Below are 56,790 nucleotides of genomic sequence, written 5' to 3'. Positions count from 1 at the left end.
ACGCCCGGCGGCCTTGTTTCCGAACCTGCCACCATGAATGTCATGCTGGCGCATTGTTATACCGTGTGGGTCAGGGCCACCCCCGAAGACCATATGGCGCGCGTTATGGCGCAAGGAGACTTCCGGCCCATGGCCGGCAACAACGAGGCCATGGCCGACCTCAAGCGCATTCTTGCCAGTCGCGAGGCGTTTTACTCCAAGGCCGATTATGTTTGCTCCACCAGCGAGCGCAGTCTGGCCGAATGCGTCGACGAATTAAGCGCGCACATCCGGCAAGCTGCGGAATTAAGCTACGGATAATCACTATAAAAAAATGTTGTCTCAAGGCGCAAAGGGCGCAAGTTGACTGAAGTGCCTGCGGGGCTCGCGCTGTAGTCAAAAAAAATGCATCAAAATGCATTTTGTAGTTGACGGCGTATTTTCGATGCATTATTATGCATCATCTTCTGTTTGATGCACTATCGTTCAGGTTAAAGAAAATTTTGGAGACCATCCTCATGAATCAACCCGCCACTCGCGTCGACTTCCGTACCGATCCCAGCCAGTACAAGCATTGGGCCCTGTCTTTTGATGGCGCTGTCGCCACGCTTGCCATGGATGTCTCCGAGGACGGCGGTTTGCGGCCCGGCTACAAGCTCAAGCTGAACTCGTACGACCTGGGCGTCGACATCGAACTGCACGATGCACTTCAGCGCATACGCTTCGAGCATCCTGAAGTTCGCACCGTTGTCGTAACCAGCATGAAAGACCGTATTTTCTGTTCGGGCGCCAATATTTTCATGCTGGGCTTGTCCAGCCATTCCTGGAAGGTCAACTTCTGCAAGTTCACAAACGAAACCCGCAACGGCATTGAAGATTCCAGCCGCTACAGCGGCCTGAAGTTCGTCGCTGCGCTGAACGGCGCCTGCGCTGGCGGCGGCTACGAGCTGGCCCTGGCTTGCGACGAAATTCTGTTGATCGACGATCGCTCGTCGGCGGTGTCGCTGCCCGAAGTGCCGCTGCTGGGCGTATTGCCGGGCACCGGCGGCCTGACCCGCGTTACCGACAAGCGCAAAGTGCGCCACGACCACGCCGACATTTTCTGCACCCTGGTTGAAGGCGTGCGCGGCCAGCGCGCCAAAGACTGGCGCCTGGTCGACGACCTGGTCAAGCCGGCGCAGTTTGCCGAAAGCATCAAGAAGCGCGCGATCGAACTGGGCGAGGGCAGCACGCGCCCCACCGGCGCGAAGGGTGTTGCATTGACGCCTATCAAGCGCGTCGATGGCGAAAACAGCATCGGCTATAAATATGTCGAAGTCCAGATCGACCGTGAACGCCGCCTGGCAAACTGGACAATTCGCGCTCCCGAAACCGACACCCCCGACAGCGTCGACGCCATCCTGGCCCAGGGCGACGCCTGGTGGCCGCTGCAAATGGCGCGCGAACTCGATGATGCCATTCTTGAAATGCGCACCAACGAACTCGATATCGGCACATGGGTATTCAAGACCCAGGGCGATGCGGCCAAAGTATTGGCGGCGGACGCCAGCCTGCAAAAATTCGGCGACAACTGGTTTGTCCGCGAAACCACGGGCATGTTGCGCCGTACGCTGGCGCGCCTGGACGTGACCTCGCGCTCCTTGTTCGCCTTGGTCGAACCCGGCTCCTGCTTTGTCGGAACGCTGCTTGAAGTGGCCTTGGCTTGCGACCGTACTTTCATGCTGGACGACCCCGACGCCGATCAGCCCGCGCAAATTGCAAGCAACGAACTCAACTTTGGCGCCTACCCTCTGGTCAACGGCCAAACCCGCATTCAACGCCGGTTCTACGAAGAAGTGCCCGCCATCGAAGCTGTGCGCGCCGCAGCCGGCAAGATGCTGGACGCCAATGAAGCGGAATCCGTTGGGTTGATTACATTTGCAATCGACAGCCTGGATTGGGACGACGAGGTGCGCATGGTGCTGGAAGAGCGTTCCGCGCTTTCTCCCGATGCGCTTACCGGCCTTGAAGCCAATCTGCGCTTCGGTCCTAAAGAATCCATGGAAACCCGCATTTTCGGCCGCCTCACGGCATGGCAGAACTGGATCTTCTATCGTCCCAACGCATCGGGCGAGAAAGGGGCTCTTAAGTTGTACGGCAAGGGCGAAAAGGCCGATTTCGATATGAATCGCGTTTAAGTCGTTTGTTTAAACACCCAGAATTTACCTAAGGAGTCATCGAGATGTCCGGTATCAATTATTCAGAAAAAATCCCCAACAACGTCAACTTGTCGGGCGACCGCGCCTTGCAGCGCGCCCTGGAGCACTGGCAGCCCAACTACCTGCAATGGTGGCAGGACATGGGCCCGGAAGGCTCGCAGAACATGGACGTGTATTTGCGCACGGCCATCAGCGTGCAGCCTGACGGCTGGGCCAACTTCGGCCACGTCAAAATGCCCGACTACCGCTGGGGCATTTTCCTGACCCCGCAGGATGGCGAGCGCAAAATGCACTTCGGCGAAAACATTGGCAAGGATGTCTGGCAAGAAGCGCCGGGCGAGCACCGCGCCAACCTGCGCCGCATCATCGTGACCCAGGGCGACACCGAGCCCGCATCGGTCGAGCAGCAGCGCCACCTGGGCCTGACGGCCCCATCGATGTACGACTTGCGCAACTTGTTCCAGGTCAACGTCGAAGAAGGCCGCCACCTGTGGGCCATGGTTTACCTGTTGCACCGCTATTTCGGCCGCGACGGCCGCGAAGAAGCCGATGCACTGTTGCAGCGCAACTCGGGCAGCGAAGACAGCCCTCGCATTCTGGGCGCCTTCAACGAGAAGACCCCGGACTGGCTGGCCTTCTATATGTTCACCTACTTCACCGACCGCGACGGCAAGTTCCAGCTTAGCGCGCTGTCGGAGTCGGGCTTCGACCCATTGGCCCGCACGACCAAGTTCATGCTTACCGAAGAAGCGCACCACATGTTCGTGGGCGAGTCGGGCGTATCGCGTGTGGTGCAGCGTACCGCCGACGCCATGAACGAGCTCAAGACCGAAGACCCGGCCGTCCTGCGTGCCGCCGGCGTGATCGATCTGCCTACCATCCAGCGTTACCTGAACTTCCATTACAGCGTCACGATCGACCTGTTCGGCGCCGACCAGTCGTCCAACGCCGCCATCTTCTACAGCTCGGGCCTGAAAGGCCGCTACGAAGAAGGCAAGCGCACGGACGATCACCAGCTCAAGAACGAAACGTACCGCGTGCTGGAAGTCAACAACGGCCAATTGCGCGAAATCGAAGTGCCCATGCTCAATGCCTTGAACGAAGTGCTGCGCGATGACTTCATCCGCGACTCGGTGGGTGGGGTTGCGCGCTGGAACAAGGTTCTGGAAAAACGCGGCATTGCCTTCCGCCTACAGGTGCCGCACAAGGCGTTCAACCGCCAGATCGGTACACTGGCGGGTATCAAGGTTTCGCCCGAAGGCCATGTGCTGACCGAAGACCAATGGAAGGCCCACGAACATGAATGGCTGCCTTCGGCCGAAGATCGCGCATTCGTTGCGTCGCTCATGGGCCGTGTGGTCGAGCCAGGCAAGTTCGCCAACTGGATCGCGCCTCCGGTCATTGGCATCAACCGCCAGCCGGTAGACTTTGAATATATTCGCTTTAACTAAGATAATTACATAGCGCTGTAATTATCCCCGCCTTGCGGCGGGATGCGAACTGGGCGGCGCCATAGCCGCCCGTTTGCGCTTAGGCGCGCTTGCGATGAGGATTCGGGCAGCAAGGAGGCCTTGAAATGACTGAAACAGCGATAGCAACACCAGTAATGAAACAACACCTGATCGATCCCGAGATCTGCATTCGCTGCAATACGTGCGAAGAGGCTTGCCCGATCGACGCCATTACGCACGACGAAAACAACTATGTTGTGGATCCCAGCATCTGCAATATGTGCATGAAATGCGTGCCGCCCTGTCCGACGGGCGCCATCGACAACTGGATCCAGGTGCTGACCAGCGAAGCCTATTCCAAGGACGACCAGTTCAGCTGGGATGTTCTGCCCGAAGAAAAAGAATTGCCGGCCGAACTGCTGCACCAGGACGACGCGGCTGAGTCCGCGCCCGAGACAGGGCGCACCCCGCTTGCAGCGGACCAAAGCGACGTCGACAGCCTGGAAGGCGTGCCCTCGACCGACGCGGGCGCAAGCATTCCGCCTTGGTCGGCGGTTCATCCTTACGTCAATATGTACACCCACAAGAATGTGGCCACGGCCACGGTGGTGGGCAACTACCGGGTTACCGACGACGATACCGAAAGCGATATTCATCATATTGTGCTGGACTTCGGCACCTTGCCGTTTCCTGTGCTGGAAGGGCAGTCCATTGCCATCTTCCCGCCCGGAACCGACGCCAAAGGCCGTGCCTATCATGCACGCCAGTATTCCATCGCCAGCCCGCGCGACGGCGAACGGCCCAAATACAATAACTTGTCCATAACGGTCAAGCGCGTTACCGCCGACTACGACAACAATCCGGTCAACGGCGTATGCTCCAACTACCTGTGCGATCTTCAAAAGAACGACACGGTCAAGGTCATCGGGCCCTACGGCAACACTTTCCTCATGCCCAACCTGGCGCATGCCAATATCATCATGATCTGCACCGGCACGGGCTCCGCACCCATGCGGGCCATGACCGAACGCTGCCGCCGCCTGACCAAGAACCGCGAATACAACGGCAAGCTCATGCTGTTTTTCGGCGCCCGCACCCAGCGCGAACTGCCGTATTTCGGGCCTCTTATGAACCTGCCCAAGGACTTCATCGACATCAACCTGGCGCTGTCGCGCCAGCCCGATCAGCCCAAGCGCTATGTGCAGGACGTTCTGCGCGATCGCGCCGCCGACATCCTGAAGCTGCTTGACGAAACCGAGACCTATATTTATGTCTGCGGCCTGAAAGGCATGGAAGTAGGCGTCATCGAAGCGCTGCGCGACGTGGTTGAAGGCAGCGGTAAGAAGTGGCCCGAAGTCCATGCCCAGCTTAAATCCCAGGGCCGGCTGCACTTCGAGACCTATTGACGACGCGCTAATGTAGTAGTTCCTACAGGCCTGGCAATTCGGCTACACTTTAAGGCTTGTCAATCATAATAGTCAGGCCGTCATGAAATTCAGCGAGTTTCAAATCGGGATGGTGATCAAGCACCCACCGGTTGTCGTCGACAGGGAGTCCATGCTGGCGTTTGCGCGCCAGTACGACCCGCAGTGGTTCCATACCGACCCGGAACGGGCTGAATCGGGCCGCTGGGGCGGTCTTATCGCCAGCGGCTGGCAAACATGCAGCCTGGCCATGCGCATGGCGGTGGACAGCGCCTTGGTGGGTTCCGAGTCTTTCGGCTCGCCGGGTGTCGACAAGATCCGCTGGCTGGTGCCGGTGCGCGAAGGCGACGCATTGCGCCTGGAAATTACCGTCGACTCGGTGCGCATTTCCTCCACTCGCGACGACCTGGGCATTGTGCGCTGGTCCTGGCGCATGTTCAATCAGCGCGACGAGCAAGTGCTGGAGCTGGAAGCGACTAGCCTTTTCGACCTGGGAACGGCTACGGCTTAATTCTGCAAGGACGAGATGGTCGCGGACCGAAGCATTGGTCTCGTCCTTTGGGTTCGAGCTTGAACACGAGGATTTTTCTCGGCAGCGAAAGGCATTGCCAAGCCGCAGGCTTGAAGGTCTGGCTTCTGGCGGGAATACTTCAAATGAAAAGAGGCCGGAAATTCCGGCCTCTTTGTTTACTGTTGCGCTTTAGCGCGGCTGGCAGGAATCAATAGAACGCCTGCAGGCCGGTCTGGGCGCGGCCCAGAATCAAGGCGTGCACGTCGTGCGTGCCTTCGTAGGTGTTGACCACTTCCAGGTTGACCAGGTGGCGGGCAACGCCGAACTCGTCGGAGATACCGTTGCCGCCCAGCATGTCGCGCGCCAGGCGGGCGATGTCCAGGGATTTGCCGCAAGAATTGCGTTTCATGATGGAAGTGATTTCAACCGCGGCCGTGCCTTCGTCCTTCATGCGGCCCAGGCGCAGGCAGCCTTGCAGCGCCAGCGTGATTTCGGTTTGCATGTCGGCCAGTTTTTTCTGGATAAGCTGGTTCTGGGCCAGGGGACGGCCGAACTGCTTGCGGTCCAGGGTGTACTGGCGGGCGGTATGCCAGCAGAACTCGGCGGCGCCCAGGGCACCCCAGGCGATACCGTAGCGTGCGGAATTCAGGCAGGTGAAGGGGCCTTTCAGGCCGGAGACCTTGGGCAGCATTTGCTCTTCGGCCACTTCGACTTCGTCCATGACGATTTCGCCGGTGATGGAAGCGCGCAGTCCGACCTTGCCGTGGATGGCGGGGGCTGTCAGGCCTTTCCAGCCTTTTTCAAGGATGAAGCCGCGGATCTTGCCGTCGAAGTCGCCGCCGACGCACTTGGCCCAGACGACGAAGACGTCGGCGATGGGCGAGTTGGTGATCCAGGTTTTGTTGCCGGTAAGCTTGTAGCCGTTGGCTGTTTTGACGGCGCGGGTTTCCATGCTGCCGGGGTCGGAGCCGTGGTTGGGTTCGGTCAGGCCGAAGCAGCCTATCCATTCGCCGGCCGCCAGCTTGGGCAGATATTTTTGCTTTTGCTCTTCGCTGCCGAATTCATTGATAGGCACCATGACCAGCGAGGACTGCACGCTCATCATCGAGCGGTAGCCGGAGTCGACGCGTTCGACTTCGCGGGCGATCAGGCCGTAGCACACATAGTTAAGACCCGAGCCGCCGTATTCGACGGGGATGGTGGCGCCCAGAAGACCGAGTTCGCCCATTTCCTTGAAAATGCCGGCATCGGTTTTTTCGTGGCGGAAAGCTTCCAGCACGCGGGGCAGCAGTTTGTCCTGGGAATAGGCGTGGGCTGCTTCGCGAACCATGCGTTCTTCTTCGGTAAGCTGCGAATCCAGCAATAAAGGATCTTCCCAATTGAATGAAGGGGCCGAGGACATAGGTTTGCTCCGTGGGGTAATAAGTTTAGGTTTAAAGCATTTTTACCGAAAACGCCGCGTTAATCAAATGCATTTTGATAATCGGGCTGTTTGACAGTGCTATCGGGGCATTTTGCCGCCGCGCAAGGCGCATGATGGTAAAAATCGTATAAACACAGCATATGTGAGCTGAATGCACAATGCAATTGATAAAATAGCACAATATAGTGCGATTTATGCAAGGTGCCTGGGCCGAATCACAAGGATAAACAATGAGACACGGAATTCCAAACCTGGGGGCCTTGCAGGCCTTCGAGGCAACCGCCAGGCTGGGCTCGTTTTCGCGCGCGGCAGAAGAACTGTCGTTGACGCACAGCGCCGTGTTCCGGCAGGTCAGCGGTCTGGAGGAAAGGCTGGGCGTGCAATTGTTCACCCGCATTCGGCGGCGCATTGCCCTGACCGAGGCCGGCACCCAGTACGCGGCGCGGGTGCGGCATCATCTGGAGCAACTGGAAAAGGACACGCTGGGCCTGATGTCGGGTGCGGGAATGGGCCGCAGCCTGCATGTTGCCGTCTTGCCGACCCTGGCCACTACCTGGCTGGTGCCGCGCTTGCCCGAATTCAAGAAGCTGCACCCGGACATTGCCGTAAGTCTTTCCATACGCACCCGGCCCTTTCAATTCAACGACCAGCCTTTCGATGCCGCCATTTATCATGCGCCGCAGATCTGGCCGGGCACCGTGGGCATCAAGCTGTTCGAAGAGCAGGAACTGGTGCCGGTGTGCGCGCCTGAAATTGCCGAACTGATACGCGGCGGCGCGCAAGCGTCGATGCAGGTCACGCATTTGCATATGATGTCGCGGCCCGACGCATGGCGCGAGTGGTACCGCGAACAGAGGCGAGACTACGCACCTTCGGTCGGCGCAGGGCCGCGCTACGAGCTGTTTACGATGCTTCTGGCGGCTGCGCAGGCGGGACTCGGAATTGCATTGATTCCGCGGTTTTTGGTGCGCAGCGTGGCCAATGGCGGGCAATTGGTGTGTCCGTTCGAGCACGGCCTGTCGGTGCGCGAGTCGTATTTCTTCAGCTATCCCGAGCACGCCGAACGCAGCGAAGCGCTGCTGGCGTTCGAAGCGTGGCTGCGGGATATTGTCAGCGGCGATCCGTTCTAGGACTAGCCCCCGGGTATCGTGCGGAAGCTGCGGCCGGTGGCGACAAACGAGCCCAAGATTCCGGGCACCTGCCTCAGACTGCCTAGTGTCCTGTTTGGCTAATTCGAATCCTTATCTTCGGCGCCTGGGCTCGCCATGCGGCGTTGCAAATCCTCGCGATAGCTACGGCTATCGCGGCGGTTTGCGCCTTGCCTGACAAGCCCACGCATCCGAATATAAGCTCACAAACTAACCAAACAGGACACTAGCGGAACACCACGGTGCGCTTGCCGTTAAGCAAGATGCGGTGTTCGACGTGGCGGCGCACGGCGCGTGCCAGTACCAGCGATTCGACGTCGCTGCCCACACGGGTCAAGTCGTCCACACTCATGGCGTGATTGACGCGTTCAACGCTCTGTTCGATGATCGGGCCTTCGTCCAGGTCGGAAGTCACGTAATGGGCGGTGGCGCCGATGATCTTCACGCCGCGGGCATAGGCCTGGTGGTATGGGCGCGCGCCTTTGAAGCTGGGCAGAAAACTGTGGTGGATATTGATGGCCCGGCCCGACAGGGCACTGCATAGTTCGGGCGAAAGGATCTGCATATACCGCGCCAGCACGACCAGGTCGATATTCTCTTTGTCGACCAGTTCCAGGATTTGCGCTTCTTGTTCAGGCTTGGTTTCGGGCGTGACGGGCAGGCAATGGAAGGGCACGTCGTACGACGCGGCCAGGCTGGCGTAATCCTTGTGATTTGAGACAATGCCGGCAATGGTAACGGGCAGTTGCCCGCTATGGGTGCGGAACAGCAAATCGTTCAGGCAGTGCCCCTGGCGGCTGACCAGGATAAGCAGGCGCGCTTTGCGCTGGGCGTCGTAGATATCGGCCTGCATCTGGAACTTGTCGGCAACGGATGCGAACTGCGCGGTGAGCTCTTCAGCCGAAGACGGTTGGGGCAATTGGAAATGAACGCGCAAAAAGAATCGTTCGTCTTCGACGTCGCCAAATTGCTGGGCATCGATGATATTGCCGTGCAGATTGAGCAACCAGCCGGTGACGCTGTGCACAATGCCTATGCGGTCGGGGCAGGAAATGGTCAGGATGTAGTCGTTCATTTTTATGCTGGTTACGGCCGCAGGCGGCTGATAGTTCAAAAAGCAAGGGCTTGACGCACGGCTCGCGCAATGGCGAGACTGGCGGTAAGCCCGGGTGATTCTATGCCAAAGAGATTGATCAGGCTGTCTACTCCGTGCGTTGCCGGCCCGGCAATGGCGAAGTCGGCCGGCGGTTCGCCGGCAGCGCTGATTTTAGGACGTATGCCAGTGTAGCCCGGCGCCAGGGCGTTGTCAGGCAGGCCGGGCCAGTAACGCCGTATCGCGGCATAGAAGGCCCCGGCCCGCGCCGGGTCCAGGCTGTAGTCTTCGCTTTCCACCCATTCGGTGTCGGGACCGAACTTGGCCTGTCCGCCTATATCCAGCGTCAGGTGCACGCCCAGGCCAGCATGGTCGGGCATAGGGTAGATCAGGCGCGAGAACGGGGACTTGCCCGAAAGCGTGAAGTAGCTGCCTTTGCAGAGATACGCTTGTGGAATATGTTCGGTGGGCTGGCCCGCCAGCTTGTGTGCGTTGGCCGGTGCCGACAAGCCGGTGGCATTGACGACGCAAGCAGCGCTCAGTTCAAGCGGCTCGGCACCCCCGAAGCGCAAGCGGAACAAGCCGTTCCGCAGGATTTCGCCGCCGATGAACGGGGTATGGAAAACATACTGTGCGTTATTGTTTTCGGACTCGCCTTGCAAGGCCAGCATCAGGCCGTGGCTGTCGATGATGCCGGTTGAAGGCGAAAGCAGGGCGGCGGTACAGCTCAGGGCGGGCTCCAGCTGTTGCGCCTGCGCGCCGCTAATCCATTGCAGGTCGTCGACGCCGTTCTGCCGAGCCTGCTGTGCGAGCGACTTCAATTGCAATGCCTGTTCGGGGCTGGTGGCGACGATCAGCTTGCCGGGCCGCCCATGGGCAATGCCGCGCTCTTGGCAATAGGCGTACAGCAGGTGCTTGCCTTGCACGCAAAGCCGGGCCTTCAGGCTGTTTGCGGGGTAATAGATGCCGGCATGGATGACTTCGGAATTGCGTGAGCTGGTGCCGGTGCCAATGGCGCCGGCGGATTCGGCAACAAGTACTTCGCGGCCCGCCAAGGCCAGTTCGCGCGCCACCGCCAGCCCCACCACGCCGGCCCCCAGTACAACGCAATCTACGTCCGCGGGCATATGTTTAATGCTGCTCAGGGCGCAAGGCGGGATCGGTTCCACTGCCCGGCTGTCAGCGTGTAGACCAACCGGTCGTGCAGGCGCGAGGGGCGCCCTTGCCAGAATTCGACGTACTCCGGCTTTAGCCGGTAGCCGCCCCAATACTCAGGACGCGGCGGCTCCATGCCCAGCGATTCGCTTAGCGCCGCGTTGCGCTGTTCCAGTTCTTCGCGCGAGATCGGCTGGCTTTGGGGCGAGACCCAGGCGCCGATGCGCGAGCCCAGCGGCCGGCTGTTGTAATACGTGTCGGATTCGGCCGCGGAGACTTTCTCGACAAGGCCCTCCAGGCGCACCTGGCGTTCCAGCGGCTGCCAGAAGAACAGCAGGCTGGCGTGCGGGTGGGCCGCCAGGTCCTGGCCCTTGCGCGATGTGTAGTTGGTAAAAAAAACCAGGCCGCGTTCGTCCAGCCCTTTAAGCAAGACAATGCGCGCCGAGGGGCGGCCATCGGCGCCGACGGTTGCCAGCGTCATGGCATTGGGTTCGGGTACGTCGGCATGCAAGGCTTCGTCGAACCATTTTGAAAATTGCTCGAGCGGAGTCGGCGCGAGCGACGATTCAAGCAGTAAGTCTTTTTCGTATTTTCTACGCAAATCGGCTAATGGCATAGTGGCAGCAACAATTGAACAAGCATGGGTCGGGCGGAGCATGGCGCCGGCGGCCGTTTTACGCGGCCACCGTGATTATTTTACCTTGCGCTATGAGGTAGTGCCGCAGCGCCGCGCTTTTTGCCTGGGTGCGCGGCAGCCGGTTCATGGCCGGCGTCGGCTTGCTGCGCTTGGGTGGAAAGCTGCTCGATCAGTGCATCGAGCTTGCGGTCGTGTATGCCGGCCTGCCTGAGCGCCTGGGCGGTTTCCAGTACATATTCCGCACAAGGGCCGTAGATGCCGTGGGCGCGCTGCACGATGGCAAGCAGTTGATCCTTGTCCAGCCCCCGCACGTAGGCGTCTTTGCCGCGATCCATGGTGAAGACCAGGGCGCGTATCGTGCCTTGACCTGTACGGCAGTTAAGCCATTTGGGAATATAAGCGGCACTGGGCATTTCACGCTTCCAGAGTTCCTGCAAAATGTCCGTGACCTGATGCGAGGCAATGCGGTAGGCCATGCCGCGGCAGGAGCCGCCCACGTCCAGCCCGAAGACCAGGCCTGGCTGCTCGGGCGTGCCGCGATTGATTCGCGACCACAGGCACAGCGAACGGTGGTAGCCGTTGACGCGTGCCAGGCGTTGTTCAAGAAAGTCGAATTCGGGCCGCCATACCAGCGAACCGTAGCCAAAAACCCAGATATCGTCAGGCAGCCCCCGTGCCACGAACGCATCCAGGGATGCCTGGCGCTCATGCTCGGTGAGTTCGCGGAAACTGGCTCCGCTGGCGGAAATAAGCGATTCTAGGGTGGTTGGCTTGGTCATCTGGGCAAACTGTAGAAATGCGGGGCGTGATCTAATCATAGTATTACACGCTGCCCCTTTTCCAGGCCAGGCCCCGATGCCAAGGCGTGGCGCAGGCATTGTTTTTGTGCGGCCGCGTAAACAGCAAGAGAACTCTATAAATGGACGAAATCAATTTTGAACGCCGCTTTGGCGGGCTCGAACGACTGTACGGAGCGCGCGGCGTGGCGCAACTGAACGAGGCGCATGTGGCTGTGGCGGGAATTGGCGGCGTGGGCTCTTGGTGCGTGGAAGCGTTGGCGCGCTCGGGCGTGGGCGCATTGACGCTGATCGACCTGGACCAAGTGGCCGAGTCCAACATCAACCGCCAGCTTCATGCCTTGACTGCTACCTTGGGCCAGGCCAAGGTCGAAGCCATGGGCGCGCGTGTCCAGGGCATCAATCCGGCCTGCCGCTTGAATCTGGTCGACGATTTCGTCACCCCCGAAAACGTACGCGAAGTCTTGCCCCTCGACATGACCGTGCTGATCGATTGCACCGACCAGGTCAGCGCCAAGATCGCCATGATCCTTGCTTGCCGAGAACGCGCGCGGCATGTCGTTGTATGCGGCGGCGCGGGCGGCAAAACCGACAGCCTGAGTTTGCGCGCTAGCGATTTGTCCGGCGCGTTGAACGACGCCTTGCTGGCCAAGCTGCGCAACACCTTGCGCCGCCAGCATGGCTATCCCAGGGCGTCGGACCATGCGGGCAAGGTGCGCAAGCGCGTACCCAAGATGGGCGTGCGCACCTTATGGTTCGACCAGCCGGCGCGCCTGCCCGACGCATGGTTGGACGCTGCCGACGGCATTGCCCCGCAAGGCTTGTCCTGCGCGGGCTACGGCTCGGCCGTGACCGTAACCGCGGCCATGGGCATGGCTGCGGCCAACGAGGCCGTCCAGTATTTATTGAAGACCGCAGCGCCGCTAGGCGGGGGTTAAGCGCATTCGGTCGGCGTTCCGGGATTCATGGTCGTTGCGGCGCCGCCTAGGCAGTCCCGGCCACCTCGTTGGCGGCGGCCGACGCCTGCATGAAGTCGTCCAGCACGGCGCCGGTATGCGAGCTGGCACGGTGCTGCATGATGTGTTCCGGCGACCCTGCCGCAACCAGCCGCCCGCCGCCGGTCCCGCCTTCAGGACCCATGTCCACGACCCAGTCGGCTTCCGCGATGACGTCCAGGTTATGTTCGATCACCACGACGGTATTGCCGGCCTCGACCAGGCGGTGCAGCACATGGACCAGTTTTTCCACATCGGCCATCGAAAGCCCGACGGTCGGCTCATCCAGTACATACAGCGTATGCGGTATGCGCGAAGCGCGCCCGGTGGTGATGACGCCATCGGTCAGCCTGGCCTTGGTCAGTTCGGTCACCAGCTTGATGCGCTGCGCCTCGCCGCCCGACAGCGTGGGCGAAGGCTGGCCCAGGGTCAGATAGCCCAGGCCCACGTCCTGCATCAGCTTGAGCGTGCGCGAGATCTTCGAATGCGCGGCGAAATAATCGATGGCATCGTCGACTTCCATCTTCAGTACTTCGCCCGCGCTTTTCTCGCGCCATTTAACGCTTAATGTGTCGCGGTTGAAGCGCTCGCCGCCGCAGGCGTCGCAAGGCACTTTTACATCAGGCAGGAAACTCATTTCGATAGTGCGCATGCCCTGGCCTTCGCAAATGGGGCAGCGGCCCTCGCCGGTATTGAACGAGAAGCGGTTTTGCAGCCAGCCGCGCAGGCGTGCTTCCCGCGTGCCGGCAAAGAGTTTGCGCACATCGTCCCAGAAGCCGACATACGTGGCCGGGCAGGAGCGCGGCGTTTTGCCGATGGGCGTCTGGTCGACCTCAAGCACCCGGTCTATATGTTCCCATCCGCTGATGCCGTCGCAACCTTGCCACGACGGCGCACTGCGCTGCGTCACGGCCTGCGCCACATTGTGCAGCAATACTTCGCGCGCCAGCGTGGACTTGCCCGAACCCGAAACGCCGGTAACGACGCTAAGCCGCCCGATGGGGACGCGAACATCGACGTTGCGCAGGTTGTGCATGCGAGCGCCATGGATTTCCAGCATGGGCGTGGTGTCGTCGATAGGGCGCCTGGCCTGCAGTGGATGGACGAGGGGATGCTTGAGGTACTGGCCGGTTAGCGAGGCGGGGTTGTCGATGATGTCCTGCACCGTTCCCTGGGCTACGACGCGGCCGCCGCGTATGCCGGCGCCGGGGCCGATGTCGATGACATGGGAGGCGCGGCGTATGGTGTCTTCGTCATGTTCGACGACCACCAGCGTATTGCCGTTGCCCTCTAGCTGGGAGAGGGCATTGAGCAGGATCTGATTGTCGCGCGGATGCAGGCCGATGGTGGGTTCGTCCAGCACGTAGCAGACGCCTTGCAGGTTCGAACCCAACTGCGCCGCCAGCCGGATGCGCTGCGCTTCGCCGCCCGAGAGCGTGGGCGCCGCGCGGTCCAGGGCCAGATAGCCCAGTCCTACTTCCTGCATGAAGTTCAGGCGCCCGCGGATTTCCGTGAGGATATCGCGCGCGATCTCGACCTCGCGGCCGCGGCTGACCAGGCCCGCGAAAAAGGTCTGGGCGTCCGAGATGGAAAGGCCGGCCAGTTGCGCAATGGACCGGTCGCGCCAAAGAAACGCGCGCGCCATGGGATTGAGCCGTTCGCCATCGCAACTTTGGCAGACGGCGGCTTCGCCCTCGTACCAGGCGTTCCAGGCGGTTTCCTCGCCGGTTTGCTCGGCATCGAAATCCTTCAATTGCAAGCCGGTGCCGAAGCAGCTTGTGCACCAGCCATGCTTGGAGTTGTACGAGAACATGCGCGGGTCGGGTTCCGGGAAGCTGGTGCCGCAGCATGGGCAGGCGCGCTTCACTGAAAAATGAATCTGTTCGGTGTTGCTTGCCAGACCGGCTTCACGCCGTTCGTCCAGTGTTTCGGTGCTGCCGTTCTGCGCTGTCAGGTCCAGCAGTACGCTCATGCTGCCGTGGCCATGCTCCAGCGCCGAACGTATGGCTTCGCGCAGGGGCAGTTCATGCCCGGCATCCACGACCAGGTCGGCGACCGGCAGTTCGATAGTGTGTTCCTTGTAGCGGTCCAGGCGCGGCCAGGCTGCGGTCGCGATGAATTCGCCATCCACCCGCAAATGCGTATGGCCTTTGCCGGATGCCCATTTGGCCAGGTCGGTGTAATAGCCTTTGCGCGCCGAAACCAGCGGGGCCAGAAGGCCGATATGCCGCCCCTTGTAGTCGCGCAGCAATTGCGCGGCGATCTGGTCGGCGCTTTGGGGTTCGACCGGCACGTGGCAGGTGGGGCACATTTGCGTGCCCAGCTTTACGTAAAGCAGCCGCAGGAAATGGTGGATCTCCGTCATGGTGGCCACGGTCGACTTGCGTCCGCCGCGGCTGGTGCGCTGTTCGATGGCCACGGTGGGCGGGATGCCATAGATGGCATCGACATCGGGCTTGCCGGCGGGCTGGACGATGGCGCGGGCGTAGGCGTTCAGGGATTCCAGGTAGCGGCGCTGGCCTTCGTTGAACAGAATATCGAATGCCAGGGTGGATTTGCCGGAACCGGATACCCCGGTAATGACGGTAAAGGTGTCGCGCGGTATCGAGACATCGATGCCTTTGAGATTGTGTTCGCGGGCATTGACGATGTCGATGCTGCGCGTTTGACGCTGGCGCCGGATAGCCGCTTGCAGCGGCGTGCCGTTGCCGTAGCTGGCCGTGGGTTCAGCGGCCAGCATGGCCTGGCGCGACAGGTCTTCGTAGACGACCGAGGTTGTGTAGTCGGCCAGTGCGCGGCCGGTGTGCGAGGCCGCGTTGTCCATCAGGTCTTGCGGCGTTCCTTGGCCGACAATGCGGCCGCCGCCATCGCCGCCTTCCGGGCCCAGGTCGACGATCCAGTCCGCCGCGCGCAGCACGTCCAGATTGTGTTCGATGATAAGCAGCGAATGGCCCGCGGCCAGCAGTTTCCTGAAGGCGCGCATCAGCCGCGCCACATCGTCGAAGTGCAGGCCGGTGGTGGGTTCGTCGAACAGGAACAGGCTGCCTTTCTTGGCGACCCGGGCCGACGAAATGCCGCTGCGGGCGGCCGCCGCCAGGTGGCCGGCCAGCTTGAGCCGCTGCGCTTCGCCGCCCGAAAGCGTAGGTACGGGCTGCCCCAGTTGCACGTATTCCAGGCCGACGTCGGCCAGCGGCGCCAGGCCGTACTGCACGTCGCGCAGCCCGCTGAAAAACTCCAGGGCTTCGCTGACCGTCATGGCCAGCACTTCATCGATGGATGCGCTGCGGCCCAGGTGCTCGACGCGCACTTCCAGAATTTCGGGGCGGAAGCGCTTGCCGTCGCAGTCCGGGCAGCGCAGGTAGACGTCCGACAGGAACTGCATTTCCACATGCTCGAAGCCGGTGCCGCCGCAAGTGGGGCACCGGCCGTCGCCGGTATTGAAGCTGAAGGTTCCCGCGGTATAGCCGCGTTCGCGCGCCAGGCTGGCCTGGGCAAACAGCTTGCGGATGGCATCGAAGGCGCCCACATAGCTGGCGGGGTTGGAGCGCGCGGTTTTTCCTATGGGGGTCTGGTCCACCATGACGACGTCGGCGATTTGCTCGACTCCGAGCAAATGCGTGTAGGGCCCCGGCGCCTCGGTGGACTTGCCTTGCAGCTTCAGGATGGCGGGGTACAGCACATCCTGAATCAAGGTGGACTTGCCCGAGCCCGACACGCCGCTGACGCAGACCAGGCGGCCCAGCGGCAGCGACAGCGAGACATTCTTCAGATTGTTGGCCGTGACGCCTTCCAGCAGCAGCCGCGGCGTGCTGTCGGCCACAGGCATGGGGCGCGGCGCCTCGACTCGCAGGCGTCCGCCCAGATAGTTGCCGGTCAGGGTGTCGCTATTGCGCAGTTGGTCGGGGGTGCCGTCGAAGACGACGCGTCCGCCGCGTTCGCCGGGCCCCGGCCCAATGTCCATGATGCGGTCGGCCGCCACCATGACCTGCGGGTCGTGCTCGACCACGACCAGGGTATTGCCATTGGCGCGCAGCCGGTGCATGACCTCGACGACACGGTGCATGTCGCGCGGATGCAGGCCGATGGAAGGTTCATCCAGCACGAACAAGGTGTTGACCAGCGAAGTGCCCAGCGCCGTAGTCAGGTTGATGCGCTGCACTTCGCCGCCCGACAGGGTGCGGCTTTGCCGGTCCAGCGACAAATAGCCCAGACCTACGTCGCACAGGAACTTCAGCCGCGTGCGGACTTCGTCCAGCAGCAGGCTTAGCGCGGCGTCCAGGGCGCTGCCGAAGCTGATGCCGTCGAAAAATTCGCGTACATGGTCGATGGGCAGGCGCATCAAGTCGTGTATGCCCAGTCCCGGCAAGTTGTTCAGTTGTTCGCGGCTCCATTGGGCGTGCACCGGCATGAAGCGCGGGTAGGCGTCGCCGGGCTTGGCTTTGACGTCGCCCAAGCGCCACAAGGTGGCATCGGGCTTCAGGCGCGAGCCGCCGCAGGCCGGGCAGGGCGTGTATGAACGGTATTTGGACAGCAGCACGCGCACATGCATTTTGTAGGCGCGCGACTCCAGCCAGTCGAAGAAGCGCTGCGCGCCGTACCACTGGGTTTTCCAGGCGTTCATGCCGCCTTTCCAGTCGGGCGTGCCGCCTATGACCCAGTGCTTTTCTTCTTCGCTGAGTTCAGCCCAGGGCGTGTCCAGCCGTATGCCGGCCGGCCCGGCGTATTTCTCCAGTTCGGCCTGGCAGTCTTTATAGCTGTTGGTCTGCCAGGGTTTGACGGCGCCGCCGCGCAAGGTCTTTTTTTCATCGGGCACGACCAGGCCGTAATCGATGCCCATCACGCGTCCGAAGCCGCGGCATGACTCACACGCGCCCAGGGGGGAGTTGAAAGAAAAGGTGCTGGGCAGCGGCACCGTGTATTCAATATCGCAGTGGGCGCAGTGCAGGCGATTGCTGAAGCGCCATGCCTGTTCTTCTTCTTGCTCTTCCGTCGCGGCATAGATAGTGATGTGCCCGTCGCCTTGCTTCAGGGCGGCGTCCAGCGCCTCCATGACACGCGCCGTTTCGGCATTGCCGTAGCGGAAGCGGTCTTGCACGACATGCAGCACCCGCTGCTGTACTGGCTTGGCGGCGCGCTTGGCCTTGGCCTTGCCCTTTTTGACGGGCGCGGCCTCCGGTTCGACGCTAATGGTTTCTTCGTGGTGAATGCGCGTATAGCCTTGCTGTTCGAGATAGCCGCGCACTTCCTCTTCGGTAAAGTTGGCCGGGATGGCCACGGGAAATGTAATGATCAGGCGCGGGTCGTCCTTTTGCGTGCGCAGAGCCAGTTCGCGGCAGATCGACTCGGGGTTGTCCAGCTCGACCCGGGTGCCGCAGCATTGGCAATACAGCTTGCCCATGCGGGCGTACAGCAGCTTGAGATGGTCATTGAGCTCGGTCATGGTGCCCACGGTGCTGCGCGAGTTGCGCACCGGATTGACCTGGTCGATGGCAATGGCGGGCAAAATGCCCTCGATGCGATCCACCTGCGGCTTGTCCATGCGATCCAGGAACTGGCGGGCGTAGGGTGAAAAGGTTTCTACGTAGCGCCGCTGGCCTTCCGCATACAGAGTATCGAACGCCAGCGAGCTTTTGCCCGAGCCCGAAACCCCGGTCAGAACCAGCAGTTCGCCGGTGTTGATGGATACGTCCAGGTTTTTGAGATTGTTCTGGCGCGCGCCGATAATGCGGATTTGAGAGCTCATGACAACACTATGGATGGCTGTTCTTGCCGTGCTGGCGCGCAAAGGCCATTTTGAGCGGCGCGCGAATTACGGTAGAATGGCAGGTTAGGTAAGGTTTACAAATTTTTTGGCGGCGCCGGCTTTTTGGGGTTTCGCCAGTAATTAACAGTTTCGGAGATTATTGTGGCAGAAATCAAACGTACGCGCCGTAACACCCTCGAGCGTCGTTGCCTGGGCAAGGCATTCAAGCGTCTTTTCATTAAATCGCCTAAAGGCGTTTTCAAGATGCTGGAAAAGGTCAAGCGCGCTTAAGGCGCCATTCTTGACCACGTTGCAGCGGGCAAAGAGGCAAAAACTTGCCGAAATCTGTCCGATTGTGACAAAAGCAAAAAACCATAAGTTATCAAGCTTATGGTTTTTTTTTGGCTATTATGCTGGAAAGTGCACAAGCAAACACAATAAGCGGGCTAGAGCGTCCTGCCCGGACATCAGCCAAGCGTTTCATACAACAAAGCATATAAGAAAAAATGTCGGCTCAACACATTTCCTCCCGCTATCTATTTACCGTCCTTACACCCACTTATAACAGAGCCCATACCCTGCCACGCGTCTATGCTTCGCTACGCGAGCAGACGTTCCAGGACTTCGAGTGGATCGTCGTCGACGACGGCTCGACCGACGACACCCGCCAAGTGGTGCAGGCCTGGCAGCAAGAGGCCCATTTCCCCATTCATTATTTCTGGCAAGCCAATCAGCACAAAAAGGCCGCGTTCAATCGCGGCGTCCAGGAATCCCACGGCGAACTGATCGTGGCGCTGGACAGCGACGACAGCCTGGACATGAATGCGCTCGATGCCATGGCGCGCACATGGCACGACATTCCCGAGCCGAGCCGAGCCGGATACGTGGCCGTTACCGGGCTGTGCGCCAGGCCCAACGGCAGCATAGTGGGCGATATGTTTCCGCAGGACGAGATTGATGCAACGGCCGTCGATATGTCGTTCAAATATCATGTGGGCGGCGAAAAATTCGGCTGCATGGTTACCGAAGTCCTGCGCCGCTTCCCGTTTCCCGAGGATATCCCGGGTTTCGTGCCGGAAAGCCTGGTCTGGCGCGCCATGGCGCGGGCCGGCTATTTGACGCGCTTCGTGAACCAGGTGTTTCGCGTTTATCACGACACCGGCGATTCCTTGTCGGCCCAAGGGCGCTCGAATGGCGCCCAGCATGCGGAAGGGTTGTGGCTGCTGGCCCAGGATACGGTCGTCGAATGCCTGCCGTGGTTTCGCTACCGCCCCGCCGAGTTTTTCAAGGCGGCGGCGCGCTATACGCGCTTCGGCATGCATCTGAAGCGCGAGGGCAAGACCTTGCCCGGCGGGCGCAGCCTGAAAGGCTGGGGTGCCCGTGCGCTGGTGGCCCTTATGTGGCCGGCGGGGGCGCTGATGTACTGGCGCGACCGGCGCCGCGCCTGATTGCGGATTATCCCGCAGTCAGTCGATCTCTTGGGTTGCTGGGCTTGGCGGACCCGAGGTATTGCCGGTGCCGGCACGCCGGCAATGTAGCTGCGCCATTTGCGGCGCCATCGCTTAGTGCAAAGTATGGCGCGGAAGGTCGTTCAACAGCTTGTCCAGATCATCGTCATCGCCGTTTTCGTCATCTTCATCGTCTTCGTCGATGTTGGGCAATGGCGCATCGCTCAGCTCGAAAGGCAGGATGCTGTGCAGGTCGTCGCTCCAGGCGACCTCTTCGCCGTCTTGGTCGACTTTGATGAAGCGCACGCCCTCGAGGTCGGATAACTGGATGGCCCACAGGTATTCGCAGTCGTAGACATCATCGCCGGGTTCAAGCCCGCCCCGGTTGCCCAGTATGCGGGCGCCGGCGCCGCCGACCTGGACGATGACTTTGTCTTCATTGTCTGCGACATCCAGCGGAACGGCGAAAATAGCCCATTCGAATCCGGTTTCGCTGGCGTCGACCACCTCGGCCAGCACGGGCTTGCCCATGTAGGCGCTAAGCGCGTCGGCTGTGCGCCCCAGCAAGTCGAGTTCTTCGGCGGTAAAGGTCAGTTCGGAGTCGTTGGCTGATGACATAGCGATGAGTGGGGAAGATGGAAGGGCCATGTGCGCCTCGGCGGAAAGCTTGCGCGCGCGGCATAGATAAATGGGCGTTGCGGGGCCATTTTAATGCATGGGCGCATGCACGGCCGGGAAGTGGGCTTTATTTCGCTTGCCGGCCTACAATGGGACCCTCTGAACGAGTCGCCTGCCTACCGCTAGCTCTGTTCAGAGCTTTCCCCTGGTTTCTTAATTTTTGTCTATTTGGTTTCTATGGCTCAATATGTTTATACGATGAATCGCGTCGGCAAGATCGTGCCGCCTAAAAGGCAGATACTGCGCGATATTTCCCTCTCGTTTTTTCCCGGTGCGAAAATCGGGGTGTTGGGCCTGAACGGCGCGGGTAAATCCACGTTGCTCAAGATCATGGCCGGCCTGGATAAAGAGATCGAAGGCGAAGCCATACCCATGCCCGGCATCAAGATCGGATATCTGTCCCAAGAGCCCCAGCTCGACCCGCAGCACACCGTGCGCGAGTCTGTTGAAGAAGGCATGGGCGACTTGTTTTCGGCGCGCAAGCGCCTGGACGAGGTCTATACGGCCTACTCCGAACCCGATGCGGACTTCGATGCGCTGGCCACCGAGCAGGCAGAGCTTGAAGCAATTATCGCGGCCGCCGCTTCCAGCGGCGCGGACGATATCGAACACCAACTTGAAATAGCCGCCGACGCTCTGCGCCTGCCGCCCTGGGATGCCGTTATCGGCCAGCTGTCGGGGGGAGAGAAGCGCCGGGTTGCCTTGTGCCGCCTTCTGTTGTCCAAGCCCGATATGCTTTTGCTGGACGAGCCTACCAACCACCTGGATGCGGAAAGCGTCGAGTGGCTTGAACTGTTCTTGCGCAAGTTCCCGGGAACTGTCGTTGCGGTGACGCACGACCGCTATTTTCTGGACAATGCAGCCGAGTGGATACTTGAGCTGGATCGCGGCTACGGCATACCCTGGAAGGGCAATTACAGTTCGTGGCTCGAGCAGAAGGACGACCGCCTGAAGCAGGAAGAGGCTTCCGAGTCGGCACGCCAGCGCACCATCAAGAAAGAGCTTGAGTGGGTGCGCCAGAATCCCAAGGGCCGCCAGGCCAAGGCCAAGGCGCGCCTGGCCCGCTTCGAAGAACTGTCGTCGCACGAATACCAGAAGCGCAATGAAACGCAGGAGATATTTATTCCGGTTGCCGAGCGCCTGGGCAACGAGGTTATCGAGTTCGAGAATGTCAGCAAGGGGTTTGGCGACCGCCTGCTTATCGACAATCTCAGCTTCAAGATTCCGGCTGGCGCGATTGTCGGCATTATCGGCGCCAACGGCGCCGGCAAGTCGACGCTGTTCCGCATGATCGCCGGCCAGGACAAGCCCGATGGGGGCGAGGTCAAGGTGGGCAAGACTGTGCAGTTGGCGTATGTGGATCAGTCGCGCGAATCCTTGCCCGACGAAAAAACCGTGTTCGATGCGCTGTCGGACGGCGCCGACCTGATTACCATCGGCAAGTTCGAGATGTCTTCCAGGGCGTATCTGGGCCGTTTCAATTTCAAGGGCGGCGACCAGAACAAGCTGGTGGGCAAGTTGTCGGGCGGCGAGCGCGGGCGCTTCCATCTGGCCAAGACTTTGATCGCCGGAGGCAATGTGCTGCTGCTGGACGAGCCTTCCAACGATCTGGATGTGGAAACTTTGCGGGCGCTCGAGGATGCGCTGTTGGAGTTTGCCGGGAGTGTCCTGGTTATCAGCCACGATCGCTGGTTCCTGGACCGTATTGCAACGCATATTCTGGCGTTCGAGGGCAATTCCGAGGTGGTGTTCTTTGACGGCAACTATCAGGAATACGAGGCGGACAAGAAGCGCCGCCTGGGCGAAGAGGGCGCCAAGCCTCGCCGCTTGCGCTATAAGGCACTGAAATAGTCGCTGCTGTTTTGGGGATGGATTGACGGCGGCGTTGTAAAACAGCCGCCGTTTTGTTACAAATTGAGGGCTGCTGAGGGCGCAGCTTTCGGGATAATGCAACGATAGCCAGTGTCTGCCGGGGAATCCGGTTTATATCGTTTCGTGGGCATCTGTACGGTGATACAGTTTATGGCGTTATTAACAATCCGCTACGTAATTTGCTGGTGCTGGATTGGGTAATCAGGTATCGTGGATTACAAGATTGTTCTTGCAGGAGTATAAAAAATGAAATATAGCAATTTGGGTAAGTTGGCGGCAGTGGCTTTGTTGGCGGTTTCTGCCGCGGGCTGTTCGTCCTGGGACAACATGAGCCATCGCCAGAAAAGCGCTGTAACGGGTGCGGGTATCGGCGGTGTTGCCGGTGCGGTCGTGACGGGCGGCGGTGTGCTGGGTACAGTGGGTGGCGCTGCCATCGGCGGTGTAATCGGCGACCAGGTTGGCAAGAACAGATAAATAAGTTGTAGTTCCATTACCTGGCCATCGTGTTCTCCGTGCGATGGCTTGGTGGAAAAACCGCCTTTTTTGGGCGGTTTTTTTTGGCTTTTTGGCCTCTTAGGTCGCCATTGTCGTTCTTAAACAGCCGTTTTGGGTTCTTAATTGGCTGTCTTTGGTTCTTAAGCGGGCCTTTTGGTTGTTGAGCGGCCGCTTTGGGTTCTTGAGCGGCGGGGGCGTGGGGCGATTTGATGCGGTTGGGGGAGGGGGCTTGGGCGCTTGTCAGGCGATTGGGCGGGTTGGGCCTTGAACCCGCGCCGGCTCTACATTGCCACCTGCTGTCCAGACATATAGTTTGCCTGCCTTGCCTGCTTGCCCGCGCTGGGGGGGGCGGTCCTAGCCTGTCGTCCGTCGTCTGTCGGCGGTATGGGTTTTTCAAGTTCTGTTGGGGTGTCGTTTATTGGAGCGCGTAAAAAATGCCTGGCGGAAATCCGTTCAGGCATTTTGGCATTCAGTTGAATCGTTGTTTTACGCCGGTTTGTTCTCGACCTGGGGCATTTCGATTTTTACTTCCAGGATCTCCAGGGAGTCTTGGCGGTCGAGGTTGACCTTGATGTCGTCGGGGTTGATCTTGACGTAGCGGGAGATGACTTCGACCAGCTCTTTTTGCAGGCGCGGAAGGTAGTCGGGCGTGATGCCGTCGCCGCGTTCGTTGATGAGGATGAGCTGGAGGCGGTCCTTGGCGACGCTGGCCGAGGTTTTTTTCTCGCCCAGGAGGAAGGATAGGAAAGACATATTATTTCCCTCCGAACAGGCGCTTGAAAAGGCCCGGTTTTTCGTAGTCGACGAAGCGCAGGGGTTTTTCTTCGCCGAGGTAGCGGGCGATGACGTCCTGGTAGGCGATGGCGACGTCGCTGTCGCGGATGTGGATGGCGGGGATGCCCTGGTTGGAGGCTTGCAGGACGTCTTCCGATTCGGGGATGACGCCTATGAGTTTGATGCGCAGGATGTCTTCGATGTCTTGCAGCGAGAGCATTTCGCCGTCGGCAACGCGTTTGGCGTTGTAGCGGGTCAGCAGCAGGTACTCTTTGATGGGTTCTTCGTTGGTGACCGCGCGATGGGATTTGGCCGAAAGGATGCCCAGGATGCGGTCGGAGTCGCGCACCGAGGAGACTTCGGGGTTGGTGACCACGACGGCGTCGTCGGCGAAGTACGAAGCCATGAGCGCGCCGGTTTCGATGCCGGCGGGGGAGTCGCATACGATGTACTCGAATCCCATGTCTTTCAGGTCGTTAAGGGTTTTTTCGACGCCTTCTTTGGTCAGTGCGTCTTTGTCGCGCGTTTGCGAGGCGGGCAGGACAAAGAGGTTTTCGAGCTGTTTGTCGCGGATGAGCGCCTGGTTCAGGGTGGCTTCGCCTTGTATGACGTTGACGAAGTCGTAGACGACCCGGCGTTCGCAGCCCATGATGAGGTCCAGGTTGCGCAAACCGACGTCGAAGTCGATGACGACGGTTTTGAAACCGCGCATCGCCAATCCAGAAGAAAAACTGGCGCTGGTGGTCGTTTTGCCCACACCGCCTTTACCGGAAGTCACCACAACTATTCGCGCCATGACGATTGAATCCCTTTAATTTTGATAAACCACGTAATCGTAATGCAAAAATGCATGCTATTGGCCTTAAAAGGCCGTTAAACAGTCTTGGGTTCGCAACAAAACATATCTTGCTGCGCCGCTCCGGCTTGTAGCGGGGTTTGTGCCGGATCTTGAGTATTGCTTTGCGCCTTGGCCGCGGTTTTACAGTATGGGCCATGCTGGAGACGAAGCGCGATATTCAAGGCTTTATCCTTTGGTCTCGCCCAGGCTGGAGATTTGCAAGGTGTCGCCGTCAAGCCGGACGATGGCCGGTTGATTATGCAGGTTTTTTTCCAGTTGGGTTTCAATGACGCGATAGACGCCGGCAATGGCCAGCAGTTCGGGGTTGAGCTGCGTGGTGAAGATGCGGGCGCTGGTGTCGCCGCGGGCGCCGGCCATGGCCTTGCCGCGCAAGGGGCCGTAAATATGGATGTTGCCGTCGGCGATGACTTCCGCGCCCTGGCTGACGACGCCGATGACGATGAGGTCGGTGTTGCGCGCATAGATGCGCTGGCCCGAACGCAATTGGTGGTTGATCACCATGGCGGCCGGCGCCAGGGCGGGGGCGGTCTCATGCGCAGGCGGCAGCGGGGGCGCTGCCGTGGGGGCGACCACCGGGACTTCCTTGTCGGGCGCGGGGGTGCTGGCCGGACGCACGGGCGCGGCGGAAAGGTCGACTTGCGGCAGCCCGCAGGCTTTGGCCGCTTCCAGGTTGGCACCTTCGGCCACAACGCCTATGGGATGCAGCGCGTGTCCGCGCAGCGCCTTTACCAAGGCCTTCCAGTCTGTGGCCTGGGTCAGGTTCGAGGCGTCGATGACGACGGGTTCGTTCTCGAAGAACGAGCCGGCGTCTTTCATGCGCTGGTCTAGCGCGGCGACAAGGGCTTTGAGGCTATGGTCGTGCAGCACTACGCGCACGGCATAGAGCGTGGCGCTTTTGAAGTCCAGGGCTGTCTGGCCTGCGGGGGATGAAGAATTGCTCACGGTAGGTCTTTATCTAGTGGTTCAAATCCAGGCGTCTTTCAGGGTAACAGTGCGATTGACCACCGGCTTGTCGCGCGTCGAGTCGATGAGGTCGGCGACGAAATAGCCCAGTCTTTCGAATTGCCAGCTGGCTTCGGGGTCGGCTTGCGTGCCCGGTTCCAGCCATCCCTGCACCGCGTGATACGAATTGGGGTTCAGGGCTTCCAGAAAATTCTTGTCGCCGGCGTCTGGATGCGGGTCGGAGAACAGCCGGTCGTAAAGGCGGATCTCGGCCGGAACAGCATGCGCCGCACTGACCCAGGTGATCGTGCCTTTGACTTTGACGGAGTCGGCGCCCGGCGTGCCGCTTTTCGTTTCAGGCAGGTACTCGGCATGCACTTCGGTGATGCGGCCGTTTTCGTCCTTGACGCAGCCGGTGCAGGTCACGATGTAGCCGTACTTAAGCCGTACGGTGTTGCCGGGAAACAGGCGGAAGTACTTTTTGGCCGGAACTTCCTGGAAGTCGTCGCGTTCTATCCACAGTTCGCGTGCAAACGGGAATTCGCGCGTACCGGCTTCGGGCTGATGCGGGTTGGCCGGCGCGTGGCAGAGTTCGCTTTGGCCTTCGGGATAGTTGGTAATGACCAGCTTGAGCGGGTCGAGCACGGCGACCCGGCGTTCGGCGACCGGGTCCAGGGTGTCTCGCAAGGCTTGTTCAAGCACGCTGTAGTCGATGCGCGAGTCGGCCTTGGACACGCCCAGCCGTTCGCAGAACAGGCGTATGGCGGCGGGCGTATAGCCGCGCCGGCGCAGGCCGGCCAGCGTGGGCAGGCGTGGGTCGTCCCAGCCAGCCACATGGCCTTCGCGCACCAGTTCCAGCAGCTTGCGTTTGCTGGTAACCACATAGCTGAGGTTCAGCCGGGAAAATTCGTATTGGTGCGGCAGCGGCCGGCTCAACTGCCCCAACTCGGCCAGTTTGTTCAGGATCCAGTCGTAGAAGGGCCGTTGGTCTTCGAATTCAAGCGTGCAAAGGCTGTGTGTGATGCCTTCGAGCGCGTCTTCGACGGGATGGGCCCAGGTGTACATGGGGTAGATGCACCATGCATTGCCGGTGCGGTGATGCTCGGCATGGCGGATGCGGTACAGGGCCGGGTCGCGCATATTCATGTTGGGCGAACCCATGTCGATCTTGGCGCGCAGCACCAGGCTGCCGTCCGGGTGCTTGCCGGCGCGCATTTCTTCGAGCAAGGCCAGCGATTCGGCGGCTGGGCGGTCGCGCCAGGGCGAGTTCGTGCCTTTTTCGGTCAGGGTGCCCCGCGTGGCGCGCATTTGCTCGGCGTTTTGTTCGTCGACATAGGCATCGCCCGAGCGGATCAAGGCCTGGGCGAATTCGTACATGTAGCCGAAATAGTCGCTGGCGAAGTAAAGGTTGTCTTCTTCAGGGGTTTCCCAGCTGAAACCCAGCCAGCGTACGGTTTCGATGATGGCCTTGACGTATTCGTCTTCTTCTTTTTCGGGATTGGTGTCGTCAAAGCGCAGATGGCAGACGCCGCCGTAGTCGCGCGCCAGCCCGAAATTCAGGCAAATGCTTTTGGCGTGGCCTATGTGCAAATAACCGTTGGGCTCCGGCGGAAAGCGGGTGCGTATTCTGGCCGCGTCGACGGCGCCGTGCGCCTGCACGGACGCGGGGCCGGGTTTGCCCGCCCAGCGCTTCTGGGCATAAGTACCGTTGGCCAGGTCCTGGTCGATAATAGTGCGCAGAAAATTGGATACGGGGGGCGTCGAGGAAGTGGAAGTCATACGAGAATAAAGAAGAAGCTGAAATATCCAGTGAAGTAAGCATTTTGCCACGTTCGGCAATATTTGCCCGTGCGATTGCGCCAATGGCGTCCATGGCGGCTCAAGTCGCTCTAAACTAGCGCTCATTATGACAAACTTGACCCTTTGGTTTTCCCAGACGCAGTTTTTCCTGAGCCTGGGCTTTTTCTCGCTCTTTCTGGTGATAGAGCTGGGCCTGGCGTGGGTGCTGCTGTTTTTCAAGCTGGGCGCGTTTCTGACCGAACGGCCGGGCTGGACCGCGGCGTATCGCTTCTGGGTGCGGGTGTTCGCACTGGCGGTCGTCCTGACCCTGGCGTCCAGCATGCCTGTGCTTATCCAGGTCGGCAGCCTGTGGCCCGCGCTGATGGACAAGATCGGCGACGTGGCCGGCCCGTTGCTGGCCGGCGCCATTCTGACCACTTTCATTTTCAAGTCGTGCTTCCTGGGCGCGATGCTGTTCGGGCAGCGTTATGTTTCCGAGCGCATTCATACTATTCTGGTCTTCATGGTGGCCGTCGGCGTTACGCTGGCCGCGCTGTGGCCGATAATTTTGCAGGGCTGGATGCAGGCGCCGGTCGGCGCGTTTTTGCTTGAAGGGCAGTATCAGGTTTCCGACTGGCATGAGGTTGTCCTGAATCCTTTCGTGGGCTGGCTGTTCGGGCTGCTGGTTATCATTGCCGCGCTGACGGTTGCCTTTTTGCTTATGGGCGTGGGGGCGCGCCAGGCTATTGCCCATCCCCTGGACGACAGCGAGCGACTGGTGTTTCGCACCGGCCTGTTTACAGCCATGGGCGGCGTGCTGCTGCTGGCGGCGGTCGTGGCCGGCTATGGCCAGCAGGTGGCGCATTACCAGCCTGCCAAGGCCGCCGCTACGGCGGGCTATTGGCATAGCGGCACGCAGCCCGACTTATTGCTGGCCGCCTGGCCCGACGAAGCCAAGGGCGACAACCGTGCGCAACTGGCCTGGCGTCATGCGGGCGGGCGCTGGCTGGCGCGTGACGATAAAGGAGAACTGATCGGGCTGGATCACGTCGCCGGCATGGCTCCGCCGGTCGCGCTGACTTTCTGGTCGTTTCGCCTGTTGTTGGCGACGGCCCTGCTGATGGGCGTCTTTGCCTGGCTGGTTTTTTTCCGCTTGCGTAAAAAGCAGTTCGATCCGGGTGTCTTGTCTTCCGGATGGCGCCGCTGCCTGATCGGCATGACTTTTTCGGGGTGGGTGCTTGGTCTGGCCGGCTTATGCCACGTTCTGTTCGGGCTGTCGCCTTATGCGGTCAACGGTACGATTACCCTGGCCGAGATCGTCGGCGACACCGAGCCCAACGTGCTGCTGGGCGGGATGGCGGCCTATGCGCTTGTTTACGCGGTGCTGTTGGCGGGCTTTTTGCAATTGTTGCACCATATTGTGCGCTATGGCGTGGTGCCGATCGCACGGCGCAGGGGGCGGGCATGATAGACAGCCTGGTTGCTTTGTTGGGCATCAGCGCGCACGATCCTGCGTTCTGGATGCCTTTGGCCTTGGTAGGCTTGTTGTTCGCCACGATAGTGGCGGGCACGGTGCTGGACGGCTTCGATATTGGCGTGGGCTGCCTGGTGCTGTTTGCGCCGCCGGCGCTGCGTCCGCGCATGTTGTCGCTGCTTAGCCCATGGCGCGATGCCAACGAGTTCTGGCTGTTTCTGGGTATGGGCCTGTTCGTGTCGGCGTTTCCGCATGCCTGGGGCAGCATCATGGGCGTGCTGTATCTTCCCCTGAGCTTGTTGGCGCTGGGCGTGCTGCTGCGCTCGGTTTCGTTCGAGCTGCGCTTGCGTTCGCCTATCGAGATGCAGCCGCGCTGGCTTGCCGTCTTTGCCGCCGGGTCATTGATTACCGCATTGGCGCACGGCATTTTATTGGCCCAGTTGGTGGTTTCTTACCAAAGCGACTCGGGCTATTTATGGTTTTCGATTTTCATGGGCGTGTGCGCCTTGCTGGCTTACTGCCTGCTGGGCGCATCGTGGCTGATTATGCGGGTGGGCGGCGAGCTGCGGGTGCGGGCCGTCATGTGGGGCCGCCATGTCGTACGCTGGGCCGCCGCCGGCGCGGTGGGGCTGTCGGTGGTGCTGGCCTTCGCCAATAGCGGGGTATTCCTGAAATGGAGCGGCGGCCCTCAGTGGCCGCTGGTGGTCGGCCTGTGGGGGCTTTTGCTGGTGTGCTTCGTGACGATAGAGATGTGCTTGCAGCGCATGATCAATCGCAGTTATCGCACCACCGCGCTGCCGTTTGCCATGACGCTGCTGATCTTCTTTACGATACTGGGCGGCCTGGGATACAGTTTTTTCCCCTACCTGGTGCTGGACGACATCACCATCTGGGACGCGGCCGCTTCGGTCGAGTCCCTGCGCTTCATCCTGGCCGCGGCCGTGGTGGCCCTGCCGGTCGTACTTATCTTCAATATCTGGGTTTACTGGCGCATGTTCGGCCTGTCCAAGCCGCCCGCGCCGCCGAAGTTCAAGGGCTAGAGAGGGCGGACGCTAGGCGCTGCGCGGCAGCGTAATCGTTATTTGCAGGCCGCCCCAGGGCGCATCGCCCAGGACCAGGGTGCCTTCGTGGGCCTGCACTATGGCGTGCGCCAGCGCCAGGCCCAGGCCGACCGAACCGGTCAGCGTGCGGGCGTCGTCCAGGCGCGAAAAAGGCCGTAGCGCCTCCGTGCGCCGTTCCATGGGGATGCCCGGGCCGTGGTCTGTGATAGTGAGCACGGCGTTGCGCTCGTCGGCGCTTAATGTTATTTCAATGGGCGGCGCCGCATAGTTCATGGCGTTGGTAATCAAGTTGTCCAGCAGCCGGCCCAGCGCCAGGCGGTCGGCCTTGAGCATCAGCGGCGAAGCCACGGTGGCGCGCAGCCGGACGTCGCTGCCGGTGCTTTCCCATGCGCTTATTTGCTCCTCCAACCAGGCGGCCAGGTCCAGCTCGGCATACCGGTAGGTGGCGGGGTCCGTACCGCGCACAAAGCCGATGAACTGGTCGACCATGCGCTGCATGTCCTGGATGTCGTGGCGCATTCCATCTTTAAAGGAAGAGTCATCGATCATTTCGATGCGCAGCGACATGCGCGACAAAGGTCCTTTCAAGTCGTGCGGCAGCCCTGCCAGCAAAGTATGGCGTACGGCATTCGATTCAGCCAGGGCGTCGAGCATGGCGTTGAAGCGTTCCCCCAGAATGCGCGTTTCGGTAGGCCCGGAGGGCTCCACCCGTTCGGGCTGCCCGGCGGCGAGCCGGTCGGCGGCGTGGGCCAGGCGGGTCATGGGCCTGGTTATATGCCACGAAAAAGCGGCTGAAATAAGCAATAGCAGTCCCATGCCCGACAGCCACACCAGGATGACGGGTGTGGCCACCGGCGGTGCGATACGGTCCAGCGGGATCACCAGCCACTCGCGGTTTCTTCTGGCGTCTTCGTCGTTGAAACGGCGGTTGCGGGTCGTTGCGTTCTTCGCGCCCGGGTCGGGAATCAACGAAATATACAAGCGGGGCACAGGGCCGCGCGACAGGCCCACGCGGGTGCCGTCATCCAGCTTGGCGTTGAGGGCATCAATGAATTGTTTCAGGTCGCGGCGCATATCGCGCGGCAGCGGCGCGGGCTGTTCGACTTTTTCACTTTGCTCCTGCGCGTCGGCTTGCCGCTCGCCGCGGGGTTGCGCGGTGGCGCGCGACCAGAGATTCCATTCGTTATGAGAGGCCTGGCGCACGAAGTCGGCGCGCCGTTCGGCCGGCACTTCGGCCAGCGCGGCTCGCACCGTGCGTATGGTGGTGGCAACCACTTCCACGGTGACTTCACTGGTGAATTTTTTTCGGTAAAAAGTGACGGTTGCCAGCGTTGCCGCCTGCACCAGGAAAATGGTTGCCAGTGTCAGCAAGATCAGCCGGGCATGCAGCGATCGCAAAAAGAGTAAACGCGGTAACTTGGGCATGCTCAGGGCGAAAAGCGATAACCCACGCCCCAGACCGTTTGTATCCAGCGAGGTTGTTTGGGGTCGTCTTCGATGACGCGGCGCAGGCGCAAAATGGCGATGTCGATGGCGCGGTCGTTGCGTTCGCCTTCGTCGTCGTCGCGGGCCAGGGCCAGCAGGCGGTCGCGCGACAAAGGCTTGCCGGCGTTGTTGACAAGCGCTTCAAGCAAATTCACTTCGCCGCCGGTCAGCTTTATGGGTTCCGAGTTCCTGGACAGCTGGCGTGCAGCCGGATCGAAGATGAAGGGGCCGAATGCCACCGGTTTTTCTTTGACGAAGGCGGAGGCGCCCTTTTTACGGCGCAGCACGGTTTCGACGCGCGCCAGGAGTTCGCGCGGATCGAAGGGCTTGCCCAGATAATCGTCGGCGCCAGCCTCCAGCCCGATGACGCGGTCCACGGTCTCGTCGCGCCCCGTCAGCAGGATGATGGGGATGTCCTCGCCAAGCTGGCGCAGGCGGCGGCAGGCGTCGGCGCCGTCGCCGTCGGGCAGCATGCGGTCAAGGACAATAAGGTCGGGGCTGAAACGCTGGATGCGCGACTCAAGATCGCGGGCGTCGGGCGCCAAAAGCGTATCATAGCCATGCCGGTTAAGATAGTCGGCCAGTAATTGCCGTAGTGCCGGGTCGTCATCGACAACCAGCACTTTGATTAGGGTGTCGTCCATAGTGTAAGTGTGCCCATTGCCGCACTGGCTGGCAAGCCGTACGAAATACACTGAAATACCTATGGCCGGCGTCCGCTCGAAAGTGCATATTTGCCGTGGAATATGAATGAGTGAAGTGCTGGGCGCCGTGCGCCAACGTCTGAAGGAGTACGAATGGCTGTCCGCCTCGCCAGCCATGCTGATATGGGCGGCGGTGGTGGGAGTGCTGGGAGCTTTGGCCACCGTTCTTTTCCATGAAGGCATTTATTTGCTGCAGCGGCTTTTTACAGGGTCGCAGGGGTCCATCGTAGGGGTAATGCAAGCGCTGCCATGGTATGGGCGGGTCGTGTTTCCCATGCTGGGCGGCGTGGCGGCTGGAATGCTGCTGGCCTGGGCGGCCAGGATAAAGGCAAGCAGCAACTCAGACTACATGGAAGCGGTTGCCATCGGCGATGGGCGTCTGTCGATACGGCAGGGTTTATTGCGGTCGCTGTCTTCGCTTTCTTCGGTGGCGTCGGGCGGTTCCATCGGGCGCGAGGGCGCCATGGTGCATCTGTCTTCGCTTAGCGCTTCGGCGATTGGCCGTTTTGCGTCCTTCGATACATCCCGCTTGCGCCTGCTGGTGGCTTGCGGCGCGGCGGCCGGCGTTGCCGCGGCTTATGGCGCGCCCGTGGCCGGTGCGTTGTTCATCGCCGAAATCGTGCTTGGTACGATGGCCATTCAAAGCGTCGGCCCGTTGCTTATTGCGGCGGCTTTGTCCAACGCCACCATGCGCTGGGTAGGGCATTACCATGTCACCTATCCGGTCATCGAGAGCGGGTCGGCGTTCAGCGCGGCTCATATACTACCCTTCGTTCTGCTGGGCATCGTCTCGGGGGTGCTGGCCCCTCAATTCCTGAGATTTCTTGACCTTGCCCGGAAAGGGTTTCGCCGGCTGGGACTGCCGCTGCCTTTGCGGTTGGGACTGGGCGGCTTGCTGCTGGGCGGCTTGCTGGTGTTCATGCCCAGTGTGGCTGGCAACGGCTATAGCGTCGTGGTGTCCCTGCTGCACCAGCCTTGGGCCTGGCAGGCTGTTGTCCTGATGCTGGTGTGCAAGGTGGCCGCCACGGCATTTACCGTTGGGTCGGGCGCGGTTGGCGGGGTTTTTACCCCGACCATCTTCGTGGGGGCGGCCTTCGGGTCCTTGTTCGGCCAGATTATCTTGCTGGCCTGGCCCGACCTTGCCGTTTCGCCCTATCTTTTTACGCTGGTGGGCATGGGAGCATTTCTTGGCGCGGCTACGGGCGCGCCGCTGATGGCCATACTCATGATTTTTGAAATGACGTTGAGCTATCAAGTCGTGGTGCCGCTGATGCTGGCCTGCGTGCTGGCGCACTTCGTCTCGCGGGCCATTGCCGAAGTAGCCATGTACGATGTGACGCTTGCCCGCGAGCGCGACATCGTCCTGCGCAGGCAATTGCGCCATACCAAGCTGGCCGAACTGGTGCGGCCGGCCCAGACCGTTATTGCGACTACCGCGCCGGTGCAGGAAGCGTTGCAGATGTTTATGGAGTATCCCGTAAAGTATCTGTATGTGGTCAATGAAAGAAATATTTACCAAGGCGTGATTGCGCAACAGGATCTGACCAGTTTATTGTTGGTGCACGGCGCTGTGCAGGATAAGCGGGCCGGCGACGTATTGCGGCTGGACTTCGTAAAAACCCTGTACGCCGATATGGGACTGGACGAGGCGCAAGACCAGTTCGTGAAGTTCCAGGGCGAGCGCTTGCCGGTGGTCAGCCGCGGCGACGAGCCGGTGCTGCTGGGCGTAGTGTACAAATCGTCGTTGCTCGAGCAGTACTCCGCCCTGAAAAAATCGCTGGATCAAAGCGGCGAAGGGCTGCTCGATGCTTCGTCCAGGCGCACCTGAATAAAAACCGATCGAGGCTGCTTCAAGGCTTTGAGGCTGCGGCAGTCCTCGGTCGACTCTCTGTTCTCTGTTAGTTGTGGATATGTCTTCGTTTTTGCTTAAAAGTTGTGTGCTGGCGCTCTTTGTCGCGAACGCCGCGTGCGCCCAGTCACTTGCCGACTCTATTGAATCGGCCCCCCGTTTGTCGCTCAGTCCGGTCTTGCGCGGCCTGGCGCCTTCGCAGCCATATGCGGTCCGCATCGACCACATCGATCCGCCGCAGCCCTTGCCCGAGCCGCTGGCCTACATGGGCGAAGGACCTATCGACCCTCCCGGCGTCGGCAATTCGCAGATCCCCGCGTTCGATGCAATTTCCCCGGTGGATGTCTCCTATATCAGGGGTTGGACGCCTTTGCGCCCCATGGCGGGCAAGCCTGGCATCGTCAAAGGCAGGCGCAGCCAGCTGTCGTTCATGGCGCCGGGCAATACCGATACCTGGACGCTGGGCACGGAGAATTGGCGCTATTCCCGCGCCGACGGCACCAGGCTGGTGCTGGGCAACGGCTGGTCCAATGTCTCTGTGCTGGGCGACAGGGTGCGGCTGGGTGGCGTCTCCTTGTCGCAATCCTTGACCGACCAGGCTGAAGGGGAAGGCAGCTGGAGGTACTCGGTGATGCTGGGGGCGCTGGATTATTCCGGCGAACCGGGCAAGCAGGGTGGGCTGACCTACGGCCCCACGGCGGGCGAAAGCATTTTGAGCTATGGCCTCAGCCAGCAGTTGTCGGTGGAAACCCAAATGCAATGGGCGCCCGAGATGGTGGTAAGCGGCATCGGCGGCAAATATGCCACCAAAGGGTGGGGAGCCTGGCAGGCCGGCGTGGCAAAGGCCAAGCGCAATTTCAATGAGGGCTGGCGCTATCGCATCGGCTACGAGGCCGATGTCCTGGACTCGCTTAACCTGAGCTGGACGCACGAGCAGCGCACGGGCGGCTATTCCGACCTGGCCAATTACCGCGACTTTACCCTGGATTCCGGGCGCAGCCGCAATTTATGGTCGGCCAAGCTGTCGCTGGGACGCTGGGGAGTGTTGAACGGTACGTTCGAGCAATTGTCTTCGGCCGCCGGGCCGGTCAAGCAGCAGTTCGGCCTGAGCCAGCAGTTCTGGTACAGCCCCAATTTGCGCATTTCGCTGCGGACCGAACGCGAACTGATCAGCGGCGATTACGGCATCGGCCTGGGATTTGCCGTGCCCTTGTATTAGTGCGGGCTTGCCCCGCGCGGCGGGCGGGCTAAAATGGCTTTCCCGACCACGAGCCCAAGCGCAAGCTTTGTCCCGTCCTTCAGGGCATGCGCGTTTTTACCGCCGCGGCCCGGCTTACTGATTTCACTGTTGAATGTCCTTATCCGATAACGCTTCCCTAGATACCCTGCAGCAGGTTTTTGGCTACGACTCGTTCCGCGGCGATCAGCATGCCATTATTGAACACCTGGTGCATGGCGGGGACGCTCTGGTTCTTATGCCGACGGGCGGGGGCAAGTCGCTTTGTTACCAGATTCCCGCCTTGGTGCGCAAGGGCTGCGGCGTCGTGGTCTCGCCGCTTATCGCCCTTATGCAAGACCAGGTGGACGCCTTGCTAGAACTGGGTGTGCGTGCGGCATTCCTGAATTCCACCCAGGACTGGCGCACCGCGCGCGAAGTCGAACAGGCTTTCATGTCGGGCCAGCTGGATCTTCTTTACGTGGCGCCCGAGCGCCTGCTTACCGACCGTTGCCTGGACATGCTGTCCCAAGGCACGATAGCCTTGTTCGCCATCGACGAAGCGCATTGCGTATCGCAATGGGGGCATGATTTTCGTCCCGAGTATCTCGAACTTTCCATTTTGTCCGAGCGCTGGCCCAACGTGCCGCGCATTGCGCTTACCGCCACGGCCACAACGGTAACGCGCCGGGAGATCGCGCAGCGCCTGAACTTGACCGGCGCCCAGCATTTCGTGGCCAGCTTCGACAGGCCCAATATCAACTATCGCATCGTTGAGAAAAACGAAGTAAAGCGCCAGTTGCTGGCTTTCATACAGGCCGAGCACCAGGGCGACTGCGGCATTGTCTATTGCCTTTCGCGCGCCCGGGTCGAGGACACGGCCAAGTTCTTGTGCAGCCACGGCATCGAGGCCTTGCCCTACCATGCGGGCTTGAACGCCGCCACCCGGGCGGCCAACCAATCCCGCTTTCTGCGCGAGGACGGCCTGGTCATGGTGGCCACGATTGCCTTTGGCATGGGCATCGACAAGCCCGACGTGCGTTTCGTTGCGCATATCGACCTGCCCAAGTCGGTCGAAGGCTATTACCAGGAAACCGGCCGGGCCGGCCGCGACGGCGAGCCGGCGACGGCCTGGCTGGCCTACGGCCTGCAGGACGTGGTGCAGCAGCGCCGCATGATCGACGAGTCGCCGGGTGAAGAAATCTTCAGGCGCCGCCTGGGCGCCCAGCTGGACGCCATGCTGGGGCTGTGCGAAACCGTGGCTTGCCGGCGCCAGCGCCTGCTGGAATACTTCGATCAGGCCATCGAGCCTTGCGGCAATTGTGATACCTGTCTGGAACCCCCCGAAGCCTGGGACGGCACGGTGGCCGCCCAAAAAATCCTGTCGGCGGTCTATCGGCTTTGGCGCGAACGGGGCCAGCGTTTCGGCGCCGGACACCTTATCGACATTCTGCGCGGCAAACTTACCGACCGCATCAAGCAGTACGACCACGAAAGCCTGACGGTCTTCGGTATAGGCGCGGACCTTTCCGAGCAAGCCTGGCGCGGCGTGCTGCGCCAGTTGTTGGCGCAAAGCCTGCTGGCCGTGGACCACGAAGGCTACGGCACACTGGCCCTTACCGACGGCAGCAGGGCCGTATTGAAAGGCGAGGCAACGCTGATGTTCCGGCGCGAGCCCGAGAAAAAAGCCCGGGCGGACCGCAGCTCGTCGCGGGCCAAGCGCAGCGACATTGTGCTTGCGCCAGAAGCCCAGCTGCGTTTCGAAGCCTTGCGCTCCTGGCGCGCCGAGGTGGCCCGCAATCATGGGGTTCCGGCTTATGTCATTTTCCATGACGCGACGTTGCGCGAAGTGGCCGAGCGCTGTCCGTCGTCGATAGACGAGCTGGGCCAGATCAGCGGAGTGGGCGCACGCAAGCTGGAGGCCTATGGCGAAGAGCTGTTGCGCTGCGTGCACATGGCGGTCCCCCACGATTAAATAGCTTTTGCTTCAGGCCGGGGCCGCAACGCGAAGCCATGGCTTTCGCGCGGCAACTGCGCCCTGCGGCGCGGGTGCTCGATCCGGCCCGCCCGATTATTCGAACAGATCGGGCGTGTCGCCTGTTTTGGGCGGACTCAGGCCCAGGTGGCGCCAGGTGGTCTTCGTGGCCATGCGCCCGCGCGGAGTACGCTGCAGATAGCCATGCTGGATAAGATAAGGTTCGATCACGTCTTCGATGGTGTCGCGCTCTTCGCCTATGGCCGCAGCCAGGCTGTCCACGCCTACCGGCCCGCCGTCGAATTTATGGATGATGGCTTCGAGCAGCTTGCGGTCCATCAAGTCCAGGCCCTGCGGATCGACCTCCAGCATGCTGAGCGCCGCATTGGCGGTTTCGATGCTGATGATGCCGCCGTTTTTTACGTCGGCGTAGTCGCGCACGCGGCGCAGCAGGCGGTTCGCTATGCGCGGTGTGCCGCGCGCGCGGCGGGCGATTTCGATGGCGCCTTCGTGCGTAATGTCGACATTCAGCAAATGGGCGCTGCGCGTAACGATGCGGGTCAGGTCGTCGGCGTTGTAGAACTCCAGCCGCGACACAATGCCGAAGCGGTCGCGCAGCGGGTTGGTCAGCATGCCGGCGCGGGTGGTGGCGCCGACCAGGGTAAACGGCTGCAGGTCGATCTTGACGCTGCGCGCCGCCGGCCCTTCGCCGATCAGGATGTCGATCTGGAAGTCTTCAAGCGCCGGGTACAGGATTTCTTCGACCACGGGCGACAGGCGGTGGATCTCGTCGATGAAGAGTACGTCGTTGCGTTCAAGGTTGGTAAGCAGGGCGGCCAGGTCGCCTGGGCGTTCCAGCACGGGGCCGGAGGTCTGGCGCAGTTGCACCCCCATTTCGTGGGCGATGATGTGGGCCAGCGTGGTCTTGCCCAGGCCCGGCGGGCCAAACAGCAGCACGTGGTCCAGGGACTCTTCGCGCATTTTGGCGGCGGCAATGAATATTTCGAGCTGTTCGCGCACCCGTTGCTGGCCCACGTAGTCGTTGAGCATGCGCGGACGCAAGGCGCGCTCGACGGAGTCCTCGTTGGGTGAGACGCTTTGCGGCGTGACCAGGCGGGCGGCGCCGGCCGCAATACTGGATAGGGGGTCGGAGTGTATGGCCATGGTTATCTGATAATGTCGTTATTCCGACTGGAACTGAACTTATCGTACACGATCAGCCCCGTGCCAGGGACTTGAGCGCCAGGCGTATGCCTTCGGCCACTTCCACGCCTTCGGGCAGGCTCTTGAGCGCCGACTGCGATTCGTTTTGCGAGTAGCCCAGCGAGAGCAGCGCGTTCAGGATGTCGTCACGGCCCGAAAGCGCACCGCCGGTAGTTGTGCCCAAGTCGGGACCGAGCTTGCCGCGCAGTTCCAGCAGCAGGCGCTCGGCGGTTTTCTTGCCGATGCCCGGAACGCGGGTCAGCCGCCCGGTTTCCTGTTGCGTAATGGCACTGGCCAATTCGTCGGCCGTCATGCCCGACAGCACGGCCAGCGCGGTGCGCGCTCCTATGCCGGTTACCTTGATCAAGGCCCGGAACGTAGAGCGCTCCTGGGCCGAGGAAAATCCGTACAAGGTATGCGCATCTTCGCGCACGGCCAGATGGGTATACAGGGTGGCCTGTGCGCCCATCTCGGGCAAGTTGTACAGGGTGCTCATGGGCACGTCGATTTCATAGCCCACGCCGCCGACGTCTATGCATACGGTGGGCGGTGTTTTTTCCAGCAGGGTGCCGGTAATGCGTCCTATCATCGGGTCATCCTTGCGCTAAAGAGTTAATTGGTCAGGCGTCCGCCGCGCAAGCGTACGGTTTTGCCGCCGGCCAGGCCGCCGCTGTTTGCCAGGCGTTCGACCAGCGGACCCACGTGGGCATGGCATATGGCGCAAGCCAGCGCGTCGGCCGAGTCGGCGGCGGGCAGGCCGTCCAACTGCAGCAGGCGCTGCACCATGTGCTGGACTTGCTCTTTGGCGGCATGGCCGTTGCCGACCACCGACTTCTTGATTTGCAATGCGGTGTACTCGTGTACCAGAAGCTGGCTGTCGGCCAGCGCGCACATGGCCGCGCCGCGCGCCTGCCCCAGCAGCAGGGTGGACGCCGGATTGGTGTTGACAAAGACTTTTTCCAGCGCCGACACGGTGGGCGATGTGCTTTGGACTACCTCGCGAATATTGTCGAGTATGACTTTAAGGCGCTGCGCCAAGGGAAGGTCGGACGGCACGACTATCGTGCCGCTGGTTACGTATTGCAGGCGCATGCCTTGAACGTCGATGACGCCAAAGCCGGTGCGCCGCAATCCCGGATCGATTCCCAGTATGCGCATTAGTGGCGGAAATGCCGCGCGCCCGTGAAGACCATGGCGATGCCGCGTTCGTTGGCGGCCGCGATGACTTCGTCGTCGCGTATGCTGCCGCCAGGCTGGATGACGCAAGTGGCGCCGGCTTCGGCGACCACATCCAGGCCGTCGCGGAACGGGAAGAACGCATCGGACGCCACAGCCGAGCCGGCCAGGCTAAGGCCGGCGTTTTCGGCCTTGATGGAGGCGATGCGCGCCGAGTCGATACGGCTCATTTGCCCCGCGCCCACGCCCAGTGTCATGCCGCCGGCGACAAACACAATGGCATTGGACTTGACGTATTTGGCGACCTTCCAGGCAAAGGCGAGGTCGCGCATTTGCTGTTCGGTGGGGGCTTTTTCGGTAACAACCTTGAAGTCCTCCGACGAAACCTGGTGGTCGTCCGGATTCTGCACCAGCCAGCCGCCGCCCACGCGCTTGATGTCGAACGCGTTGTGGGCGTCGCCTTGCGGGATCTCAAGCACGCGCACGTTTTTCTTGGCGGCGAAAATGGCCAGCGCATCGGCCGAGTAGCCGGGTGCCAGCAGGACCTCGACGAATTGTTGTTCGGTGATGGCCTTGGCGGTTGCGGCGTCGACCGGGCGGTTGAAGGCGATGATGCCGCCGAAGGCCGAGGTGGGGTCGGTTTTATAGGCCTGCTGGTAGGCCAGCACAGGCGTTGCGTCGACGGCTACGCCGCAGGGGTTGGCATGCTTGACGATCACGCAGGCGCAGGTATCGAAACTGCGCGCGCATTCCCATGCCGCGTCTGCGTCGGCGATATTGTTATAGGAAAGTTCCTTGCCTTGGAGTTGGCGGTAGCTGCCCAGCAGGCCGGCGCCCAGAGGCTGGTCGACATAGAAGGCGGCCGACTGGTGGGGGTTTTCGCCATAGCGCAGCACCTGGTGCTGGCGCACTTGCACAGTAAGCGTATGCGGCCAGGCGGTGCGTTCGGGCGCGGCTTCCTGGCTGGGTTCGGCGCTGGCCAGGCTGCTTAGGTAGCTGGCGATCGCGCCGTCGTAGGCGGCGGTATGGGCGTAGACCTTGATTGCCAGTTCAAGGCGCAAGGCGTAAGAAGGTTCGCCGGCTGGGCTGTCGATGCCTTCCAGTACGCGGACGTAGTCGGCCGGGTCGATGACGCAGGTGACACCGCCCTCGGCGCTGCCGTGGTTTTTTGCGGCCGCGCGCAGCATGGCCGGGCCGCCGATGTCGATGTTTTCGACCGCGTCGGCAAAAGTGCAGCCTTGCTTGGCGACGGTTTCACGAAACGGGTACAGGTTCACCACCAGCAGATCGATGCGATCGATGCCGTGTTCGTCCAGTGTTGCCAGATGCTCTTTGCTGTCGCGCCGGGCCAGCAGGCCGCCGTGGATGCGCGGGTGCAGGGTCTTGACGCGGCCGTCCAGGATCTCGGGCGAACCGGTGTGCTCGGCCACTTCGGTAACGGCCAGGCCGGCCTGGGCCAGCAGTTTGGCGGTGCCGCCCGTGGAAAGCAGGCGCACGCCGCGCTGGGCCAGCGCCTGGGCGAATTCGACAATACCGGTTTTATCGGAAACCGAGAGCAAAGCTGTTTGGGTTTTCATGTTGGAAGGCAAAAGTAGGACGGGAATCAAGGTTGAATGTTGTGTGCCTGGAGCTTTTTGCGCAAAGTACTGCGTGTAATGCCCAGGATCTCGGCAGCCCTGGATTGGTTGCCGTGGGATTTTTGCAGCGCCACTTCAAGCACAGGGCGCTCGACGCACTGGACGACCATGGCCAGGATGTCATGGGGCTGGGATTCGCCCAGGTCGTCGAAATAACGTTCAAGGTTGTCGCGAACGGACTGTTCCAGGAGATTAATGGTGCTCATAGTGGATAAATAAATAGTTGTTGTGCACGGATTCAGGCTGCCGGCGCTGGCGCAGGCATGGTCGAGACCGGCGTTTCGGGAACTTGGCGGTTGAACCATTGCTCCAGCGCGCGGGTTTGATCCGTGGTGTTCTCGGTATTGTTGATGCAGTCCAGCAGCGCTTGACTGTCGGGCATGCCGGCCAGATACCAGCCGATATGTTTACGTGCAGATCGTACACCGGTGAATTCGCCATAAAAGCGATAGTGATCTTCCAGATGCTCTAGCAGGTAATTGCGCAACTCGCCGATTGTGGGTGGCGCTCTGTGCGTTCCTGTTTCAAGGAAATGGGTGATCTCGCGGAAAATCCAGGGGCGGCCCTGCGCGGCCCGACCGATCATGATTGCATCGGCCCCCGTGTACTGTAGTACGAATTGTGCCTTCTCGGGACTATCGATATCCCCATTGGCAATTACTGGGATACCGATTGACTGCTTTACTTCTTTGATAGTATTGTATTCGGCTTTGCCCTGGTACAGGTCGGCGCGTGTGCGCCCATGCAAGGTCAAGGCTGCGATGCCTATGCTTTCGGCCAGGGCGGCGATACGCACGGCATTGCGCGAGTCCCGGTCCCAGCCCGTACGGGTTTTCAGTGTGACCGGTACGTCGTAGGGCCGGCAGGCCTGGACCACGCTGGCCAGGATTCTTGCAACCTGGGTTTCATCGCGCAGCAGGGCCGATCCCGATGCGACATTGCATACTTTCTTTACCGGGCAGCCCATATTGATGTCGATGATGCGCGCGCCTTTCTTGATATTGAACAGCGCGGCCTCGGCCATCATGTCGGGGTCAGCCCCCGCAATTTGCACGGCGATGGGGTCTATTTCGCCGTCGTGATCCAGGCGCCGGGATGTCTTGACGCTGTTCCACAGCTTGGGGTTGCTGGCCGCCATTTCGGAAACCGCATACCCCGCGCCCAACCGCTTGCATAACTGCCGGTAGGGGCGGTCGGTCACCCCGGCCATGGGGGCGACGAAAACAGGGTTGGGAAGGAGCCAGGAACCAATGCGCATCGAAGGATTTTAACCGCCCGGGGCAAGTTGTGCTGGCCGGCCGCTTCAGGTGCGCAGTCCTTGCAGCAAATGGCGTGCCAACGGCGCGCGCAAAGGCCGCAACAGGTCTAGCGCCAGCAGGCTGGCGCCGCTGGCATGTTCGACCAGGGTATTTCGAGTGGAAAAAATGCGCGGCAAAAAATCGGTGATGCCGGCTGTCAGCCAACGGTCGGGACGCCGGCTGCGTGCGAACTCTTCCAGCAAAGGGCGGGGGTCCCGCCCGGGCCGGCCTAGCCAGGGAGCCAGGCCTTGGGCAAGCTGCGCCGCATCGCGCAGTCCCAGGTTAAGGCCCTGGCCCGCCACGGGGTGCAAGGTTTGCGCCGCATTGCCGATGGCGACGGTGCGCGCATTGACCAACAGCGGTCCGGCATGCAGCGCCAAAGGAAAGATATGGCGCAGGCCGACGCAGCTCAGTACGCCCAGCCTGTCTCCGAACATGGCGCCCAAGGCGGTATTGAAAGCCTGGGCGTCCATGCGCCGCAATTGCTCGGCGTGCTCGGGGGCGCAGCACCACACTACGCTATACAAGTCGGCGCCGCCGGGATGGGGCAGCAAGGCCAGCGGCCCCTGGTCGGTGAAGCGTTCGTAGGCCCAGCGCGCTTTGGGCTGGCTGGCCCGCACGGTGGCCAGGACGGCATGCTGACCGTATTCGCGCTTCAGCCCCGAGGGCTGGCTGCCGTCGGCTTGTACCGCCAGCGTGCTGACGATGTCTCTTCCAGAGGCGTTCAGGTGCACTTGCCGTGCGGCCAGCGTGCGCACATGAGGGGCCTGGACGAGGGTGACGCCGCTGGCAGCGACAGCCTTGTGCAGCGCTATCTGCAGATCTGTATAGGCCACGACGCTGCCCAGCCGGGGAACGCCCATTTCGTCGTGCTGGATAAGCGTGCGTCCCAGCCGGCCGCGTTGCGACACATGGACGGTTTCTATACTGGCGCAGCGCGACGGCCAGGCGCCCAGCGCTTCCAGCAACTGGCGGCTGCCGTGGTTGACCGCCATGGAGCGCGGGTCGGGTTCGCTGTTTGGTGCCGGGGCCTGGGGCAAAGCATCGGAATGGTGGAAACGCTTGCCGATCAGGGCAATGCGTTCGGGGGCGGCGCTATGGCGTGCCAGCAGCAACGCCAGCGCGCTGCCGACGGGGCCCGCGCCGCTGATGGCGATATCGAATTCCGGTTCATCCATGGCTTTCCCCAGCTCAACTACAATATATAGGATTGTAAGTTTTTTTGGCGCGCTGTCCGGCGCGCAAGGAAGGATCTGGCATGATCGCGTCGCAAGCCCCGGTAAATCCGGCATCAACTCCTGGCAATACGGCCAGGCATTTCAGCAAGCTTACTGTCTCCCTGCTGGCGGCGGTGTTTGGCGTGGTCGGCGCCCACTGGTGGTATCTGGGCCGGCGCTGGGCCTGGGCGGCAACCGCCGTGCCGTGCCTGCTGATCGTGCTGGTGCAGTTTTACCCAGTATGGTGGGACAATCCTCCGTTTCTATTGTTGATCATTCCCGCTACGGCGGGCTTTATCGAGGCTTTGGTTTTTGCCTTGAAGCCCGACGAAAAATTCGACGCCCGATACAACCCGAAATCGGGGCGGCAGACCGTTACCGGCTGGGGGCCGGTGCTGGTGGCCATTGGGGTAACGCTTTTCGGCAGCGGCATACTGGTGTTCGGCATTGCCATGATCGTCATGCATGTGTATGTTGCGCTGGGCTGGCTGGACGGCCTGGTTCTGTAGTTCGTCTTCATATCGCCATGCGCCTTGCCGGTTTCGCTCCGTGTAAACTTATCCGGATTGCCTGCAACCGGCACCAACCTGATTCTTGGACTTTTTACCGATGGATTTGATCGGCTGGCTGACGCCCTGGGAGTTTTCTCCGGCCCTATTGTCAATGTTTTTCGTGGCCGCCGTGCTTTATGTGCGCGGCGTGCGGGTGCACCGCGTGGGCATGGCCCGCCAGGGGCTGTTTTGGGTGGGCCTGGTCCTGCTGTATTTGTCCTTGCATACGCGTGTCGACTACTACGCTGAACGCCTGTTTTTTGCGCACCGCATCCAGCATCTGGTGCTGCACCATCTGGGGCCGCTGCTTATCATGGGCGCATACCCGGGCCAGGTGCTGCGCGCGGGCTTGCCCATGCCGCTAAGAATCCGGTTGCGCGACTTCTGCCGTACCGGCGCCGGGCGCCTGGTAATCGGCCTGCTTACGAACAAGTACTTCGTGCCGTTCTTGTTCGTGTTCCTGGTTCTGGTGTGGCTGATTCCCAGCGTGCAGTTCTATTCCATGCTTGACTGGCGTTTGTACCGCCTGATGAATTGGTCGGTGGTGATCAGCGGTTTCATGTATTGGAACCTCATCCTCGACCGCCGCCCCAGCCCGCCCGCGGTCATGGCGCCGGGCGCGCGCATTCTTTCGCCGGTCATCACCATGGTGCCGCAGATGGTGGTCGGCGCCGTCATTACCTTTACCGAGTACGACCTGTATCCCGTCTTCGATCTGTGCGGCCGCGCCATACCGGGCATGTCGGCGGTTACCGACCAGGGCATTGGCGGCCTTACGATGTGGGTGCTGGCCGGGTTTATCGAGACCTTCGGCCTGTTGTTCGCGCTGGGTACCATGATGCGCCTTTCCGGCAAGGGTCGCTTGCCCGACAAACGACGGCGGCGCGCGGAGGCGCCGAAACAGGCCGCCACCCAAGGAGTCTGACATGTTCGTTCGCCGCCCGCTTTCCTGGATGCCATTGACCGTGTTGCGCGGGGCGGCCCTGGCGGCGATGCTGGGTACTGCGGCGGTGCAGGCCCAGCCCATGGGCATCCCCAGCATGGGGGCGGCTTCGTCGGCCGATCTTTCGCCCGCGCTCGAGCGCACCTTGGGCGATGCCATCATGGAGCAGGGGCGGCGCGATCCCACCTATATCAACGACCCCGACGTCAATCAGTACCTGACGGCGCTGGGCCGCAAGCTGGTTGCCACGGCGCCGGGTGCGCATCAACCGATTACAGTGTTTGCCATACGCGATCCGCAAATCAACGCTTTTGCCTTGCCGGGCGGCTATATCGGCATTCACAGCGGTCTGGTCGCTTCGTCCAAGAACGAATCCGAACTGGCCTCGGTCATTGCCCACGAAATTGGCCACGTGCTGCAACGTCACGTGGCGCGCGGCATGACGCAACAATCGCAAAACAGCCACATCATGATCGCCTCGGTGGCAGGCGCTTTGCTGGCCGCGCTGGCCGGCAGCGGCGACTTGGCCATGGGGGTGGCTGCGTTCGGCCAGGCGGCTGCGGTCGACAGGCAATTGGGTTTTTCCCGGCAAGCCGAGCAAGAGGCCGATCGCATGGGTTTCGACATGCTGCGCAAGGCGGGGTTCGACCCGAACGGCATGGTCGAAATGTTCAACCAGCTTTCCAATGCATCGCGGCTGAACGAGGGCACGGGCGGCGGTTCATATGCCAGTACGCACCCCTTGTCCATACAGCGCATGTCCGACATTGAAAACCGGGTTCGCGAAACGCCCAAAGTGCATCATCGCGACAGCGATGCATATTGGTATGTGCGGGCCAAGCTGCGCGTGCTGCAGGCGCGTGATTCGCGCGCCCAGCGCGCGACATTGCAATCGTTCAAGCAAGAGGTCGCCGATGCTTCCGGCGTCGCGCAATCGGCAGCCTGGTATGGCCAGGCCTATGCCGCATGGTTGAACAAGGACTTCAGCGGCGCGCAATCGGCGCTGGAAAACGCGGGCAAAAGCGGCATCATCGCGCCCGAGCTCTCCAGCCTGGGGGTATTGCTGGCGCTGGACCAGGGACGGCCCGAGCCCGCATACGAGCAGGCCAGCAAAGCCTGGTCGCGCTGGCCGCAAAACCAGGGAGTGGCCCTGGCCATGGTCGAGGCCATGCAAAAAAGCGGGCGCTATAAAGAAGCCGTGCCTTTTTTGACGCAGCGTATTGAACAATGGCCGGATGAACCGCGCTTTAATCAACTACTGGCGCAAAGCCACGAAAAGCTGGGCCAGCCCGTGCAGGCCCGCCGCGCCATGGCCGACTATTACGTGAAGGTAGGCGCCTTGCCGACCGCCGTCGAGCAACTGACGCAGGCCAGAAGCATGAGCAAGGACTTCTATGTACAGTCCGAGCTTGATGTGCAGATTCGAACCATCAAGCAAAAGCTCAAGGCCGACCGCGAACTGCTCGAACGTTTCAAGTCTTGATGCTGTCGGCGCTTGCGCCGGCCGGCTTAAGCGGCTGGCCTTAAAGACCGGTCTCGAAATAGCGGGCCATGCGGGCGGGCAGCCAGCCGATATGGCCCGGAAATGATCCCGTGATGAAACCCGCGTGGCCGCCTTCGGCCGGTTGATGCAGTAGCACCGTATCCGAGCAATCGCTGGTGCCGGGCAACGAAGGCTCGGGCACGAAAGGATCGTTGCGGGCGTTCAATACCAGCGTGGGCAGCGTCAGTTCTTTCAGCCAGGGCTTGCTGGAGGCGCGCGTCCAGTAATCCAGCGCATTCTTGTAGCCGTGCATGGGGGCCGTGTACATATCGTCGAACTCGCGAATCGTACGTACGCCGCCAAGCTTGTAGGTGTCGATGGTGCCGGGAAAGCGCTTGGCTTTTTCGAATACCTTGCGCTTGATGCTTTTAAGAAAATAGCGGCTGTAGAAATAGCGTCCCATAATGGTGTCGGACAGGCTGTTGCCTCCGGCCACCAGGTCCAGCGGCACCGAGACTGCTGCGCAAGCGGCAAGCCGTGCCGCGGTGCCGTGCTGTTCGCCCAGGTACTTCAGCATGGCGTTGCCGCCCATCGAGACGCCCGCGGCGTGCCAGGACGCTTGCGGCACGCGGGCAAACACCGTGTCGAACATAAAGCCGACGTCGTCCGAGTCGCCCGAGTAATAAGCCCGCGCCATGCGGTTCACATAGCCCGAGCAGCCGCGAAAATGGGCGATCACGACGATCCATCCGCGTGCGCGAAAGTGTTGGGCTATGGCCTGGGCATAGTGGCTTTTGCTGCTGCCCTCCAGTCCATGGAACAGGATCAATGCGGGCGTTTCGGGCGCGTTCGGCAGGCAGGCCCAGTCGGCTTCCTGCATCCAGCGGCGTGCGGCCGTGTTGGAAAGGCCGGGGTCTTCGTGCGAGACGACGTTGCCGGCGGTTTTTTCGGGAAACAGGCCTGGGCCGACCCAGTCGAAATCGATGAAGTCGCCGTCGGGCGTGTCGACTCGTTCGCGCACGAACGAGATTCTGTGGTAGCGCGCTGCGAGCGCGCCGTACATCGTCTGCACATGGCAGTTGGGCAGCCACAACGGTGTAGGGCAGGCGGAGGAATCGATCTGGGCGGTCACTGGCCGTAATTCATGGAGAAGAGGAAGAGGCCCGGGGCGCGGGCCCGGCCGGATTGCAAAATGAAAGCGTCAATGCCCGTGTGCTTGTTCGCCTTCTTTCAATTGGTAGGTTGCGCTGCAGTACGGGCAAGAAGCCTTGCCCGCCTTGGCCAGTTCGATATACACGCGCGGATGCATGGACCAAAGCGGGGCCTTGGGGCCGGGGCAATACACCGGCAAGTCGGCGGCTTCGACGAGGATGACGTCGTCGTGGGGAGAAGAGGGGGCTGCACTGCTCATGGTGGTTCCTGCTGGGAAGATGGTTTGGCGGATGGAAGCTTAGACCTTGCTTAACCAATGATGATACTTGGCGTTGCGCCCGTGCACGGCATCGAAAAACGCTTTTTGCAATTTTTCGGTGACGGGGCCGCGGCTGCCTTGTCCGATGATGCGCTGGTCGATTTCGCGGATGGGAGTGACTTCGGCGGCGGTGCCTGTGAAAAAGGCTTCGTCGGCAATGTACAGATCGTCGCGGGTCAGGCGCCGGGTAACGATCTTGATGCCCAGGTCTGCCGCCAGGGCGTGGATCGAAGAACGGGTGATTCCGGTCAGGGCCGACGCAATTTCAGGTTCGTACAGGACGCCGTCCTTGACGATGAAAATGTTTTCGCCCGAACCCTCGGCCACGAAGCCGTCGGTGTCGAGCAAAATAGCTTCGTCGTAGCCGTGGTCCAGCGCCTCGGCATTGGCCAGGATGGAGTTGGCATAGGTGCTGGCGACTTTGGCGCGCGGCATGGTTACATTGACGTGCTGGCGCGCGTACGACGATATCTTGACGCGGATGCCTTGCTTCAAGGCGTCCTCGCCAAGATAGGCGCCCCACGCCCACGCGGCGATGGCTACATGAACCTGTGCGCCCCGGGGCGAGACACCCATTTTTTCGGAGCCGTAAAAGACCAGGGGCCGTATGTAGCAGGAGTCGAGCGCGTTGCGGCGCACGACTTCGCGCTGCGCCTGCATGATGGTTTCGCGGTCGAAGGGAATCTTCATTTGGTAGATGTGGGCCGAATTGAACAGGCGGGTGGTATGTTCTTCAAGCCGGAATATGGCGGTGCCCAGGTCGGAGTTGTAGGCGCGCACCCCTTCGAAGACGGCCAGGCCGTAGTGCAGGGAGTGGGTCAGGACGTGAGTTGTGGCGTCGCGCCAGGGTACGAGCTTGCCGTCGTACCAGATAAAACCATCCCGATCGGACATCGACATAATGTTCTCCCAAAAAGAGCAGCCATTGTACCAAGCGGTAGGGCGGCGCAGTAGCGGCCCGGTGCCGCCGGCGAGCGTCCCCACCCGGAAATTCGTGGAAAATTAACGACACTGTAGGGCTTAGCCTGATAGCCAAATGTCAATCTTGGGTGTCACTGCGCTAAACTAACGGGGTTATCAAAGCCTGGCCGGGGTTTCCTGGCCTTAGGCGCTACCCACTTTCAATGACAGAAACTACTACTTCCGATACACCTGCCGTCACTTTTTCCGATTTCGGCCTGCACCCCGGTCTTTTGCAGGCGGTTGCCGCCACCGGCTACACCACGCCAACCCCCATCCAGGCCCAAGCCATTCCTGTCGTTATGCAGGGGCTTGATGTCATGGGGGCCGCGCAAACAGGTACGGGCAAGACGGCGGCATTCACGCTGCCCATACTGCATCGCCTTATGCAGTATGCCAACACCAGCGCGTCGCCCGCCCGCCATCCTGTGCGGGCGCTTATCTTGACGCCCACGCGCGAATTGGCCGACCAGGTATCCGACAGCGTCATCCAGTACAGCCAGTCGGTGCCCTTGCGTTCGGCGGTGGTGTTCGGTGGTGTCGATATCGGCCCGCAGCGCGATGCGTTGCGGCGCGGCTGCGAAGTCCTGATTGCCACGCCCGGACGCCTGCTCGACCATGTCGAACAGAAAAACGTCAACCTGGGCCAGGTCAATATCCTGGTGCTGGACGAAGCCGACCGCATGCTGGATATGGGCTTTTTGCCCGATCTGGAACGCATTGTTCGTTTATTGCCGGCCAGTCGCCAGACCTTGCTGTTTTCCGCCACATTCAGCAACGAGATCCGCAAGCTTGGGCGCGCCAGCCTTAAAGAACCGATCGAAATTGAAGTGGCGGCCCGTAATGCCACGGCCGAGAACGTCACCCAGATCGCTTATCAGTTGTCCAGCGAAGACAAGCGCGCCGCGGTGGTTCATTTGGTCAAGTCGCGCGGCCTGAATCAAGTCATTGTTTTTTCGAACACAAAAATCGGCACCAGCCGGCTGGCCCGCCAGCTCGAGCGCGATGGCGTCAAGGCCGAATCCATCCATGGCGACAAAAGTCAGCTCGACCGCATGAAGGCGCTCGAGGCATTCAAAGCGGGCGAGCTTGAAGTGCTGGTTGCAACCGATGTCGCGGCTCGCGGCCTGGATGTGGCCGGCGTGCCTTGCGTCATCAATTACGACCTGCCTTACAACGCCGAAGACTATGTGCACCGCATCGGCCGCACGGGCCGCGCTGGCGCCAGCGGCGAAGCCATTGCGCTGTTCACCGCCGATGAAGAGCGCTTCCTGCTTGATATCGAAAAGCTCATCAAGGTCAAGATTCCGCGTGGCCAGCTTGCATTGCCGGCTGCCGAGCGCCCGCGCTCCTCGTCGGGTTCGCGTTCCGACCATGCCGCCAACGGCCGTGACCGCCAGTCGCGCAGCAGCTATTCGCGCGAAAACGGCTCGGGCCGCAAGCCGGTTGACGATTTTTTCTCCAAGCCCTATGTGCCGTCGGCCTCGGCGGCGCAGATAGCCCCCCAGATTGCCAGCCATAAAAGCTCGGCATCCCGCAAGTCTGTGGGCATTTTATTGGGCGGCCGGCGCTAAGCTGCGCGGCCCGGCCCTTTGAGCCCGGCCGTTGGTTAGCAGGCGGAATCAATCCCGCTCAGGCCGCCTCAAGCAGGGGCCGCAGCAGCGGCGGCCCATCTTCAATGGACGGCGAACTCTCGTCGAGCCGGCTCAGCAGTTTTTCCAGGTGGCTGGCATAAGGCAGCATAGGCCCGTAAAACAGGTTTTTTGTCGGGCTTTGTACCAGCAGGGTCGGAAAGTTCTCGACATCGTCGTCGCCCAGAAGCTCTGGGTTTTCTTCGATATCCACCCACATGAACGTACAGTCCGGAAATTTTTCGGCCAGCGCTTCAAAGCCGCCGCGGTATTGCGTGCATGTGTCGCACCAGGCCGCGCAATAGCACACGACCAGCAAACCCTGGTGTTCGCGCAGGCGCGCGAGCAGTTTTGGATGGTCAAGTAACGGATTGAAAATAGACATAGAAGCAAAAGAGTGATGGTTTGTTTATCATAGCCGTATGTTTCCTTTTGGGTACGGAATATGAGCGATTTCAAGATAGCGGTAAGGCCTGAACCGGCTACCGGCCTGGCAGCCGTGGGGCTGGCATTCAAGCGCGCCTTGGTGTCGCAATGCCATCCGAAGATGCTGCTGCTTATCCTGATGCCTTTCCTGATTGCATTGGTAGGGGCCATTATATTGCTGTGGGCGTTCTGGTCGCCGCTTACCGCATGGCTTAATACGCAGGCGCTGGGCTGGGGGGTTGTCGATACCGTCGACCAATGGATGCTTGCCGTCGGGCTGTTTTCCATCAAGCTGTATCTTATTCCCTTGCTGGCCGTGGCCATATTGCTGCCCATATCGGGCATTCTAGGCTTGGTCATTGCCGCGGTTTTTGTCATGCCCTTGGTGCTTAAGCACCTTGAAGCGCGCGAATACAGGGGCGTGGTCCGCCATGGCGAGCTTTCCCTGGCGGTGGGCGGCTGGAACGCACTGTGGGTAAGCTGCATTTTCATTGCCGGGTGGCTGGTAACCATGCCGCTGTGGCTGATTCCCCCCATGCCGGTGCTGCTGCCTTTATTCTGGTGGGCATTCGCTTTTTCGCGCATGCTAAGGGTCGATTCGGTTGTTGAGCACGCCAGCGCCAAAGAGCGCAAACTGCTATGGCGTCGCCATAATCGCAAGTACTGGGCAATGGGCGGCATCCTTTCCCTGATCAACCTGTTTCCGCCCGCCTGGCTGATTCTGCCTGTTTTCTCGGCGCTGGTGTTTGCGCATTTCAGCCTTGAAGCGCTGCGCCAGCTGCGCGGACAGGCCGCGCCGGATGTATAAATAAAGACTTCATTCCAATAAAAAGCAGGATTCCATGACTGTGCTTGTGCCACCTCGTATACGTTTGATCATCGTCGGCGACGAAATCCTTTCCGGCCGACGCCAGGACAAGCATTTTGCCAAAGTGGTCGAACTGCTTTCCCAGCGCGGCCTGCAGCTGGCCGGAGCCGAGTTCGTCTCCGACGATCAGGACGATATTGTTGCAGTCTTGTCGCGCAGCTTTGCCACGGACGATATTGTGTTCAGCTGCGGCGGCATCGGCGGCACCCCCGACGACCGCACGCGCCAGGCCGCGGCCCTGGCGCTGGGGCTGAAGCTTCAGTTGCACCCCGAAGCAGAACGCCTTATTGCCGAGCGCTGTGCCGAGAACGCGCGCAAGGGGATGGGCAGCGCCGATATGTCCACGCCTGAAAACCAGCAGCGGCTGCAAATGGGGGTCTTCCCGGTGGGGGCCGAAATCGTGCCCAATCCATACAACAAGATTCCCGGTTTCTTTATTCGCAACCATACTTTTGTGCCGGGGTTTCCGGTAATGGCCTGGCCCATGATCGAGTGGACTCTTGATACGCGCTATCGGCAATGGCATCACCAGATTACCCGCGTCGAACATTCTTTCCTGGCGTTTCTTTTGCCCGAGTCGCGCATTACCCCCGCCATGGAAGAACTTGAACGCAAATGGCCGGGCGTCAAGGCCTTCAGCCTGCCCAGTGTGGGCGATGTCGCCAATCCGCATATCGACCTGGGCGTCAAGGGCGAGCCCAAGGCGGCGGCTGAAGCGCTGGCATTCCTGCGCTCCGAGGTCGAAAGGGTGGGTGGGTCGTTGACGCCGCCGCAAAAACCATAGCTGCCGGCAAATGGGGCGGGGCGGGGCCGCGTTTGCGTCCCGCAAAAAAATACTTGCCAAAAGCGGTTTTTTTTTCATAATATGGGATTGTTGCGTCGCGTCAATTCTTACTATGTCCAGAACTTCCACCCTTCGGCCAATGCCGCTTACCCCCTCGTTCAACGGTTCATCCATTACCATCCAGGTACTGGAGCGGGCCATGATGCTGCTGGACGTCCTTGCCAAGCATAGCGAGCCTATTGCCTTGAAGAACCTGGCGGCGGCAACCGGCCTGCATACGTCCACCACGCACCGCATTCTTAATGACCTGGTCGTGGGCCGCTACGTCGAAAGAGTGGACAGCGGCATGTATCAATTGGGCATGCGCCTGCTGGAGCTCGGTTCGCTGGTCAAGGGCCGGCTGAATGTCCGCGAAGCGGCCCACGACTATATGCGCGAGCTGCACAGAATCACCGGCCAGACTATTAATCTGTCGGTGCAGCAGGGCGACGAAATCATCTATGTCGAGCGGTCCTGGAGCGAACGTTCGGGCATGCAGGTTGTCCGCGCCATCGGCGGGCGCGCTCCTTTGCACCTTACCTCTACCGGCAAGTTGTTCCTTTCTGTCAGCGATCCGCGCCAGATCAAGGCCTACATCATGCGCACCGGCCTGGCGGGTACGACCCGCAACAGCATTACCCAGGCCGACCAGCTAGAGCGCGACCTGGCGCTGATTCGCCGCCATGGGTATGCGCGCGACAACGAAGAGCTGGAACTGGGCGTGCGCTGCATAGCGGCCGGGGTATATGACGACACGGGCAAAATGCAGGCCGGCCTGTCGATTTCGGCCCCTGCCGAGCGCATGCGCGACGAATGGATAGCTTTGCTGCTGGATACCGCATCCAAGATCTCCGCCGCCCTTGGGTACGAGGGCAAAGCCTGAGCACCGACATTTTGGCCCTGCATTACGATTTTGTTGCATCGCAACAAATAATCCTTGACAGCCTGATCGAAGCTGGTAGAATTTGAATTGTGCGTTGCAGCATGGAAGGTTTTCACGCAGGATGGTGATTGGTTTAGCCTTCTGGGACTTATAACCCCGAGCCCAATTTGAATATCACGCCTGGCCATAAGCCCGGCCATCATCAAGGAAAAATTATCATGAGCGCAATTCCCCAACAAGTTCTGGCCAGCCAAAAAGCGTCGTTGGACAAGCTGATAGCTGTTCAGGGCACCTTCTTCGGCGGTTTCGAAAAGCTGGTCGACCTGAACCTGAAAGTGCTCAAGGCCACTTTCGACGAAGTCGCCCAGAAATCGCAAGAAGCCATTGGCGTCAAAGATCCCCAGGAAGCCCTGGCTTTCGCATCGGGCCTGAGCCAGCCTAGCGCTGAAAAGGCTGTTGCCTACAGCAAGCATGTTTACGACATCGTGTCCGGCGTACAAACCGACCTGTCGAAATTGGCTGAAGAGCAAGTCGCCCAAGGTCAACAGCAGGTTTCCGAAGCCATCGAACAGTTCGCCAAAAGCGCGCCTACCGGTTCGGAAAGCGCCGTTGCACTGTTGAAGTCGTCGCTGGCTACCGCTACCAGCGCCTACGAATCGGTTGCCAAGGCTTCCAAGCAAGCCCAGGAAGCCGCCGAGTCGAACATCTCGGCCGCCACGAACGCCACGTTCAAGGCTGCTACCGATGTTGCCGAAGCTTCGAACAAAGCAGTCAAAAGCGCCCGCCGCGCCTAAGCTTTTCGCCTAAGGCGGCCACCAACTGGCCGCCGAGGACAATAAAAACCCCGAAAGAGAAATCTTCCGGGGTTTTTTGCCTCGGGGGGCAGCAAGCCGCGTTAGCGGCGCAGCGTGGGGGTATCTTTTGCCGCCGGGCCGCCCCAAGGCAAAAGGCGCCCCCTTGGGGGGGCAGCAAGCCGCGTTAGCGGCGCAGCGTGGGGGTATCTTTTGCCGCCGGGCCGCCCCAAGGCAAAAGGCGCCCCCTCGGGGGGCAGCAAGCCGCGTTAGCGGCGCAGCGTGGGGGTATCTTTTGCCGCCGGGCCGCCCCAAGGCAAAAGGCGCCCCCTTGGGGGGCAGCAAGCCGCGTTAGCGGCGCAGCGTGGGGGCTTTTACCCTACCTCGCCTTAGTCATTTCCTGCACGCATTCTCCTATCAGGGCCGGGCCCCGATAGATAAGGCCGGTATACAACTGAACCGCATCGGCGCCGGCCGCGACTTTTTCCTGGGCATGTTTGCCATTCAAGATGCCACCTACGCCGATAATCGCCAGCGCTGCGCCAGCGTGGGCGCGCAGCCGTTCAATGACCGCCAGCGAGAGCTCATGCACGGGCGAGCCCGAGACGCCGCCGGCCTCGTCGGCATGCGGCAAGCCTTGCACCACCTCGCGCGAAAGCGTGGTGTTGGTTGCAATGACGCCGTCTATGCCGAAGTGCAGCAGCGCACTGGCAATGATGTCGATCTGGTCGTGGGTCAGGTCCGGGGCTATTTTCACGGCCATGGGAACATGGCGCCCGGACTGGTCGGCCAAAGCCTTGCGCCGTTCGCTTAGCGGCTCGAGCAGCGCGGCCAGTTCCTGGTTGCGCTGCAGCGTGCGAAGATTCTGCGTGTTGGGCGACGAGATATTGACGGTAATGTAATCGGCATGCGGATACACGCCGTCCAGGCAGGCCAGGTAGTCGTCTACCGCCTGCTCGATCGGGGTGCTGGCGTTCTTGCCGATGTTCAGTCCCAAGATGCCGCCGTTCTTGCGCCATTCATTGTCCCGTACATTCTGCAGGAAGGCGGCCAAGCCGGTATTGTTGAATCCCATCCGGTTGATCAGTGCATTGGCGCGCGGCAGGCGGAACAGGCGCGGCTTGGGGTTGCCTTGCTGGGGCTGGGGCGTGACGGTCCCGGCTTCGATAAAGCCGAAACCCAGTTGTCCCAGTGCGTTGATATGGCTGCCGTTCTTGTCCAGTCCCGCCGCCAGCCCAATGGGGTTGCGCAGGCTAAGCCCCATCAGCATGCTGGGCAACGCGGGCCTGGTCGTAATCAAATTACGGGTCAGGCGGCAATCGTAGGATTTTTGCAGCGATGAAAGAGTGACTTCGTGGGCGGTTTCAGCGTCCAGGGAAAAGAGCGCCGGGCGCGCCAGCGCGTAAGAATTGAATAAAAAAGACATGGGGTATCAGGGAGAGAGCCATTCGCCGCCTTGCAGGATTTGCTGCGGCTGAAACTGCGATTTGTAAGCCATTTTACGGCTTTCTTCGATCCAGTAGCCCAAGTATAACCATGGCAGGCCCATGGCCTTGCAACGGTCCAGTTGCCACAGAATGCCATAGGTGCCCAGGCTGCCCGCGACTTCGGGGTCGAAGAAGGTGTAGACCGCCGACAAACCGGTGTCCAGGATATCAATGAGCGACACCATCCGGAGCTCGCCGCCGGGTGTGCGAAACTCGATCAAGGTGGAATTGACACGGCTGGAAAGCAGGAACTGGGTGTATTGGCTTTGGCTGTCTTCGTCCATGCCGGCGCCCGGGTGACGCGCCGCAACGTAGCGGCGATAAAGATTGAAGTGTTCGGCATTGAACAATAGCGGCAGATTGCGCGCCCGCAGCCCTTGGTGCCGGTTCCAGGTCTTATGCTGGGTTCGCGTGGGCTTGAAGTTCAATGCGTCGATGCGCACGGGTTTGCAGGCTTGGCAGGTATCGCAATTGGGGCGGTAGGTAAACAGCCCGCTGCGCCGAAAGCCTTGGGCCACCAACTGCGTATAGGTATGCGTGTCGATAAGATGTGAAGGGGTGGCCACTTGCGAACGTGCCTCGCGGTTTTCGAGGTAGCTGCACGGATAGGAGGCAGTCGAGTAAAACTGCAAGGTTTTAAACTTGAGGTCGGTAGGATGGCTCATGGTCTTGCCTGCTCGTGCATCGCAGTTTCATTATGGCGTCTTTGTGCCCGGCGGCGCAAGCTTGCCCGATTGCAGCAGCTGCCCATGGCCCCACGGAGGCGGCGGGTAACGC

At 60.9% G+C, this 56,790-nt stretch carries 51 protein-coding genes (2 of these 51 only partly in view); 24 read left to right on the top strand and 27 right to left on the bottom strand.

Annotation, left to right across the window (positions count from 1 at the left end; translation table 11 throughout):
* The 5 genes from DFR37_RS11395 to DFR37_RS11375 all read left to right on the top strand — a co-directional run.
* On the top strand, positions 1–300 hold the end of the coding sequence (locus DFR37_RS11395; protein WP_244960366.1) for a helix-turn-helix transcriptional regulator. Its footprint begins 564 nt before the window's first position; the window shows 300 of its 864 coding nt (coding positions 565–864); the start codon falls outside the window, past its left edge; the stop codon is at positions 298–300.
* Positions 301–497: 197 nt separating this feature from the next.
* A complete protein-coding gene (gene boxC, locus DFR37_RS11390) occupies positions 498–2,156 on the top strand; it encodes a 2,3-epoxybenzoyl-CoA dihydrolase (protein ID WP_113933354.1) in 1,659 nt (552 codons plus the stop codon).
* A 44-nt stretch (positions 2,157–2,200) separates the two neighbouring features.
* Complete coding sequence (boxB, locus tag DFR37_RS11385) at positions 2,201–3,628, top strand: benzoyl-CoA 2,3-epoxidase subunit BoxB (RefSeq protein WP_113933353.1); 1,428 nt, start codon at positions 2,201–2,203, stop codon at positions 3,626–3,628.
* 125 nt (positions 3,629–3,753) lie between these two features.
* Entirely contained in the window at positions 3,754–5,034 is a 1,281-nt protein-coding gene (boxA, locus tag DFR37_RS11380; protein WP_113933352.1) for a benzoyl-CoA 2,3-epoxidase subunit BoxA, read from the top strand.
* An 82-nt stretch (positions 5,035–5,116) separates the two neighbouring features.
* A complete protein-coding gene (locus tag DFR37_RS11375) occupies positions 5,117–5,563 on the top strand; it encodes a MaoC family dehydratase (RefSeq protein ID WP_113933351.1) in 447 nt (148 codons plus the stop codon).
* Positions 5,564–5,771: 208 nt separating this feature from the next.
* Here DFR37_RS11375 and DFR37_RS11370 read toward each other — a convergent pair whose 3' ends face one another.
* Entirely contained in the window at positions 5,772–6,965 is a 1,194-nt protein-coding gene (locus DFR37_RS11370) for an acyl-CoA dehydrogenase (RefSeq protein ID WP_113933350.1), read from the bottom strand.
* A gap of 251 nt (positions 6,966–7,216) precedes the next feature.
* On the opposite strand from DFR37_RS11370, the gene DFR37_RS11365 reads away from it, so the two are divergent.
* Positions 7,217–8,116, top strand: coding sequence for a LysR substrate-binding domain-containing protein (locus tag DFR37_RS11365; protein ID WP_113933349.1), 900 nt, complete (start codon positions 7,217–7,219; stop codon positions 8,114–8,116).
* 244 nt (positions 8,117–8,360) lie between these two features.
* On the opposite strand, the gene purU is transcribed toward DFR37_RS11365, so the two are convergent.
* From purU to DFR37_RS11345, 4 genes are all read right to left on the bottom strand, one after another.
* Complete coding sequence (gene purU / locus DFR37_RS11360; protein WP_170139896.1) at positions 8,361–9,215, bottom strand: formyltetrahydrofolate deformylase; 855 nt, start codon at positions 9,213–9,215, stop codon at positions 8,361–8,363.
* Positions 9,216–9,244: 29 nt separating this feature from the next.
* Entirely contained in the window at positions 9,245–10,354 is a 1,110-nt protein-coding gene (locus DFR37_RS11355; protein WP_113933348.1) for an NAD(P)/FAD-dependent oxidoreductase, read from the bottom strand.
* 14 nt (positions 10,355–10,368) lie between these two features.
* Positions 10,369–10,998, bottom strand: a complete 630-nt coding sequence (pdxH, locus tag DFR37_RS11350) for a pyridoxamine 5'-phosphate oxidase (RefSeq protein ID WP_113933347.1) — start codon at positions 10,996–10,998, stop codon at positions 10,369–10,371.
* Between the two features lie 80 nt (positions 10,999–11,078).
* A complete protein-coding gene (locus DFR37_RS11345; RefSeq protein ID WP_113933346.1) occupies positions 11,079–11,798 on the bottom strand; it encodes a gamma-glutamylcyclotransferase in 720 nt (239 codons plus the stop codon).
* Positions 11,799–11,938: 140 nt separating this feature from the next.
* Here DFR37_RS11345 and DFR37_RS11340 point away from each other — a divergent pair, with 140 nt between their 5' ends.
* The gene (locus DFR37_RS11340; RefSeq protein WP_113933345.1) at positions 11,939–12,754 is read left to right on the top strand and encodes a tRNA threonylcarbamoyladenosine dehydratase; all 816 of its coding nucleotides are present in this window, start codon (positions 11,939–11,941) and stop codon (positions 12,752–12,754) included.
* A gap of 46 nt (positions 12,755–12,800) precedes the next feature.
* Here the strand turns inward: DFR37_RS11340 and uvrA are convergent, their stop codons facing one another.
* A complete protein-coding gene (gene uvrA / locus DFR37_RS11335; protein ID WP_113933344.1) occupies positions 12,801–18,554 on the bottom strand; it encodes an excinuclease ABC subunit UvrA in 5,754 nt (1,917 codons plus the stop codon).
* Between the two features lie 162 nt (positions 18,555–18,716).
* On the opposite strand from uvrA, the gene DFR37_RS23430 reads away from it, so the two are divergent.
* Positions 18,717–18,845: a hypothetical protein gene (locus DFR37_RS23430; protein WP_276330273.1), complete on the top strand. Its 129-nt coding sequence runs from the start codon at positions 18,717–18,719 to the stop codon at positions 18,843–18,845.
* A gap of 215 nt (positions 18,846–19,060) precedes the next feature.
* Entirely contained in the window at positions 19,061–20,002 is a 942-nt protein-coding gene (locus tag DFR37_RS11330; protein ID WP_113933343.1) for a glycosyltransferase family 2 protein, read from the top strand.
* A gap of 114 nt (positions 20,003–20,116) precedes the next feature.
* Here the strand turns inward: DFR37_RS11330 and DFR37_RS11325 are convergent, their stop codons facing one another.
* The gene (locus tag DFR37_RS11325) at positions 20,117–20,650 is read right to left on the bottom strand and encodes a hypothetical protein (protein ID WP_244960359.1); all 534 of its coding nucleotides are present in this window, start codon (positions 20,648–20,650) and stop codon (positions 20,117–20,119) included.
* Between the two features lie 207 nt (positions 20,651–20,857).
* Between DFR37_RS11325 and ettA the strand changes: the two genes are divergently transcribed.
* Both ettA and DFR37_RS11315 read left to right on the top strand, forming a co-directional pair.
* On the top strand, positions 20,858–22,531 hold the full coding sequence (gene ettA, locus DFR37_RS11320; RefSeq protein ID WP_113933341.1) for an energy-dependent translational throttle protein EttA: 1,674 nt from the start codon (positions 20,858–20,860) through the stop codon (positions 22,529–22,531).
* 267 nt (positions 22,532–22,798) lie between these two features.
* Positions 22,799–23,026, top strand: coding sequence for a YMGG-like glycine zipper-containing protein (locus DFR37_RS11315; RefSeq protein ID WP_113933340.1), 228 nt, complete (start codon positions 22,799–22,801; stop codon positions 23,024–23,026).
* Positions 23,027–23,533: 507 nt separating this feature from the next.
* On the opposite strand, the gene minE is transcribed toward DFR37_RS11315, so the two are convergent.
* The 4 genes from minE to DFR37_RS11295 form a co-directional block, all read right to left on the bottom strand.
* Complete coding sequence (gene minE / locus DFR37_RS11310) at positions 23,534–23,800, bottom strand: cell division topological specificity factor MinE (RefSeq protein ID WP_113933339.1); 267 nt, start codon at positions 23,798–23,800, stop codon at positions 23,534–23,536.
* Between the two features lies 1 nt (position 23,801).
* Positions 23,802–24,617 (bottom strand): septum site-determining protein MinD, encoded by an 816-nt coding sequence (gene minD, locus DFR37_RS11305; protein ID WP_113933338.1) that lies wholly within the window; start codon positions 24,615–24,617, stop codon positions 23,802–23,804.
* Positions 24,618–24,845: 228 nt separating this feature from the next.
* Positions 24,846–25,622: a septum site-determining protein MinC gene (gene minC / locus DFR37_RS11300; protein ID WP_113933337.1), complete on the bottom strand. Its 777-nt coding sequence runs from the start codon at positions 25,620–25,622 to the stop codon at positions 24,846–24,848.
* 21 nt (positions 25,623–25,643) lie between these two features.
* Entirely contained in the window at positions 25,644–27,401 is a 1,758-nt protein-coding gene (locus tag DFR37_RS11295; RefSeq protein ID WP_113933336.1) for a glutamine--tRNA ligase/YqeY domain fusion protein, read from the bottom strand.
* Positions 27,402–27,528: 127 nt separating this feature from the next.
* On the opposite strand from DFR37_RS11295, the gene DFR37_RS11290 reads away from it, so the two are divergent.
* The gene (locus DFR37_RS11290) at positions 27,529–28,869 is read left to right on the top strand and encodes a cytochrome ubiquinol oxidase subunit I (protein ID WP_113933335.1); all 1,341 of its coding nucleotides are present in this window, start codon (positions 27,529–27,531) and stop codon (positions 28,867–28,869) included.
* Positions 28,866–29,915: a cytochrome d ubiquinol oxidase subunit II gene (locus DFR37_RS11285; protein WP_113933334.1), complete on the top strand. Its 1,050-nt coding sequence runs from the start codon at positions 28,866–28,868 to the stop codon at positions 29,913–29,915. The genes DFR37_RS11290 and DFR37_RS11285 overlap by 4 nt, the downstream gene beginning before the upstream one ends.
* Positions 29,916–29,927: 12 nt before the next feature.
* Here DFR37_RS11285 and DFR37_RS11280 read toward each other — a convergent pair whose 3' ends face one another.
* On the bottom strand, positions 29,928–31,361 hold the full coding sequence (locus tag DFR37_RS11280) for an ATP-binding protein (protein ID WP_113933333.1): 1,434 nt from the start codon (positions 31,359–31,361) through the stop codon (positions 29,928–29,930).
* 2 nt (positions 31,362–31,363) lie between these two features.
* Positions 31,364–32,065 (bottom strand): response regulator, encoded by a 702-nt coding sequence (locus tag DFR37_RS11275; RefSeq protein ID WP_113933332.1) that lies wholly within the window; start codon positions 32,063–32,065, stop codon positions 31,364–31,366.
* A gap of 106 nt (positions 32,066–32,171) precedes the next feature.
* Here DFR37_RS11275 and DFR37_RS11270 point away from each other — a divergent pair, with 106 nt between their 5' ends.
* The 3 genes from DFR37_RS11270 (at position 32,172) to recQ (ending at position 37,165) form a co-directional block, all read left to right on the top strand.
* A complete protein-coding gene (locus DFR37_RS11270) occupies positions 32,172–33,953 on the top strand; it encodes a ClcB-like voltage-gated chloride channel protein (RefSeq protein WP_113933331.1) in 1,782 nt (593 codons plus the stop codon).
* Positions 33,954–34,035: 82 nt separating this feature from the next.
* A complete protein-coding gene (locus tag DFR37_RS11265) occupies positions 34,036–35,193 on the top strand; it encodes a fimbria/pilus outer membrane usher protein (protein WP_113933330.1) in 1,158 nt (385 codons plus the stop codon).
* 133 nt (positions 35,194–35,326) lie between these two features.
* A complete protein-coding gene (gene recQ / locus DFR37_RS11260; protein WP_113933329.1) occupies positions 35,327–37,165 on the top strand; it encodes a DNA helicase RecQ in 1,839 nt (612 codons plus the stop codon).
* 96 nt (positions 37,166–37,261) lie between these two features.
* Here recQ and ruvB read toward each other — a convergent pair whose 3' ends face one another.
* Genes ruvB through DFR37_RS11225 form a run of 7 tightly spaced genes read right to left on the bottom strand, consistent with a single transcriptional unit; the run spans position 37,262 to position 43,657 of the window.
* Positions 37,262–38,329, bottom strand: a complete 1,068-nt coding sequence (gene ruvB / locus DFR37_RS11255; protein ID WP_113933328.1) for a Holliday junction branch migration DNA helicase RuvB — start codon at positions 38,327–38,329, stop codon at positions 37,262–37,264.
* 52 nt (positions 38,330–38,381) lie between these two features.
* A complete protein-coding gene (gene ruvA, locus DFR37_RS11250) occupies positions 38,382–38,957 on the bottom strand; it encodes a Holliday junction branch migration protein RuvA (protein WP_113933327.1) in 576 nt (191 codons plus the stop codon).
* A 23-nt stretch (positions 38,958–38,980) separates the two neighbouring features.
* The gene (gene ruvC / locus DFR37_RS11245; RefSeq protein WP_113933326.1) at positions 38,981–39,526 is read right to left on the bottom strand and encodes a crossover junction endodeoxyribonuclease RuvC; all 546 of its coding nucleotides are present in this window, start codon (positions 39,524–39,526) and stop codon (positions 38,981–38,983) included.
* Complete coding sequence (gene purH, locus DFR37_RS11240) at positions 39,526–41,121, bottom strand: bifunctional phosphoribosylaminoimidazolecarboxamide formyltransferase/IMP cyclohydrolase (RefSeq protein ID WP_113933480.1); 1,596 nt, start codon at positions 41,119–41,121, stop codon at positions 39,526–39,528. Before purH ends, ruvC begins: the two co-directional genes overlap by 1 nt.
* A 26-nt stretch (positions 41,122–41,147) precedes the next feature.
* Positions 41,148–41,387 (bottom strand): helix-turn-helix domain-containing protein, encoded by a 240-nt coding sequence (locus DFR37_RS11235; protein ID WP_113933325.1) that lies wholly within the window; start codon positions 41,385–41,387, stop codon positions 41,148–41,150.
* A gap of 32 nt (positions 41,388–41,419) precedes the next feature.
* The gene (gene dusB / locus DFR37_RS11230) at positions 41,420–42,439 is read right to left on the bottom strand and encodes a tRNA dihydrouridine synthase DusB (RefSeq protein ID WP_113933324.1); all 1,020 of its coding nucleotides are present in this window, start codon (positions 42,437–42,439) and stop codon (positions 41,420–41,422) included.
* A 45-nt stretch (positions 42,440–42,484) separates the two neighbouring features.
* Positions 42,485–43,657, bottom strand: a complete 1,173-nt coding sequence (locus tag DFR37_RS11225; protein WP_113933323.1) for an FAD-dependent monooxygenase — start codon at positions 43,655–43,657, stop codon at positions 42,485–42,487.
* A gap of 80 nt (positions 43,658–43,737) precedes the next feature.
* On the opposite strand from DFR37_RS11225, the gene DFR37_RS11220 reads away from it, so the two are divergent.
* From DFR37_RS11220 to DFR37_RS11210, 3 genes are all read left to right on the top strand, one after another.
* Positions 43,738–44,205, top strand: a complete 468-nt coding sequence (locus tag DFR37_RS11220; protein WP_113933322.1) for a TM2 domain-containing protein — start codon at positions 43,738–43,740, stop codon at positions 44,203–44,205.
* Between the two features lie 100 nt (positions 44,206–44,305).
* A complete protein-coding gene (locus DFR37_RS11215) occupies positions 44,306–45,172 on the top strand; it encodes a cytochrome c oxidase assembly protein (protein WP_113933321.1) in 867 nt (288 codons plus the stop codon).
* 1 nt (position 45,173) lies between these two features.
* Entirely contained in the window at positions 45,174–46,673 is a 1,500-nt protein-coding gene (locus tag DFR37_RS11210; RefSeq protein ID WP_242341819.1) for a beta-barrel assembly-enhancing protease, read from the top strand.
* Positions 46,674–46,713: 40 nt separating this feature from the next.
* Here DFR37_RS11210 and DFR37_RS11205 read toward each other — a convergent pair whose 3' ends face one another.
* From DFR37_RS11205 to DFR37_RS11195, 3 genes are all read right to left on the bottom strand, one after another.
* Entirely contained in the window at positions 46,714–47,805 is a 1,092-nt protein-coding gene (locus tag DFR37_RS11205; protein ID WP_242341820.1) for a YheT family hydrolase, read from the bottom strand.
* 69 nt (positions 47,806–47,874) lie between these two features.
* Positions 47,875–48,084 (bottom strand): zinc-finger domain-containing protein, encoded by a 210-nt coding sequence (locus DFR37_RS11200; protein ID WP_113933320.1) that lies wholly within the window; start codon positions 48,082–48,084, stop codon positions 47,875–47,877.
* 39 nt (positions 48,085–48,123) lie between these two features.
* On the bottom strand, positions 48,124–49,044 hold the full coding sequence (locus DFR37_RS11195; RefSeq protein WP_113933477.1) for a branched-chain amino acid transaminase: 921 nt from the start codon (positions 49,042–49,044) through the stop codon (positions 48,124–48,126).
* A 224-nt stretch (positions 49,045–49,268) separates the two neighbouring features.
* Between DFR37_RS11195 and DFR37_RS11190 the strand changes: the two genes are divergently transcribed.
* Complete coding sequence (locus tag DFR37_RS11190; RefSeq protein ID WP_113933319.1) at positions 49,269–50,678, top strand: DEAD/DEAH box helicase; 1,410 nt, start codon at positions 49,269–49,271, stop codon at positions 50,676–50,678.
* Positions 50,679–50,736: 58 nt separating this feature from the next.
* On the opposite strand, the gene DFR37_RS11185 is transcribed toward DFR37_RS11190, so the two are convergent.
* Complete coding sequence (locus DFR37_RS11185; protein ID WP_113933318.1) at positions 50,737–51,120, bottom strand: thioredoxin family protein; 384 nt, start codon at positions 51,118–51,120, stop codon at positions 50,737–50,739.
* 60 nt (positions 51,121–51,180) lie between these two features.
* Between DFR37_RS11185 and DFR37_RS11180 the strand changes: the two genes are divergently transcribed.
* The 4 genes from DFR37_RS11180 to phaP all read left to right on the top strand — a co-directional run bounded on the left by DFR37_RS11180 (position 51,181) and on the right by phaP (position 54,529).
* The gene (locus DFR37_RS11180; protein ID WP_113933317.1) at positions 51,181–51,969 is read left to right on the top strand and encodes an EI24 domain-containing protein; all 789 of its coding nucleotides are present in this window, start codon (positions 51,181–51,183) and stop codon (positions 51,967–51,969) included.
* 34 nt (positions 51,970–52,003) lie between these two features.
* Complete coding sequence (locus DFR37_RS11175; RefSeq protein ID WP_113933316.1) at positions 52,004–52,813, top strand: competence/damage-inducible protein A; 810 nt, start codon at positions 52,004–52,006, stop codon at positions 52,811–52,813.
* 112 nt (positions 52,814–52,925) lie between these two features.
* Positions 52,926–53,735 carry an IclR family transcriptional regulator gene (locus tag DFR37_RS11170; RefSeq protein WP_113933476.1) on the top strand — a complete coding sequence of 270 codons (810 nt, stop codon included), beginning with the start codon at positions 52,926–52,928 and terminating at the stop codon, positions 53,733–53,735.
* 218 nt (positions 53,736–53,953) lie between these two features.
* Entirely contained in the window at positions 53,954–54,529 is a 576-nt protein-coding gene (gene phaP / locus DFR37_RS11165) for a TIGR01841 family phasin (RefSeq protein WP_113933315.1), read from the top strand.
* Between the two features lie 376 nt (positions 54,530–54,905).
* Here the strand turns inward: phaP and DFR37_RS11160 are convergent, their stop codons facing one another.
* The 3 genes in view from DFR37_RS11160 to aat are tightly spaced (at most 30 nt apart) and all read right to left on the bottom strand, a layout consistent with a single transcriptional unit that may run on beyond the window.
* Positions 54,906–55,952, bottom strand: a complete 1,047-nt coding sequence (locus DFR37_RS11160; protein ID WP_113933314.1) for a quinone-dependent dihydroorotate dehydrogenase — start codon at positions 55,950–55,952, stop codon at positions 54,906–54,908.
* Positions 55,953–55,958: 6 nt separating this feature from the next.
* A complete protein-coding gene (locus DFR37_RS11155) occupies positions 55,959–56,678 on the bottom strand; it encodes an arginyltransferase (protein ID WP_113933313.1) in 720 nt (239 codons plus the stop codon).
* A 30-nt stretch (positions 56,679–56,708) separates the two neighbouring features.
* Positions 56,709–56,790 carry the final stretch of a leucyl/phenylalanyl-tRNA--protein transferase gene (gene aat, locus DFR37_RS11150; protein WP_113933312.1) on the bottom strand. Its footprint extends 671 nt past the window's final position, so 82 of the gene's 753 nt are visible here — the last part of the coding sequence; its start codon lies off the right edge, out of view; it ends in the stop codon at positions 56,709–56,711.

Origin of the sequence: Eoetvoesiella caeni, from assembly GCF_003315175.1 — a bacterium.
Classification (GTDB): Bacteria; Pseudomonadota; Gammaproteobacteria; order Burkholderiales; family Burkholderiaceae_B; genus Eoetvoesia; species Eoetvoesia caeni.
Note: the sequence above shows the minus strand (reverse complement) of the source record. Positions and strands in the feature narration are given on the sequence as shown.

Bases quoted from the DNA above. Each gene is read 5' to 3' on its own strand.
- boxC (WP_113933354.1), top strand. From the start codon at position 498: ATGAATCAACCCGCCACTCGCGTCGACTTCCGTACCGATCCCAGCCAG.
- boxB (WP_113933353.1), top strand. From the start codon at position 2,201: ATGTCCGGTATCAATTATTCAGAAAAAATCCCCAACAACGTCAACTTG.
- boxA (WP_113933352.1), top strand. From the start codon at position 3,754: ATGACTGAAACAGCGATAGCAACACCAGTAATGAAACAACACCTGATC.
- DFR37_RS11375 (WP_113933351.1), top strand. From the start codon at position 5,117: ATGAAATTCAGCGAGTTTCAAATCGGGATGGTGATCAAGCACCCACCG.
- DFR37_RS11370 (WP_113933350.1), bottom strand. From the start codon at position 6,965: ATGTCCTCGGCCCCTTCATTCAATTGGGAAGATCCTTTATTGCTGGAT.
- DFR37_RS11365 (WP_113933349.1), top strand. From the start codon at position 7,217: ATGAGACACGGAATTCCAAACCTGGGGGCCTTGCAGGCCTTCGAGGCA.
- DFR37_RS11355 (WP_113933348.1), bottom strand. From the start codon at position 10,354: ATGCCCGCGGACGTAGATTGCGTTGTACTGGGGGCCGGCGTGGTGGGG.
- pdxH (WP_113933347.1), bottom strand. From the start codon at position 10,998: ATGCCATTAGCCGATTTGCGTAGAAAATACGAAAAAGACTTACTGCTT.
- DFR37_RS11345 (WP_113933346.1), bottom strand. From the start codon at position 11,798: ATGACCAAGCCAACCACCCTAGAATCGCTTATTTCCGCCAGCGGAGCC.
- DFR37_RS11340 (WP_113933345.1), top strand. From the start codon at position 11,939: ATGGACGAAATCAATTTTGAACGCCGCTTTGGCGGGCTCGAACGACTG.
- uvrA (WP_113933344.1), bottom strand. From the start codon at position 18,554: ATGAGCTCTCAAATCCGCATTATCGGCGCGCGCCAGAACAATCTCAAA.
- DFR37_RS11330 (WP_113933343.1), top strand. From the start codon at position 19,061: ATGTCGGCTCAACACATTTCCTCCCGCTATCTATTTACCGTCCTTACA.
- DFR37_RS11325 (WP_244960359.1), bottom strand. From the start codon at position 20,650: ATGGCCCTTCCATCTTCCCCACTCATCGCTATGTCATCAGCCAACGAC.
- ettA (WP_113933341.1), top strand. From the start codon at position 20,858: ATGGCTCAATATGTTTATACGATGAATCGCGTCGGCAAGATCGTGCCG.
- DFR37_RS11315 (WP_113933340.1), top strand. From the start codon at position 22,799: ATGAAATATAGCAATTTGGGTAAGTTGGCGGCAGTGGCTTTGTTGGCG.
- minE (WP_113933339.1), bottom strand. From the start codon at position 23,800: ATGTCTTTCCTATCCTTCCTCCTGGGCGAGAAAAAAACCTCGGCCAGC.
- minD (WP_113933338.1), bottom strand. From the start codon at position 24,617: ATGGCGCGAATAGTTGTGGTGACTTCCGGTAAAGGCGGTGTGGGCAAA.
- DFR37_RS11295 (WP_113933336.1), bottom strand. From the start codon at position 27,401: ATGACTTCCACTTCCTCGACGCCCCCCGTATCCAATTTTCTGCGCACT.
- DFR37_RS11290 (WP_113933335.1), top strand. From the start codon at position 27,529: ATGACAAACTTGACCCTTTGGTTTTCCCAGACGCAGTTTTTCCTGAGC.
- DFR37_RS11285 (WP_113933334.1), top strand. From the start codon at position 28,866: ATGATAGACAGCCTGGTTGCTTTGTTGGGCATCAGCGCGCACGATCCT.
- DFR37_RS11280 (WP_113933333.1), bottom strand. From the start codon at position 31,361: ATGCCCAAGTTACCGCGTTTACTCTTTTTGCGATCGCTGCATGCCCGG.
- DFR37_RS11275 (WP_113933332.1), bottom strand. From the start codon at position 32,065: ATGGACGACACCCTAATCAAAGTGCTGGTTGTCGATGACGACCCGGCA.
- DFR37_RS11270 (WP_113933331.1), top strand. From the start codon at position 32,172: ATGAGTGAAGTGCTGGGCGCCGTGCGCCAACGTCTGAAGGAGTACGAA.
- DFR37_RS11265 (WP_113933330.1), top strand. From the start codon at position 34,036: ATGTCTTCGTTTTTGCTTAAAAGTTGTGTGCTGGCGCTCTTTGTCGCG.
- recQ (WP_113933329.1), top strand. From the start codon at position 35,327: ATGTCCTTATCCGATAACGCTTCCCTAGATACCCTGCAGCAGGTTTTT.
- ruvB (WP_113933328.1), bottom strand. From the start codon at position 38,329: ATGGCCATACACTCCGACCCCCTATCCAGTATTGCGGCCGGCGCCGCC.
- ruvA (WP_113933327.1), bottom strand. From the start codon at position 38,957: ATGATAGGACGCATTACCGGCACCCTGCTGGAAAAAACACCGCCCACC.
- ruvC (WP_113933326.1), bottom strand. From the start codon at position 39,526: ATGCGCATACTGGGAATCGATCCGGGATTGCGGCGCACCGGCTTTGGC.
- purH (WP_113933480.1), bottom strand. From the start codon at position 41,121: ATGAAAACCCAAACAGCTTTGCTCTCGGTTTCCGATAAAACCGGTATT.
- DFR37_RS11235 (WP_113933325.1), bottom strand. From the start codon at position 41,387: ATGAGCACCATTAATCTCCTGGAACAGTCCGTTCGCGACAACCTTGAA.
- dusB (WP_113933324.1), bottom strand. From the start codon at position 42,439: ATGCGCATTGGTTCCTGGCTCCTTCCCAACCCTGTTTTCGTCGCCCCC.
- DFR37_RS11225 (WP_113933323.1), bottom strand. From the start codon at position 43,657: ATGGATGAACCGGAATTCGATATCGCCATCAGCGGCGCGGGCCCCGTC.
- DFR37_RS11220 (WP_113933322.1), top strand. From the start codon at position 43,738: ATGATCGCGTCGCAAGCCCCGGTAAATCCGGCATCAACTCCTGGCAAT.
- DFR37_RS11215 (WP_113933321.1), top strand. From the start codon at position 44,306: ATGGATTTGATCGGCTGGCTGACGCCCTGGGAGTTTTCTCCGGCCCTA.
- DFR37_RS11210 (WP_242341819.1), top strand. From the start codon at position 45,174: ATGTTCGTTCGCCGCCCGCTTTCCTGGATGCCATTGACCGTGTTGCGC.
- DFR37_RS11200 (WP_113933320.1), bottom strand. From the start codon at position 48,084: ATGAGCAGTGCAGCCCCCTCTTCTCCCCACGACGACGTCATCCTCGTC.
- DFR37_RS11195 (WP_113933477.1), bottom strand. From the start codon at position 49,044: ATGTCGATGTCCGATCGGGATGGTTTTATCTGGTACGACGGCAAGCTC.
- DFR37_RS11190 (WP_113933319.1), top strand. From the start codon at position 49,269: ATGACAGAAACTACTACTTCCGATACACCTGCCGTCACTTTTTCCGAT.
- DFR37_RS11185 (WP_113933318.1), bottom strand. From the start codon at position 51,120: ATGTCTATTTTCAATCCGTTACTTGACCATCCAAAACTGCTCGCGCGC.
- DFR37_RS11180 (WP_113933317.1), top strand. From the start codon at position 51,181: ATGAGCGATTTCAAGATAGCGGTAAGGCCTGAACCGGCTACCGGCCTG.
- DFR37_RS11175 (WP_113933316.1), top strand. From the start codon at position 52,004: ATGACTGTGCTTGTGCCACCTCGTATACGTTTGATCATCGTCGGCGAC.
- DFR37_RS11170 (WP_113933476.1), top strand. From the start codon at position 52,926: ATGTCCAGAACTTCCACCCTTCGGCCAATGCCGCTTACCCCCTCGTTC.
- phaP (WP_113933315.1), top strand. From the start codon at position 53,954: ATGAGCGCAATTCCCCAACAAGTTCTGGCCAGCCAAAAAGCGTCGTTG.
- DFR37_RS11160 (WP_113933314.1), bottom strand. From the start codon at position 55,952: ATGTCTTTTTTATTCAATTCTTACGCGCTGGCGCGCCCGGCGCTCTTT.
- DFR37_RS11155 (WP_113933313.1), bottom strand. From the start codon at position 56,678: ATGAGCCATCCTACCGACCTCAAGTTTAAAACCTTGCAGTTTTACTCG.